At 39.4% G+C, this 55,633-nt stretch carries 68 protein-coding genes and 1 pseudogene (1 of these 69 cut by a window edge); 55 read left to right on the top strand and 14 right to left on the bottom strand.

Going from position 1 to position 55,633, the window contains the following annotated elements; all coding sequences use genetic code 11:
- The 5 genes from LS67_RS06350 to accB form a co-directional block, all read right to left on the bottom strand.
- Positions 1-1,161: cache domain-containing protein (locus tag LS67_RS06350; protein WP_138109644.1), on the bottom strand; the 1,161-nt coding region annotated here is incomplete at its 3' end.
- A 175-nt stretch (positions 1,162-1,336) separates the two neighbouring features.
- On the bottom strand, positions 1,337-2,512 hold the full coding sequence (gene pseC, locus LS67_RS06355) for a UDP-4-amino-4,6-dideoxy-N-acetyl-beta-L-altrosamine transaminase (RefSeq protein ID WP_034328368.1): 1,176 nt from the start codon (positions 2,510-2,512) through the stop codon (positions 1,337-1,339).
- Positions 2,513-2,539: 27 nt separating this feature from the next.
- Entirely contained in the window at positions 2,540-3,256 is a 717-nt protein-coding gene (locus tag LS67_RS06360; RefSeq protein WP_034328369.1) for a hypothetical protein, read from the bottom strand.
- Between the two features lie 37 nt (positions 3,257-3,293).
- A complete protein-coding gene (locus LS67_RS06365; protein ID WP_034328370.1) occupies positions 3,294-4,661 on the bottom strand; it encodes an acetyl-CoA carboxylase biotin carboxylase subunit in 1,368 nt (455 codons plus the stop codon).
- A 9-nt stretch (positions 4,662-4,670) separates the two neighbouring features.
- Complete coding sequence (accB, locus tag LS67_RS06370) at positions 4,671-5,135, bottom strand: acetyl-CoA carboxylase biotin carboxyl carrier protein (RefSeq protein WP_034328371.1); 465 nt, start codon at positions 5,133-5,135, stop codon at positions 4,671-4,673.
- 82 nt (positions 5,136-5,217) lie between these two features.
- On the opposite strand from accB, the gene dcd reads away from it, so the two are divergent.
- Positions 5,218-5,787 (top strand): dCTP deaminase, encoded by a 570-nt coding sequence (gene dcd, locus LS67_RS06375; protein ID WP_034328372.1) that lies wholly within the window; start codon positions 5,218-5,220, stop codon positions 5,785-5,787.
- Positions 5,788-5,911: 124 nt separating this feature from the next.
- Here the strand turns inward: dcd and LS67_RS06380 are convergent, their stop codons facing one another.
- Positions 5,912-6,238: a DUF3240 family protein gene (locus tag LS67_RS06380; RefSeq protein WP_052099842.1), complete on the bottom strand. Its 327-nt coding sequence runs from the start codon at positions 6,236-6,238 to the stop codon at positions 5,912-5,914.
- A 9-nt stretch (positions 6,239-6,247) separates the two neighbouring features.
- Entirely contained in the window at positions 6,248-7,000 is a 753-nt protein-coding gene (locus tag LS67_RS06385; protein ID WP_034326534.1) for a hypothetical protein, read from the bottom strand.
- Positions 7,001-7,480: 480 nt separating this feature from the next.
- On the opposite strand from LS67_RS06385, the gene LS67_RS06390 reads away from it, so the two are divergent.
- The 47 genes and pseudogenes from LS67_RS06390 to LS67_RS06625 all read left to right on the top strand — a co-directional run bounded on the left by LS67_RS06390 (position 7,481) and on the right by LS67_RS06625 (position 44,072).
- Positions 7,481-10,972 (top strand): acyl-[ACP]--phospholipid O-acyltransferase, encoded by a 3,492-nt coding sequence (locus LS67_RS06390; RefSeq protein ID WP_138109646.1) that lies wholly within the window; start codon positions 7,481-7,483, stop codon positions 10,970-10,972.
- Between the two features lie 258 nt (positions 10,973-11,230).
- Positions 11,231-11,542 carry a 30S ribosomal protein S10 gene (gene rpsJ / locus LS67_RS06395; RefSeq protein ID WP_002956243.1) on the top strand — a complete coding sequence of 104 codons (312 nt, stop codon included), beginning with the start codon at positions 11,231-11,233 and terminating at the stop codon, positions 11,540-11,542.
- Positions 11,543-11,564: 22 nt separating this feature from the next.
- The gene (rplC, locus tag LS67_RS06400) at positions 11,565-12,143 is read left to right on the top strand and encodes a 50S ribosomal protein L3 (RefSeq protein ID WP_034326530.1); all 579 of its coding nucleotides are present in this window, start codon (positions 11,565-11,567) and stop codon (positions 12,141-12,143) included.
- A 9-nt stretch (positions 12,144-12,152) separates the two neighbouring features.
- Positions 12,153-12,776 (top strand): 50S ribosomal protein L4, encoded by a 624-nt coding sequence (gene rplD / locus LS67_RS06405; protein WP_034326527.1) that lies wholly within the window; start codon positions 12,153-12,155, stop codon positions 12,774-12,776.
- 1 nt (position 12,777) lies between these two features.
- Complete coding sequence (locus tag LS67_RS06410) at positions 12,778-13,059, top strand: 50S ribosomal protein L23 (protein WP_034326524.1); 282 nt, start codon at positions 12,778-12,780, stop codon at positions 13,057-13,059.
- Between the two features lie 9 nt (positions 13,060-13,068).
- Positions 13,069-13,896 carry a 50S ribosomal protein L2 gene (gene rplB, locus LS67_RS06415; protein ID WP_034326521.1) on the top strand — a complete coding sequence of 276 codons (828 nt, stop codon included), beginning with the start codon at positions 13,069-13,071 and terminating at the stop codon, positions 13,894-13,896.
- Between the two features lie 10 nt (positions 13,897-13,906).
- Positions 13,907-14,188 carry a 30S ribosomal protein S19 gene (gene rpsS, locus LS67_RS06420; protein ID WP_034326518.1) on the top strand — a complete coding sequence of 94 codons (282 nt, stop codon included), beginning with the start codon at positions 13,907-13,909 and terminating at the stop codon, positions 14,186-14,188.
- 9 nt (positions 14,189-14,197) lie between these two features.
- Positions 14,198-14,713, top strand: coding sequence for a 50S ribosomal protein L22 (gene rplV / locus LS67_RS06425; RefSeq protein WP_034326515.1), 516 nt, complete (start codon positions 14,198-14,200; stop codon positions 14,711-14,713).
- Between the two features lie 2 nt (positions 14,714-14,715).
- Positions 14,716-15,426: a 30S ribosomal protein S3 gene (rpsC, locus tag LS67_RS06430; protein ID WP_034326512.1), complete on the top strand. Its 711-nt coding sequence runs from the start codon at positions 14,716-14,718 to the stop codon at positions 15,424-15,426.
- Positions 15,427-15,429: 3 nt separating this feature from the next.
- Entirely contained in the window at positions 15,430-15,855 is a 426-nt protein-coding gene (gene rplP / locus LS67_RS06435) for a 50S ribosomal protein L16 (protein WP_034326510.1), read from the top strand.
- Entirely contained in the window at positions 15,842-16,030 is a 189-nt protein-coding gene (rpmC, locus tag LS67_RS06440; RefSeq protein ID WP_034326507.1) for a 50S ribosomal protein L29, read from the top strand. The genes rplP and rpmC overlap by 14 nt, the downstream gene beginning before the upstream one ends.
- Positions 16,031-16,032: 2 nt before the next feature.
- Positions 16,033-16,299, top strand: a complete 267-nt coding sequence (gene rpsQ, locus LS67_RS06445) for a 30S ribosomal protein S17 (protein WP_034326504.1) — start codon at positions 16,033-16,035, stop codon at positions 16,297-16,299.
- Complete coding sequence (gene rplN / locus LS67_RS06450; RefSeq protein WP_034326501.1) at positions 16,296-16,664, top strand: 50S ribosomal protein L14; 369 nt, start codon at positions 16,296-16,298, stop codon at positions 16,662-16,664. Before rpsQ ends, rplN begins: the two co-directional genes overlap by 4 nt.
- A complete protein-coding gene (rplX, locus tag LS67_RS06455; RefSeq protein ID WP_034326498.1) occupies positions 16,664-16,900 on the top strand; it encodes a 50S ribosomal protein L24 in 237 nt (78 codons plus the stop codon). Before rplN ends, rplX begins: the two co-directional genes overlap by 1 nt.
- The gene (gene rplE, locus LS67_RS06460) at positions 16,900-17,445 is read left to right on the top strand and encodes a 50S ribosomal protein L5 (protein WP_034326495.1); all 546 of its coding nucleotides are present in this window, start codon (positions 16,900-16,902) and stop codon (positions 17,443-17,445) included. The genes rplX and rplE overlap by 1 nt, the downstream gene beginning before the upstream one ends.
- A 1-nt stretch (position 17,446) precedes the next feature.
- Entirely contained in the window at positions 17,447-17,632 is a 186-nt protein-coding gene (locus tag LS67_RS06465) for a type Z 30S ribosomal protein S14 (RefSeq protein ID WP_002956257.1), read from the top strand.
- Between the two features lie 9 nt (positions 17,633-17,641).
- A complete protein-coding gene (gene rpsH, locus LS67_RS06470; protein WP_034326492.1) occupies positions 17,642-18,037 on the top strand; it encodes a 30S ribosomal protein S8 in 396 nt (131 codons plus the stop codon).
- A 9-nt stretch (positions 18,038-18,046) separates the two neighbouring features.
- Complete coding sequence (rplF, locus tag LS67_RS06475) at positions 18,047-18,583, top strand: 50S ribosomal protein L6 (RefSeq protein ID WP_034326489.1); 537 nt, start codon at positions 18,047-18,049, stop codon at positions 18,581-18,583.
- A gap of 9 nt (positions 18,584-18,592) precedes the next feature.
- Positions 18,593-18,949 (top strand): 50S ribosomal protein L18, encoded by a 357-nt coding sequence (gene rplR, locus LS67_RS06480; protein ID WP_034326486.1) that lies wholly within the window; start codon positions 18,593-18,595, stop codon positions 18,947-18,949.
- Between the two features lie 12 nt (positions 18,950-18,961).
- A complete protein-coding gene (gene rpsE, locus LS67_RS06485; RefSeq protein WP_034326482.1) occupies positions 18,962-19,402 on the top strand; it encodes a 30S ribosomal protein S5 in 441 nt (146 codons plus the stop codon).
- A 9-nt stretch (positions 19,403-19,411) separates the two neighbouring features.
- Complete coding sequence (rplO, locus tag LS67_RS06490) at positions 19,412-19,810, top strand: 50S ribosomal protein L15 (RefSeq protein ID WP_034326479.1); 399 nt, start codon at positions 19,412-19,414, stop codon at positions 19,808-19,810.
- On the top strand, positions 19,810-21,060 hold the full coding sequence (gene secY, locus LS67_RS06495) for a preprotein translocase subunit SecY (protein WP_034326476.1): 1,251 nt from the start codon (positions 19,810-19,812) through the stop codon (positions 21,058-21,060). Before rplO ends, secY begins: the two co-directional genes overlap by 1 nt.
- Positions 21,061-21,062: 2 nt before the next feature.
- Positions 21,063-21,824 (top strand): type I methionyl aminopeptidase, encoded by a 762-nt coding sequence (map, locus tag LS67_RS06500; protein ID WP_034326473.1) that lies wholly within the window; start codon positions 21,063-21,065, stop codon positions 21,822-21,824.
- On the top strand, positions 21,825-22,043 hold the full coding sequence (infA, locus tag LS67_RS06505) for a translation initiation factor IF-1 (RefSeq protein WP_011116239.1): 219 nt from the start codon (positions 21,825-21,827) through the stop codon (positions 22,041-22,043).
- Between the two features lie 90 nt (positions 22,044-22,133).
- The gene (gene rpmJ, locus LS67_RS06510; RefSeq protein ID WP_002956266.1) at positions 22,134-22,247 is read left to right on the top strand and encodes a 50S ribosomal protein L36; all 114 of its coding nucleotides are present in this window, start codon (positions 22,134-22,136) and stop codon (positions 22,245-22,247) included.
- A 3-nt stretch (positions 22,248-22,250) separates the two neighbouring features.
- Complete coding sequence (rpsM, locus tag LS67_RS06515) at positions 22,251-22,613, top strand: 30S ribosomal protein S13 (RefSeq protein ID WP_034326467.1); 363 nt, start codon at positions 22,251-22,253, stop codon at positions 22,611-22,613.
- Between the two features lie 11 nt (positions 22,614-22,624).
- A complete protein-coding gene (gene rpsK, locus LS67_RS06520; RefSeq protein WP_034326465.1) occupies positions 22,625-23,017 on the top strand; it encodes a 30S ribosomal protein S11 in 393 nt (130 codons plus the stop codon).
- 11 nt (positions 23,018-23,028) lie between these two features.
- Positions 23,029-23,655 (top strand): 30S ribosomal protein S4, encoded by a 627-nt coding sequence (gene rpsD, locus LS67_RS06525; protein ID WP_034326462.1) that lies wholly within the window; start codon positions 23,029-23,031, stop codon positions 23,653-23,655.
- A 19-nt stretch (positions 23,656-23,674) separates the two neighbouring features.
- A complete protein-coding gene (locus LS67_RS06530; RefSeq protein ID WP_034326460.1) occupies positions 23,675-24,679 on the top strand; it encodes a DNA-directed RNA polymerase subunit alpha in 1,005 nt (334 codons plus the stop codon).
- Between the two features lie 14 nt (positions 24,680-24,693).
- Positions 24,694-25,044 carry a 50S ribosomal protein L17 gene (rplQ, locus tag LS67_RS06535; RefSeq protein WP_034326458.1) on the top strand — a complete coding sequence of 117 codons (351 nt, stop codon included), beginning with the start codon at positions 24,694-24,696 and terminating at the stop codon, positions 25,042-25,044.
- Positions 25,045-25,197: 153 nt separating this feature from the next.
- Positions 25,198-26,271 (top strand): ankyrin repeat domain-containing protein, encoded by a 1,074-nt coding sequence (locus LS67_RS06540; protein WP_034326455.1) that lies wholly within the window; start codon positions 25,198-25,200, stop codon positions 26,269-26,271.
- Between the two features lies 1 nt (position 26,272).
- On the top strand, positions 26,273-26,767 hold the full coding sequence (locus LS67_RS06545; RefSeq protein ID WP_034326453.1) for a hypothetical protein: 495 nt from the start codon (positions 26,273-26,275) through the stop codon (positions 26,765-26,767).
- A gap of 55 nt (positions 26,768-26,822) precedes the next feature.
- Entirely contained in the window at positions 26,823-28,676 is a 1,854-nt protein-coding gene (locus tag LS67_RS06550) for a bifunctional chorismate-binding protein/class IV aminotransferase (protein WP_034326451.1), read from the top strand.
- Between the two features lie 7 nt (positions 28,677-28,683).
- A complete protein-coding gene (locus LS67_RS06555) occupies positions 28,684-29,274 on the top strand; it encodes an anthranilate synthase component II (RefSeq protein ID WP_034326448.1) in 591 nt (196 codons plus the stop codon).
- Between the two features lie 152 nt (positions 29,275-29,426).
- Positions 29,427-30,962: a 4Fe-4S dicluster domain-containing protein gene (locus tag LS67_RS06560; RefSeq protein WP_052099841.1), complete on the top strand. Its 1,536-nt coding sequence runs from the start codon at positions 29,427-29,429 to the stop codon at positions 30,960-30,962.
- Positions 30,959-31,645 (top strand): molecular chaperone TorD family protein, encoded by a 687-nt coding sequence (locus tag LS67_RS06565; protein ID WP_034326446.1) that lies wholly within the window; start codon positions 30,959-30,961, stop codon positions 31,643-31,645. Before LS67_RS06560 ends, LS67_RS06565 begins: the two co-directional genes overlap by 4 nt.
- Positions 31,646-31,738: 93 nt before the next feature.
- The gene (locus LS67_RS06570; protein WP_034326444.1) at positions 31,739-31,954 is read left to right on the top strand and encodes a twin-arginine translocation signal domain-containing protein; all 216 of its coding nucleotides are present in this window, start codon (positions 31,739-31,741) and stop codon (positions 31,952-31,954) included.
- Positions 31,955-31,973: 19 nt separating this feature from the next.
- Positions 31,974-34,808: a molybdopterin-dependent oxidoreductase gene (locus LS67_RS06580; protein WP_081953912.1), complete on the top strand. Its 2,835-nt coding sequence runs from the start codon at positions 31,974-31,976 to the stop codon at positions 34,806-34,808.
- A gap of 11 nt (positions 34,809-34,819) precedes the next feature.
- Positions 34,820-35,449 carry a formate dehydrogenase FDH3 subunit beta gene (fdh3B, locus tag LS67_RS06585; RefSeq protein ID WP_034326437.1) on the top strand — a complete coding sequence of 210 codons (630 nt, stop codon included), beginning with the start codon at positions 34,820-34,822 and terminating at the stop codon, positions 35,447-35,449.
- Between the two features lie 9 nt (positions 35,450-35,458).
- On the top strand, positions 35,459-36,436 hold the full coding sequence (locus LS67_RS06590; protein ID WP_034326435.1) for a formate dehydrogenase subunit gamma: 978 nt from the start codon (positions 35,459-35,461) through the stop codon (positions 36,434-36,436).
- Positions 36,437-36,461: 25 nt separating this feature from the next.
- Entirely contained in the window at positions 36,462-37,244 is a 783-nt protein-coding gene (gene fdhD, locus LS67_RS06595) for a formate dehydrogenase accessory sulfurtransferase FdhD (RefSeq protein WP_034326433.1), read from the top strand.
- A 102-nt stretch (positions 37,245-37,346) separates the two neighbouring features.
- Entirely contained in the window at positions 37,347-38,711 is a 1,365-nt protein-coding gene (locus tag LS67_RS06600; RefSeq protein ID WP_034326430.1) for a TolC family protein, read from the top strand.
- Positions 38,712-38,729: 18 nt separating this feature from the next.
- Positions 38,730-39,425, top strand: coding sequence for an efflux RND transporter periplasmic adaptor subunit (locus LS67_RS06605; RefSeq protein ID WP_034326428.1), 696 nt, complete (start codon positions 38,730-38,732; stop codon positions 39,423-39,425).
- The gene (locus LS67_RS06610; RefSeq protein WP_138109648.1) at positions 39,425-42,499 is read left to right on the top strand and encodes an efflux RND transporter permease subunit; all 3,075 of its coding nucleotides are present in this window, start codon (positions 39,425-39,427) and stop codon (positions 42,497-42,499) included. Before LS67_RS06605 ends, LS67_RS06610 begins: the two co-directional genes overlap by 1 nt.
- Positions 42,500-42,557: 58 nt before the next feature.
- Positions 42,558-43,334, top strand: a complete 777-nt coding sequence (locus LS67_RS06615) for a M15 family metallopeptidase (RefSeq protein WP_173644080.1) — start codon at positions 42,558-42,560, stop codon at positions 43,332-43,334.
- A gap of 193 nt (positions 43,335-43,527) precedes the next feature.
- Positions 43,528-43,605: pseudogene (locus tag LS67_RS10260) on the top strand (twin-arginine translocation signal domain-containing protein); the annotation flags it as partial.
- A 62-nt stretch (positions 43,606-43,667) separates the two neighbouring features.
- Positions 43,668-44,072 carry a carboxymuconolactone decarboxylase family protein gene (locus LS67_RS06625; RefSeq protein WP_081951502.1) on the top strand — a complete coding sequence of 135 codons (405 nt, stop codon included), beginning with the start codon at positions 43,668-43,670 and terminating at the stop codon, positions 44,070-44,072.
- A gap of 99 nt (positions 44,073-44,171) precedes the next feature.
- Here LS67_RS06625 and LS67_RS06630 read toward each other — a convergent pair whose 3' ends face one another.
- Positions 44,172-44,978 carry a TSUP family transporter gene (locus tag LS67_RS06630; RefSeq protein ID WP_236096365.1) on the bottom strand — a complete coding sequence of 269 codons (807 nt, stop codon included), beginning with the start codon at positions 44,976-44,978 and terminating at the stop codon, positions 44,172-44,174.
- A 182-nt stretch (positions 44,979-45,160) separates the two neighbouring features.
- On the opposite strand from LS67_RS06630, the gene LS67_RS06635 reads away from it, so the two are divergent.
- Entirely contained in the window at positions 45,161-45,382 is a 222-nt protein-coding gene (locus LS67_RS06635; protein WP_201274027.1) for a hypothetical protein, read from the top strand.
- Here LS67_RS06635 and LS67_RS06640 read toward each other — a convergent pair.
- The 4 genes from LS67_RS06640 to yedE all read right to left on the bottom strand — a co-directional run bounded on the left by LS67_RS06640 (position 45,301) and on the right by yedE (position 49,675).
- Positions 45,301-45,600: an outer membrane beta-barrel protein gene (locus tag LS67_RS06640; RefSeq protein WP_138109650.1), complete on the bottom strand. Its 300-nt coding sequence runs from the start codon at positions 45,598-45,600 to the stop codon at positions 45,301-45,303. The two genes, LS67_RS06635 and LS67_RS06640, sit on opposite strands and share 82 nt — an antisense overlap.
- Before the next feature lie 326 nt (positions 45,601-45,926).
- Complete coding sequence (locus tag LS67_RS06645; protein WP_034326305.1) at positions 45,927-47,954, bottom strand: BspA family leucine-rich repeat surface protein; 2,028 nt, start codon at positions 47,952-47,954, stop codon at positions 45,927-45,929.
- A gap of 243 nt (positions 47,955-48,197) precedes the next feature.
- Positions 48,198-48,437 carry a sulfurtransferase-like selenium metabolism protein YedF gene (yedF, locus tag LS67_RS06650; RefSeq protein ID WP_011116139.1) on the bottom strand — a complete coding sequence of 80 codons (240 nt, stop codon included), beginning with the start codon at positions 48,435-48,437 and terminating at the stop codon, positions 48,198-48,200.
- 11 nt (positions 48,438-48,448) lie between these two features.
- On the bottom strand, positions 48,449-49,675 hold the full coding sequence (gene yedE / locus LS67_RS06655) for a selenium metabolism membrane protein YedE/FdhT (protein WP_034326303.1): 1,227 nt from the start codon (positions 49,673-49,675) through the stop codon (positions 48,449-48,451).
- A 239-nt stretch (positions 49,676-49,914) separates the two neighbouring features.
- On the opposite strand from yedE, the gene LS67_RS06660 reads away from it, so the two are divergent.
- Together LS67_RS06660 and LS67_RS06665 are read left to right on the top strand one after the other, a co-directional pair.
- Positions 49,915-50,493 (top strand): hypothetical protein, encoded by a 579-nt coding sequence (locus LS67_RS06660; RefSeq protein WP_034326301.1) that lies wholly within the window; start codon positions 49,915-49,917, stop codon positions 50,491-50,493.
- Between the two features lie 8 nt (positions 50,494-50,501).
- Positions 50,502-51,197, top strand: coding sequence for an NAD(+)/NADH kinase (locus LS67_RS06665; protein WP_236096366.1), 696 nt, complete (start codon positions 50,502-50,504; stop codon positions 51,195-51,197).
- Here LS67_RS06665 and LS67_RS10135 read toward each other — a convergent pair.
- Complete coding sequence (locus tag LS67_RS10135; RefSeq protein WP_268902970.1) at positions 51,163-51,297, bottom strand: hypothetical protein; 135 nt, start codon at positions 51,295-51,297, stop codon at positions 51,163-51,165. The two genes, LS67_RS06665 and LS67_RS10135, sit on opposite strands and share 35 nt — an antisense overlap.
- Before the next feature lie 122 nt (positions 51,298-51,419).
- Positions 51,420-51,998: a phosphatase PAP2 family protein gene (locus LS67_RS06670; protein ID WP_034326298.1), complete on the bottom strand. Its 579-nt coding sequence runs from the start codon at positions 51,996-51,998 to the stop codon at positions 51,420-51,422.
- Between the two features lie 133 nt (positions 51,999-52,131).
- Between LS67_RS06670 and LS67_RS06675 the strand changes: the two genes are divergently transcribed.
- The 4 genes in view from LS67_RS06675 to LS67_RS06690 are tightly spaced (at most 37 nt apart) and all read left to right on the top strand, a layout consistent with a single transcriptional unit that may run on beyond the window.
- The gene (locus tag LS67_RS06675; RefSeq protein WP_231944739.1) at positions 52,132-53,073 is read left to right on the top strand and encodes a hypothetical protein; all 942 of its coding nucleotides are present in this window, start codon (positions 52,132-52,134) and stop codon (positions 53,071-53,073) included.
- A gap of 37 nt (positions 53,074-53,110) precedes the next feature.
- Entirely contained in the window at positions 53,111-54,391 is a 1,281-nt protein-coding gene (locus LS67_RS06680; protein WP_052082108.1) for a flagellar hook-length control protein FliK, read from the top strand.
- A 15-nt stretch (positions 54,392-54,406) separates the two neighbouring features.
- Positions 54,407-55,228: a flagellar hook assembly protein FlgD gene (gene flgD, locus LS67_RS06685; protein WP_034326297.1), complete on the top strand. Its 822-nt coding sequence runs from the start codon at positions 54,407-54,409 to the stop codon at positions 55,226-55,228.
- Positions 55,225-55,633: the start of a flagellar hook-basal body complex protein gene (locus tag LS67_RS06690; RefSeq protein ID WP_034326296.1), read on the top strand. 1,829 nt of this gene lie beyond the right edge of the window; 409 of the gene's 2,238 nt are visible here — the first part of the coding sequence; the start codon lies at positions 55,225-55,227; its stop codon lies beyond the right edge, outside the window. The genes flgD and LS67_RS06690 overlap by 4 nt, the downstream gene beginning before the upstream one ends.

Below are 55,633 nucleotides of genomic sequence, written 5' to 3' on the forward strand. Positions count from 1 at the left end.
TCTAATCTCTTCGCCTAGAGTATTTGTTACAACTTCTACTCTACCACTTGCATCTTTTACTTCTGTGGTGAAGTCTAGTTTAGTATAGCTATCGAATACACGAACAATCTCTGGGAGATTCTTTCCTACCACATTTTGGAGAAGTTCTAAAAGGTCATTCATAGAATCTCGTAATTTATTCAATTCGGGATTATGTCCTTTAAGTTCAATAAGCGTGTCAGCATATCCTTGTTTTGCCCTTTCAATAACCTGCAAAGACTGCTCTACAAGCTTTTGGTCTTGCTCTAAGCCTGTGGTTACATCTTTGATATTTTCTTTAATATCACGCACCATTTGCGCAAACTCATCTTTGCCTTCAAGCTCAATGATGTCTATCTTAGTGCTCTCGTGGCTAAGATATTTAAAGAATAAAGTCAAGTTCTCTCGCAAGACACGAACGCTCCTAAACAATGAGCGGTAGAAAAGTATAATCAGTGGCACAAACACACAAATAAATACACATAAGCCTATGATGACAGCCTCTCCCATTGTGCTATGCACCAAATCTATAAGAATCGATGAAATATCCTGTGTATAAATGCCTAGGGTATCTATATATACGCCAGTAGATAGCCAAATATCTTGTGTGTTTGGTATGAGCGCGGCATAGGCGATTTTTGGTGCATTATCTAAAGAACCATTAGGCATAGGCTTTGAAAACACAAAATGCACGAATTTTCCCTCTTTTGTCTGCGTTTTTGCGCTATCATAAAGCTCTCGCACATAATATACGCCATTTGCATCTTTGGTCTGCGCAAGAGATTTGCCAATTAAGTCTTTGCGCGTAGGGTGAGCCACAGGGACATATTCTTTATAGGCGAAAAAATAACCAGATTTATCATCTTCAAAGCGAAAATCCTCTATGGCTTCAGCGATAATGCGAATCTGCTCGGCTTCATTACGTCCCTTGACGAGTGTGCCAAGCGACTCTGCGAGTAAATCTGTAGAGAGTTTTATACGTTGCTCGACTTCTGTTTGAATGACTTGATATAAATGATCACTTGCTTGCTGTGCGAGTTCTTCTTGTTCGACAAATACAAATACAACAAGCACAGCAAAACTAATAGTGGAAGCAAAGACAAGAGAAGCTAATTTGATTTGAAGCGAGAGACGATTAAACATAATAATCTCCATTGTGTAATGAAATGAACAATATATGCTAAATTGTATTGAAAGAAAGTAAATAATACATTGTTTTATGCGCGTATGCGAGGATTAAGCGAGTTTGGTGCTTTTTTGAATCTATTGTGTATTGTTTAAATCTATGAGTAGCGATGGCTTTTTTGCGCTTTGTGGATTAGCGGATTTTATTGCATTCTTTCAAAACAATATTGGCTATATCTTGTGCCTGTTCCATACTCAAAGCCTGATGACAAGGGATAGAGAGGGTAGAGAGATAAAAATTATCGGCATTAGGCAAACTCATCTCACCAAAAAGATTCTTATAAAGGCTAAATTGATAAATGGGTTTGTAATGCACCTGCACACCAAGTCCTTGTGCCTGTAAGGATTTAAAGATTTGCTCCTTATGAGTATGGAGGTGTGGGAGTAGCAAAATCGGGTAGAGATGATGAGTGCTCACAATGTGTGAATCTATGGGAATGGTATGAAAGTGTATATTGTCCTTAAAAAACTCATCATAAAAAAGTGCGATTTGATGGCGATGTGCGATAAAACGTTCAATCTTTTGAAACTGACTAAGCCCGAGTGCCGAGCCAAGATCACTTAGACGAAAATTCATACCAGCAAGTGTGCAGTCATAGTGCCATAAACCCTGCTTTTCCACGCCGTGAGAGAGCAAAAGCCTCGCATAATGCGCTAAATCTTTATCATTAGTTACTAATGCACCGCCCTCTGCGGTTGTGATAGGCTTTACCGCGTGGAAGCTAAAAATAGTCGCATCGGCGAGAGAGCCTATAGGAGAGCCATTGTAGCTACCACCAAATGAATGGGAGCTATCGGAAAACAATAAAAGATTATGTTTGTTTGCGATTGCACGTAAGGATTCTATCTCTACACTTTTACCAGCATAATCCACGCTTACAATCGCCTTTATAGAATCTCGTTTGCTATGCGTGGTGAGCAAGGTTTCTAAGATATTTTCATCAATATTGCCATCGCTCTTTACATCACAAAAAATGGGTTTAATCCCCCACTGCAGCATCATATTAGTCGTAGCCACAAAGCTTATGGGCGAGGTAACAAAATATATTTCCTCTATGAATGTATTTGTTTGGGAATTTTTAGAATCTAAATACTGCGGGAAATATTTATACATAAAGGCGCCATAAAGCGCATATAGTGCGGAGGTAGCGGAATTAAAGGTAATGGCATATTGTGCGTTAGATTTTTCACATATCGCGGTTTCAAAGATTTTTGTCATATTGCCTTGTGTGAGATGAGATGAGCGTGCAAGAGAGCAAAGTGCGTCTATATCGTCTTGCTCGATGAGTTGCCTACTATAAGGTATCACAGGCATTACTTTTGAATCTAGGGCAAACTAAGCTAAAAGCTCTTGCACTCGCTGATTGTTTAATTTTTCTGCATTGTGCGAGGCGCGGAAAAGTGAGCTAAATTTCTTAAGGAATGAACCATCAGTGCTTTCTGTGCTGTGATTTTTATCTATCTTAATGTCCTTTGAAGCAAGTTTGCCTGTGCTTTCTTGCGCTTGTCCTTGCAGGGTTTGGATAGCGTCTTGAATCTGACTTTGTTGCTCCTTTAATACATCATAAAACTTTTGTGCGTCATTATTTATGAGCTTTGTATCAAGTTTTTGTGCGTCAAAAATCACTCGCTCTTTGTTGTCCTTGATGTTTTTATTAAATACGCTAGAACCCTCAAAAGTAGCCCCTTTGAGTATAGATTCTATACCTTTTTTTAATGTGCTTATTTCTTCTTTTATGCTACTTTGTTCTGTTTTGTCTAGGCTTTCCTCATAATCCTTAGAAAGTTCTAGTATTTTCTTTGCATCTGGCTCTATGGATTTGAGTGATTTTTGCGCGACCTGAAGCTTACCGATGTCGCTATTAATCCTCTTAATATCCTGTGCAAGTGGGTTATTGCTCATCTCGCTTGTATCTGCACTTTTGCCCACACTACTTGCAACAGCACTTTTTTGCGCGGCTTGAGTTTGCTTTACCTTATTGTCTTGTTTTTTTAGCTCGTCTCTTCTTAGTTCTTCTTGGGCGAGCTTTTGTGTTGTATTGCTAATTTTCATACTTGCTCCTTTAAGTAAAATAAATCCTCATCCTCGCCTACTGCTCTAAATTAAGCATATTTTGTTCCAAATATTTCGTGTGAATATTTGAAGCAATAAAATCTCGATTTTGCATCATCTTGATGTGAAAGGGAATAGTTGTTTTTACGCCCTCGACACAAAATTCCCTCAAAGCTCGGTGCATACGATTAATGGCTTGGGTTCTATCCTTGCCCCACACGATGAGTTTGCCAATCATAGAATCATAGTGCATTGGCACGACATATCCACCATACGCGTGAGTATCAAGGCGCACATTCGCCCCACCCGGTGCTACCCATTTTGTGATTTTACCCGGGCAAGGGTAGAATTTTTCTGGATCTTCGGCGGTGATTCGGCACTCAATAGAATGTCCTTTAAAGCTAATGCTTTCTTGATTTGGGAGCTTCTCTCCCTCTGCTATGCGTATCATCCACTCCACCAAATCAAGTCCGCTTACCATTTCACTCACGGTGTGTTCGACCTGTAAGCGTGTATTCATCTCCATAAAATAGAAATCCTCATAATTCGCATCGAGTAAAAACTCAAAAGTCCCCGCGCCCACATATTTGATGTATTGCGCTGCTTTTACTGCGGTTTCAAGAAGCCTTTTGCGTACTTCAGGTTTAAGTACAATTGCTGGAGATTCTTCGATGAGTTTTTGCTGACGTCTTTGTGCGGAGCAGTCGCGCTCACCGATATGCAACACATTGCCGTGCTTATCGGCTAGAATCTGCACCTCAATATGTTTAGGATTGCGGATAAATTTCTCCATATAGATTGTGCCATCACCAAATGCGCTAACAGCTTCAGATTCAGCCGCGAGATAGAGATTCTTAAGCATTTCTGGCTTTTCTACCACGCGCATACCTCTACCACCACCACCCGCAGCAGCCTTTAGAATCACGGGATAGCCAATTTCATCAGCGATTTTTTGCGCCTCCTTATAGTCCTTAAGCGCACCATCACTTCCTAAAATCACCGGCACACCCGCTTCTTTCATTACATCTTTTGCTTTCGATTTATCGCTCATTAGCACCATAACATCAGCGGTTGGACCAATAAACTCTATGCCGTGATGAGAGCAAATCTCCACAAAGTTTTGATTCTCACTTAAAAATCCATAACCCGGAAAAATCGCATCAGCTTTTAAAAGCTCTGCCGCGCTCATAATTGCTGGGATATTGAGATAGCTCTCATTCGATTTGTCCCCACCTACGCAGATTTTTGCATCTGCTACATCAAGATAATAGGCATCTTTGTCTGCGGTTGAATAGATAGCGATTGCCTCTTTTCCCATTTCCTGAATTGTTCTAATTGCGCGTAGCGTGATTTCACCGCGGTTTGCAATAAGAATCTTTTGTATATTCTTTTTCTCAATACTCATTACTTTGCCTTAGAGTTTTTCGACTTTGATGAGATTTGCACCATATTCTACCGGTTGCCCATCATTGACTTCAAGCGCGACAATTTTGCAGTCAAAATCTGCTTCGATTTCATTCATAATTTTCATTGCTTCGATAATCCCAACGGTTTGCCCCTTTTTCACAATATCCCCAACATTCACATAGGGAGCCGCGCCTGGGCTTGGCGAGCGGTAGAAAGTCCCTACCATTGGTGAAGTAACAAAAACGCCACTACTTTCTTTCGAAGCGCTTTGTGGCGCACTCGGCACACTAGATTCGGTAGCTACTGGAGCTTGTGGAATGGTTTGTGTGGTAACTTGTGGGAGAGACTGCACTACATTACAAGCAGTAGCTTTTTGGAGCTTGAGTTCGATACCTTCTTGCTTAAGCTGAAACTTCGCTATGTTGCTGTTATCAAAAAGTTCCATAATTTTTTTTATTTCTTGTAGATTCATTGTCGCACCTTTTAGAGTGAATTTAATTTGCTATAATAACACGATTTTTTAAAAAAAACAATTTATAAAAGTGAGGTTTGCAATGGGGTTAAAGTCGGATTTGTGGATTAAAGAAATGAGTAAAAATGGTATGATTGAGCCATTTTGTGAAAAGCAAGTGGGAAAAAATATCGTAAGTTATGGACTTTCAAGCTATGGGTATGATATTCGCGTGGGACACGAATTTATGATTTTTACAAATATCGGCGCAACTTTGGTTGATCCTAAAAGCTTTGATGAACGCAATGTTGTGGAGGTAGATGCAAGTAAGGAGGGCTTTTGCCTCGTGCCTCCAAACTCCTTTGCTCTTGCACGCACAATAGAATATTTTAGAATCCCGCGCAATGTTTTGGCGATTTGTCTAGGTAAAAGCACCTATGCGCGCTGTGGGATAATCGTCAATGTTACACCTTTTGAACCCGAATTTGAGGGGCATATCACGATTGAGATTAGCAACACTACGCCGCTTCCGGCAAAAATTTATGCCAATGAGGGTATAGCGCAGGTGCTTTTCCTTGAGGGCGATGAGTCTTGTGAGGTAAGCTATAAGGATAAGAATGGTAAGTATCAAGGGCAGATTGGGATAACTCTACCAAAAGTGTTGAGAGGATAAAAGGTTACTTATAAAAGTTTTAGCCCTAAAAAGACTTAGTTCTGCCCCCCCCCCCCCACAAAAAGAAATGTTTTGGTTTTGTCTCACTTGGGTTAAAGAGGTATAATCATATAGAATCTAGACTTTAGGTTTCTTTCGCGTTAGTAGTGAACTCCAAAGGCGAAAATACAGAATGTGTGTAGATTCTCACATTATCTGTGCCAAAGGCTTGGAAAAGCTTATTTATTACAGAACGCACACCTTGCTGGTCGCTTAGAAACATTCTAAATAGTCCATATTCCTGCCTACCACTTACTTGCTCTTTGGTGCTTTTAAGGAATGAGCTTGAGGCATATTTTTCACACTGGATATAAAAAAAATCATCATATCCGTCCTCTAATAGCATATCTACAATAGAGTCTTTTAGCTCTTTCTTACAATAAATATCTACGCTTAATGTTTCTTGTTGCATTGCTGTATCTTATGAGATAGGATTGCGTATATTTTCGCCATAGGCTACGACTTGGCGGATTCTAAAAATAGCGATAAGAAACATAATTCCACCAACAATAGCAAGTATGCTAAAGCTCATAAGTCCAATGAGAGCAATCACGAGTATTGCCATACTATCAAAAATCAGCACAGAAATCATAACAATATACATCAAAATGAGACCAATGACGCTCACAATAAGTATCTTAAATCCTTGAAAGAATAATCCATCGTGCAAAACAAAGCTTAGTTCTTTGCTAAGCTGCCATTGCAAATAAATACACACAGGGATTGCGATAAGTATAAAAATCAAATACAACACAATAAAAGTATTTAATTCCATATTTTCAAGCGTGTATAAGTCGTTTCTACCAAAAAAGCTAATACAATTTATAATAGCTGAAATGACAAACAACGCTATGTAGAGATTAAAAGCTCTCCTTCTCAAACTTAGCTTTGATATGTAAAAAAGAGCAAAAAAAACGCCAATGACTGATATAAAATTAACAATGTATGCGTAAAACATCACATCTTTCATTACCTCTTCATAGTTCAATAATATTCCCTCAGCAGTAGCGATACTACTAAGTGCAAAACTAAAGGCAAAACATATATAGAGTATATTGAGTATCAAAACAGCGATAAATAATCCTTTAGCTCTCTTTAACTGCGGCGTGTTGTCGATGTGGTGGATTGGCACATTGTCTGGGATAATGGGTAGGGTAGTCTTAAAAAATGCCATTTTTTAAATCCTTTGTTTTGTGCTTTTATTGATTGTGTGCTTGGAAACCCAAAATGTGCAAATAGCGCAATGAGAATTCTCGTATCTTGTAAATCCTCATTAAAAAACACATCTTAAATTGATTTTAGAATCATCTTATTTTAAGAATCTTAAGCCACATCTATGATATCTGTAGCCCACACACAAAAGCCGTGATTATAGTATATTTTTTTCAAAATAGCAATACGCGCCTTACACGCTAGAATCTAGTTTTCGTGGTTAGTGAAATAAATATGGGTGCTTTTGTGTAATCTAAAGTTATAAATTTTCTCACCAGATGCTAAAAACTTGCAATCGCTTTGAATTATCATATAAATATTATGGTTTGAAATGCGCATTTGGGTGGGAGATTCTTAAACTCAAATAGAATCTTCTATGTTATGAAATCTTGGATAGAATAGAATAAAATGCGTAGCAGAGTGAATAAACTAAGGAGATTGTATGAATAGACTATGGAAAATCACGGGATTTTTGCCATTTATCGTTGTGGCTTTTATCAATGCTTTTATGGATTTAGGGCATAAAATCACTATTCAAAATACAATTTATAAAGTCTATGATGGAAGCGAACTTACACTCTTAACAAGCGTTATTAACGCACTTATCTTACTTCCTTTTATATTTCTTTTTTCTCCTTCTGGTTTCTTGGCTGATAAATATCCTAAAAATGTTGTTATGCGTATATGTGCGTGGTTTGGCTTGTTGCTTAGTATCATTATTGCGTTGTGTTATTTTTTGGGTTATTTTTGGTTTGCTTTTATAGCTACTTTGTTTATGGCAGCTCAATCGGCGATTTATTCTCCTGCAAAATATGGCTTTATCAAAGATTTGGTAGGTAAGGATTTACTTGCGTGGGGAAATGGTGTGATGCAGGCAGTAGCGATTGTAGCTATTTTAGCAGGTATGAGCGTTTTCTCACTTCTATTTGAATCTTTGTATGCTTTGAGTGATTTAGGATTCCTAGCACAAAAAGGTGAGATTTTGCAAAGTGTCGCTCCGCTTGGTTTTGTGCTTATTGCGTGTGCTCTAATAGAATTATATTTATGCTATACCCTTCCCACACTTACGCAACGCACACAAGAGGTTTTTGATAAGGAAGCATATTTGAGAGGTTCTTTATTAAAAGCAAATTTTAAATTACTCACTTCTCATCGTAATATTTGGTTATCTGTAATAGGCATAGCTGTATTTTGGTCTATCTCTCAATTACTTTTAGCGACTTTTCCGACTTATGTAAAGATGACTTTTGCGGAGTTAAATACCTTTAAGGTGCAGATGATTATTGCTTGTTCGGGCTTTGGAATTATTATAGGCTCTATTATTGCGGGACGATTTTCAAAGCAATATATTGAAACAGGGCTTATCCCTATTGGGGCAGGATTTATTTGTATAACTACTATGCTGATTTTAAGTTTTTCTTCTCTTACATCTTATGCTGTGCTCTTTTTCTTTTTTGGTGTGGGTGGCGCACTTTTTATAGTTCCGCTTAATGCTTTAATACAATTCCACGCCAAAGAGGGTGAGTTGGGCAAGATTCTAGCAGGTAATAATTTCGTGCAAAATATTGCTATGTTTTTATTTTTGCTTATAGGCACTCTTGTATCTTTGGGTAATATTGATGTAGTGTATCTTTTTTATTTTTGTATGATTGTCGCATTGTGTGGGGCAATTTATGTTGTGAAGCTTTTGCCTTTTTCGCTTGTAAGAATGCTCGTTACTCTTGCATTTTTTCAAAGATACCGCTTAAATGTAGAGGGTTTTGAAAATGTCCCTGAACGAGGCGGCGTATTATTACTTGGCAATCATATATCTTTCATAGATTGGGCTATGGTGCAGTTGGCACTACCGCGTAAGGTGTATTTTGTAATGGAGCGGAGTTATTATGATAGGTGGTATATACGCATTTTTCTTGATTTTTTTGGTGTGATTCCTGTCTCAAATGCCGGAAGCAGAAAAGCTTTAGAATCTATTGCACAAAAACTCATACAAGGGCATATGGTATGTATTTTTCCCGAAGGTGCAATATCGCGACACGGGCATTTAAATACCTTTAAAAATGGCTTTGAACTTGCTGCTAAAAATGTAAATGAAAATCAAGCTGTAATATTGCCCTTTTATATACGCGGTTTATGGGGGAGTGCATTTTCACACTCTCATCAAGGATTCCAAGAAAGACGCAAAAGCTTTGCTAAACGCAATATCACGATTGCTTTTGGAGAATCTTTAGATATTCACTCTAACGCACAGCAGGTTAAGGCTAAAGTGTTTGAGTTATCTTTTAGTGCGTGGAAATCTCAATGCGAAGTCTTGCCTACACTTGGCAAGGCGTGGGTAGATTCTGCAAAGAAGTGGGGAAGTGAAGTGGCTATTATAGATAGCCTAAGTGGTTCTATGAGTTATACGCGAATGCTTAGCCTTACACTTATTCTCTCTAAGCTTTTTGCAGAGCAGACAAAGGAGCAGCAAAATGTGGGAATTATACTTCCTGCCTCACTTGCAAGTGCATTATGTAATCTTTCTTTGCTTATGGCGACAAAAACCATTGTGAATCTTAATTTCACGGCTGGACAAAAGGCGATTGATGCTGCTATTCAATCTGCACAAATTCAGACAATTTATACTTCACAAAAATTTATGGATAAACTTGAAGGCAAGGGCGTGAGTTTAAATTTCTCGCAAAATGTGAGAGTGTTATATATGGAGGATTTAGTTGATAAGGTTAAAGCAAATAAGCTTGATTTTGTGTGTAAAATGGCTCAAGCGATTTTATTGCCTTCTTTTATGCTTAAATGGTTTTATATAAAAGCGCAGAAAAACACAGATATAGCCGCAATTCTTTTTAGTAGTGGGAGTGAGGGTAAGCCAAAAGGTGTAATGCTTTCACATTTAAATATTATGAGCAATATTTTGCAAATTTCTGATGTCATTCACGCGCGCGATGGGGATTCTATGCTTTCGTCTTTGCCACCATTTCACGCCTTTGGTTTAACCGTTACTACACTTATGCCTTTGCTTGAGGGTATGCTTTCTGTTACACACGCAGACCCAACTGATGCGGTAGGCGTTGCTAAGGCAATAGCAAAAAACAAAGTGAGTGTGATGTGCGGCACTTCTACGTTTTTGGGTATTTATGCGCGTAGTAATAAGGTAGATAAGCTTATGTTTGATTCTTTGCGACTTGTGGTAGCGGGAGCGGAAAAACTCAAAAAAGATGTAAAAGAAGCCTTTGTGATGAAGTTTAATAAAGAAATCTATGAGGGCTATGGTGCGACAGAGACTACACCTGTGGCAAGTGTGAATCTACCGAGTGAATTTGATGTGGATAATTGGGAATTGCATAAAGCAAGTAAGGAGGGCAGCGTGGGTATGCCTTTGCCCGGAAGTGCCATTAGAATTGTTGAGCCAAATACTATGCAGGAAATGCCTGTGGGCGAGGACGGGCTGATACTTATCGGCGGACATCAAGTAATGGTAGGGTATCTCAATGATGAGGAAAAAACCAAAGAAGTGATTGTAGAAATTGATGGGATTAGGTGGTATAAAAGTGGCGATAAGGGGCATTTAGATGCCGATGGATTCATTCATATTGTGGATAGATATTCGCGTTTTGCAAAAATTGGTGGGGAAATGGTAAGTCTTGGTGGGATTGAAGAGGAGATTGCAAAGCTTATCAAAAAATATGAGATTGATGATGGGCTTAAATATGTTGCCACAGCAGTTGAGGACAGTAAGAAGGGCGAAAGTGTTGTGCTATTAGTGAGTGGTGAAGAGGTGGAATGCGAGAGATTAGAATCTGCGATAAAAGAATCCCAAATCCCTACATTGTTTAAACCCTCTAAGATTCTAAGAGTGGAATCTATCCCCGTGCTTGGCTCGGGTAAGGTGGATTTCAAAGGTGCGAAAGATTTAGCCAAGAGTTTGATAAAGAGCTAGGATTTAGTGTAACATTATGGAAATTTGAAAATTGTTAATCAAGGAGAAAAAATGTTTGAATATTACCTTAAAAGATTCTTTGTAAAAGTGAAAAGAGCAATGTTTTATTTTCCTTATACTAAGGAAGTTAAAAAATGAAAAAGTAGGCAAAAATAGGCAAAATGCTTGACTTATTTTTGCAAAATTGACTATAATCACGCGCTCAAAAAAACATCAAAAATGATTTTGATGAGTTCTTTAAGGATATAAGGAAAAAATATGGAAAGAATACGACTTAGGCTTAAAGCTTATGACCATAGAGTTCTTGATAGATCGGTCGCATCTATTATAGAAGCAGTTAAAAGGACAGGTTCAGAGATAAGAGGTCCCGTGCCACTTCCTACCAAAAAGAAGAGATACACCGTTTTGCGTTCGCCACATATCAATAAAGATTCGCGTGAGCAGTTTGAAATTAGAGTGCATCATCGCATTATTGATATTATGTCAGCGACTCCTGATACCGTGGATAGCCTTATGAAGCTTGATTTGGCACCGGAAGTAGATGTTGAAGTAATGTCTATGAGTAAGTAAATAAGATGTAAGGATTGAGGATATGGAATTTATAGTTGAAAAAATCGGTATGAGTCGCACCATAGGCGCAAAAAGTGAAGCAGTAACGCTTTTGCGTGTGCTTGGGGCGAAAGTATGCGAGATATATGATAATGGCAAAGCACTTGTGGCTTACTCACAAGGCAAGGTGAATAATAGAGCCATTGCGGGGCAACAAAAGAAATATAATCTTAGCAAAGAGTTTAATCGTTTCGCAACACTTAAGGTAAGCAATAAAGAGCTAGGCGAGCTTGATACAAGTAATTTAGGCGAGGCAAAGCGCGTGCAAGTACGCTTTAAGACAAAGGGACGAGGATTTAGCGGTGCTATGAAACGTTGGAATTTTCAAGGTGGTCCCGGCGCGCACGGAAGTAGATTCCACAGACGTTTAGGCTCTATTGGAAATCGCGAGTGGCCCGGACGCGTTCAGCCGGGTAAAAAAATGGCTGGACACTATGGGAATGAGCTTGTAAGTGCAAAAAATGATGTTCTATCATTTGATAAGCAAAGTGCTATTTTGGTGCTTAAAGGCTCTGTGGCTGGACACAATGGTGCATTTGGCAGAATACAAATCATAAAATAAGGTAGCAATATGAGTAAAGTAATCGTATTAAATGAAAAGTTCGCACAGAGTGGTGAGCTTACATTGCCCGAAAAGTATTCACAAGTAAAAGAGCACAATTTGTATTTGTATGTGAAGTCTTATCTCGCTTCACTTCGAGCAAACAATGCTTATGCTAAAAAACGAGGTGAAGTAAGTGGCGGTGGTAAGAAGCCGTGGAATCAAAAAGGTGGTGGTCGCGCTCGTGCAGGAAGTATCACATCTCCTGTGTTTGTAGGTGGTGGTGTAGCACACGGACCAAGTAATGATAAAAACTATAATCTTAAAATCAACAAAAAACAAAAGCGTTTAGCCTTAGAATGCGCTTTGTATCAAAAGGCACAAGAGGGCGCACTCTTTGTCGTAGATTCTATATCATTACCAAGTGGCAAGACAAAAGATGCGTATGCGATGTTTAAGGCATTAAACAAACGCAATGCTTTGTTTGTTACACAGCTTAGTGATGAGCAAACTTTCCTTGCTTTTAGAAATTTGCAACAATGCTATTTGGCTGATGCAAACGAACTAAACGCATATTTGGTGGCTACATTCCGCTCGGTTGTGATTGAAAAGGCTGTTTTTGATGAAATTATCACAGGAAAGGAGGGGAAATAAAATGGCAGATATTACAGATATTAAGTCAATCCTCTATACTGAAAAGTCGCTATCGATGCAAGAAAGCGGTGTGCTTGTTGTGCAGACTGCTACAAATGTGAGCAAAAATCAATTGAAAGGAATTTTTAAAGAGTATTTTGGCATTACTCCTCTTAGAATCAACTCTTTGCGACAAGAAGGCAAAGTAAAGCGATTTAGGGGCAAGATTGGTCAAAGGACTTCATTTAAAAAATTTTATGTAAAGATTCCAGAGGGCGCAAAACTTGATGCGCTATCGGTGTAAGGAGAAAATATGGCAGTCAAAACTTATAAGCCCTATACCCCAAGTCGTAGGTTTATGAGCAATCTTAGCTCAAGTGATATTACAGGCAAAGCAAGTGTAAGAGGTTTGCTTGTAAAGCTTCCTGTAACTGCAGGGCGTAATAATAATGGGCGCATTACAAGTCGTCATAAAGAAGGTGGTGCGAAAAAGTTATACAGAATTATTGACTTTAAGCGCAATAAGTTCAACATACAAGGCAAAGTAGCTGCAATAGAGTATGACCCATACAGAAATTGTCGTATTGCTCTTGTCAATTATGCTGATGGTGATAAACGCTACATTATTCAACCTAGTGGCTTAAATGTAGGCGATACAGTGCTTTCTGCGGAATCTGGACTTGATATTAAGACAGGTTTTGCGATGAAGCTAAAAAGCATACCTATTGGGACAATCGTGCATAATATAGAAATGTACCCGGGTGCGGGCGGACAACTCGCTAGAAGTGCGGGTGCGAGTGCGCAGATTATGGGACGCGAAGGTAAATACATTATCTTACGTATGCCAAGTGGTGAGATGAGGTATATTTTAGAAGAATGTATGGCGACTATTGGTGTTGTTGGCAACGAGGATTTTATCAATATCTCTATTGGTAAGGCAGGACGCAATCGTCATCGTGGTATTCGCCCACAAACGCGTGGTAGTGCTATGAACCCTGTGGATCACCCACACGGCGGTGGTGAGGGTAAAACCGGTTCTAGCGGACATCCTGTATCTCCTTGGGGAACTCCGGCAAAAGGCTTTAAAACTCGTAAGAAAAAAGCGAGTGATAGATTGATTATTTCAAGAAAGAAAAAATAAGGTAGGAAATATGGCAAGATCAATTAAAAAGGGTCCATTTATTGATGATTACCTCGTCAAGAAAGTTGAGAAAGCAAAGCAAGGTAAGGATAATAAACCTATCAAAACTTGGTCAAGACGCAGCACTATTTTGCCTGATATGATAGGGCTGACTTTTAATGTCCATAATGGTAGAGCGTTCGTTCCTGTATATATTACTGAAAACCACGTTGGTTACAAGCTTGGCGAGTTTGCACCCACACGCACTTTCAAAGGACACAAGGGCAGTGTCCAAAAGAAAATTGGGAAGTAAGGGGTTGAGATGAGTAGAGCATTATTAAGATATATTCGATTATCCCCGACAAAGGCGCGACTTATTGCAAGAGAAGTGCAAGGTATGAATGCTGAAGTTGCGATTGCAAGTTTGGAATTTACTCCAAACAAAGCAGCAAAATTAATTTCAAAGGTAATTGCTTCGGCAGTGGCAAATGGTGGTTATGATGCACAAGATGTGATTATTACTTCTTGTCGTATTGATGCTGGTCCTGTGCTTAGACGCTTTATGCCTCGCGCAAAGGGGAGAGCTACTCCTATTCGCAAACCAACGGCACATATCCTAGTGGAAGTTGGCACAAGCAAGGGAGCAAAGAAAAGTGTGGAAGCTCCAAAGCAAAAGGATTCAGGTAAAAGAATAGAGGCGAAAGAATCCACTAAAGTAAAAACTGCTACTAAGCCAAAGGCAGAGGTAAAAACTGAATCTAAGGCAAAAACAACAGCGAAAAAAACAGAAGATGCCAAGAAGGTAAGCACAAAAAAAACTGAAGGTGAGGAAAAATAGCAATGGGTCAAAAAGTTAATCCAATAGGTTTGAGATTGGGCATTAATCGTAACTGGTCTTCTCGATGGTTTTCAGTGTCTCAAACGACACCTTCAAATATTTTAGAAGACCACAAGATTCGCAAGTTTTTAAAACGTGAGATGTATTATGCGGGGGTGAGCGAAATTATTATTGAGCGTGCGGCAAATAAGATTCGCGTAACCGTTGTGGCTTCTCGTCCGGGTTTGATTATTGGTAAAAAGGGTGTGGATATTGATAAACATAAAGAAGCTTTGAAAAAGATTCTTAATAAAGAAGTATTCATTAATATTAAAGAGGCGAAGCGTCCCCAAGCGAATGCTCAACTTGCAGCGGAAAATATCGCAACACAGCTTGAAAAACGCGTAGCCTTTAGACGCGCAATGAAAAAGGTAATGCAAGCAGCAATGAAAGCTGGTGTAAAGGGCATCAAAGTCAAAGTTTCGGGTCGTTTGGCTGGGGCTGAAATGGCTCGCACAGAGTGGTATATGGAAGGTCGTGTACCTCTTCACACACTTCGCGCAAAGATTGATTATGGCTTTGCCGAGGCGATGACGACTTATGGAATTATTGGCGTGAAGGTATGGATTTTCAAGGGTGAAGTGCTACACAAGGGTATTTTGCCAGACAAAAAAGAGGAAAGCAAAAGTGGCGATAAAGAATCACGTCCTAAATCACGAAGAGGGAGACAATAGATTATGTTAATGCCAAAACGAACAAAATATAGAAAACAAATGAAAGGGCGCAATCGTGGAAAGTCTTTCCGCGGTGCGAAGCTAGCATTTGGAGATATTGGGATTAAGGCTGTAGAACACGGCAGAATCGACTCTCGTCAAATCGAATCTGCTCGTATTGCTATGACAAGACATACTAAGAGAGCTGGAAAAGTGTGGATACGCGTATTTCCCGATAAACCACTTACCGCTAAACCACTTGAAACGAGAATGGGTAAAGGTAAAGGTGGTGTAGAAAAATGGGTAATGAACATCAAGCCCGGTCGTATGATATACGAAATGGCGGGAATTGATGAAGCTTTAGCAAGAGAAGCTTTAGCTTTGGCTCAAAGCAAACTTCCCTTTAGAACCAAAATCATAACCAGCGAGAGTGAAAATGAAATTTATTGATTTGAAAGATAAGGACATTGCAGAATTGCAAAAGATGTTGAAAGAGAAAAAGTCGTTGCTTTTTGAAAAAAGATTGCAACTTAAAACAATGCAGCTTACCAATCCTGGCGAAATCAAAATAATCCGCAAGGATATTGCAAGAATTAATACAGCCTTAAGTGCGAAGAAGGATTGAATATGAGTGAAAAACAAGCACATAAGAGAGTGATTCAAGGTAGGGTTATCAGCAAAGCTGGTGATAAGAGTATAGTTATTTTGGTGGAGCGCAAGGTGGTTCACGCGAAATATCGTAAGATTGTTAAACGTTTCAAAAAATACACTATACACGATGAGAATCATAGTGCAAAAATCGGTGATGTGGTAAGTGCGATTGAGTGTAAGCCTATTTCTAAAACAAAGGCGTTTAGATTTAAAGAAATTATTACCGCGGGAGTAGAGCTATGATACAGAGTTTTACAAGATTAAATGTTGCAGATAATAGCGGTGCAAAGGAAATTATGTGCATTAAGATTCTAGGCGGTAGCCATAGACGATATGCACGTGTGGGTGATGTGATTGTCGCATCTGTGAAAAAAGCTATCCCCAATGGAAAGGTGAAAAAAGGACAGGTTGTCAAGGCGGTTGTCGTGCGAACAAAAAAAGAGATTCATAGAGAAAATGGTTCTTTAGTGCGCTTTGATGATAATGCGGCGGTGATTCTTGATGCGAAGAAAGAACCTATTGGCACAAGAATCTTTGGACCAGTAAGTAGAGAAGTGCGATACGCGAATTTTATGAAAATAGTATCGTTAGCTCCGGAGGTGTTATAGTGGCAAAGTTTAAAATTAAAAAAGGTGATATGGTGCAAGTCATTGCGGGCGATAATAAGGGCACAAAGGCGAAAGTTTTGCAAGTCTTACCCAAAAAAGCACAGGTAATCGTGGAAGGGTGTAAAGTCGCAAAAAAATCTGTAAAATCAAGTGAGAAAAATCCAAAAGGTGGCTTTATCACAAAAGAAATGCCAATGAGTATTTCGAATGTGAAAAAAGCACAAGGAGATAATTGATGTTTGCTCTAAGAGAAAAATATAAAAATGAGATTATCCCACAGCTTAAAAGTGAGCTTAATATCAGCAATCTTATGCTTTTACCAAAATTAGAAAAGATTGTTATTAGCGTTGGTGCTGGAGATTATGCAAAAGATTCTAAAGTGATGCAAAATATCGCAGATACCATTTCGCTTATCGCAGGGCAAAAGGCAGTTATCACTATCGCAAAAAAATCTGTCGCAGGATTCAAAATGCGTGAGGGAATGCCTATGGGTGTGAAAGTAACGCTTCGTGGTAAAATGATGTATAACTTCCTTGAAAAACTCATTGTTATAGCTTTGCCTCGTGTGAAAGACTTTAGAGGTGTGAAGCGCAATGGTTTTGACGGAAGAGGCAATTATAGCTTTGGCTTAAATGAGCAGTTGATGTTTCCAGAGGTTGTATATGATGACATTATGGTAACTCACGGAATGAATATTACATTTGTAACTTCTACTCAAAGTGATAAAGAGGCTTTCAAGTTGCTTGAACTTCTTGGTATGCCTTTTGCGAAAGGACGATAAAATGGCGAAAAAATCAATTATTGCAAAGGCAAAAAGAAAGGCAAAGTTTAGCGCGAGAGCCTATACGAGATGTCAAGTGTGTGGGCGACCGCATTCTGTTTATAGAGATTTTGGTTTGTGTAGGGTATGCTTACGCAAAATGGGTAATGAGGGTTTAATACCCGGGCTTCGTAAAGCAAGTTGGTAAGGAGAGAAAATGGTAAATGATATTATTGCAGATTCTTTGACGCGTATTCGTAATGCTTCTATGAGGAGACTAGAGGTTACTACATTGTATTACGCAAAGATTGTCGTATCTGTGCTAGAAGTATTTAAGGCAAAGGGTTTTATTAAGGATTATAAGGTTAATGATAAAGATGGCAAACAATCTATTATGGTGCAGCTTGCTTATGATGAGCGCGGTAAAAGCGCGATTAGTGAGATTAAGCGCATTAGCAAACCCGGAAGACGTGTATATAAGGGTAGAAATGAGCTAAAACGTTTTAAAAATGGCTATGGCACGATAGTGGTAAGCACGAGCAAAGGTGTGATTTCTAATGATGATGCGTATCGCGCTAATGTCGGTGGCGAAGCACTTTGCAGTATATGGTAGGAGAAAGATATGTCAAGAGTTGGAAAAAAACCTATTAATATCCCAAAGGGTGTTGAAGTCTCTTTACAAGGGAGTAAAGTTGTGTTTAAGGGTGCTAAAGAGCAAAAAGAGCTTGAAACGCACGGACGTGTTAAGATTGATTTACAAGGTGATACGTTAAGCTTTGAATGTATTGATTCTCAAGCGCAGTCTCGTGCATATTGGGGAACTTATCGTGCATTGGCGAATAATATTGTGATTGGTTTGTCTCAAGGATTCACAAAAGTGCTTGAGATTAATGGTGTTGGTTACAAAGCAAGTGTGAGTGGCAAGAATCTTGAAATGGCTCTAGGATTTTCTCACCCTGTGATTTATCCTATCCCTGCGGGCATTGAGATGAGTGTAGATAAGAATACAATCACAATTAAAGGCGCTGATAAGCAACAAGTAGGGCAGATTGCGGCTGAAATTCGCGAGTTTAGACCACCAGAACCATATAAGGGTAAAGGGATTAAATATAGCGATGAAACAATCTTGCGTAAAGCAGGCAAGACTTCTAAAAAGTAAGGGTGTGCTATGACAGAAAAAGTATTAAAGCAAAAACAGCTTCTTAAGACAAAGAGAAAGCTACGCACAAGGGGTAATATCTACGGAGTGGCACATAAACCGCGCGTGAGTGTGTTTAAGTCAAATAAGTATTTTTATGCTCAAGCGATTAATGATGAGATTGGTGTAACCCTTGCAAGTGTTGATGGTAAAAAGCTTGGTTTGGGAAACAACAAAGAGGACGCAAAGAAAATTGCAAGTGAATTTGTTAATGCCCTTAAAAAGGCTAATGTTACAGAAGTGGTGTTTGATAGAAATGGATACCTTTACCACGGCGTTGTAGCGGCATTTGCCGATACTTTGCGTGAAAATGGCATAAAGTTATAATAAAGGATATTTATGGAAATTAATAGAGAAGAATTTAGCGAAGTTGTTGTGAATATTGGTAGGGTTACAAAGGTTGTTAAAGGTGGGCGCAGATTTAGATTTAATGCGCTTGTTGTGGTAGGCAATAAGAATGGGCTTGTAGGTTTTGGGCTTGGCAAGGCAAAAGAAGTGCCAGATGCGATTAAAAAGGCTATTGATGATGCGTTTAAGAATATCATTAAAGTCAATATTAAAGGCACAACTATTGCCCACGACATTGAGTATAAATACAATGCGAGCAAGATTCTCTTAAAACCTGCGAGTGAGGGAACAGGTGTGATTGCTGGTGGTTCTACGCGTCCTGTGATTGAACTTGCTGGAATCAAGGATATTTTGACAAAATCGCTTGGTTCGAATAATCCTTACAATGTAGTGCGCGCAACGATTGATGCACTCGCTAAAATCAAAGCCTAAGGAGTGGCTATGCTAGAAAAGATTAAACCTGCAGAGGGAAGCACAAAGGATATTAAACGCGTGGGTAGGGGTCAAGGTAGCGGTATGGGCAAGACTTCTACGAGAGGTGGAAAAGGGCAAACTGCCCGCACAGGTTATAAAGCAAAAAGAGGATTTGAGGGCGGACAGCAACCGCTTCAAAGACGTTTGCCAAAGGTGGGATTCACTTCGCGCGTGGAAAAGCCTATTGTGATTAATGTAGATAAAGCAAAGGTTTTTGATTCTCTTGCTGAAATCAATGTAGAGGTTTTACGCGCTCATTTTAGTATCCCAAAGAATGCGACTCGAGTAAAGCTTATCGGTTCAAAGGCGAAAGGTTTAGTATCTAAAATCAAAGATTCTAATATCACAACAAGCGGAAACAAATAATGACAAAAAGCATTGTAAATAAGATTCTTATCACTCTTGCTTTTTTATTTGCGTATAGAATTTTAGCGTATGTGCCGGTGCCGGGCGTAGATGTTGGGCTTATTAAATCATTTATTGATGATAATGCAAACAATGCGCTAGGCTTATTTAATATGTTTAGTGGCAATGCAGTAGAGAGATTTAGTATCATCTCACTTGGCATTATGCCTTACATCACTGCTTCCATTATTATGGAGCTTCTTGCTGCGACTTTCCCCAATCTTGCTAAAATGAAAAAAGAACGTGATGGTATGCAAAAATATATGCAAATCGTGCGTTATGTAACTATTGCCATTACGATTATTCAGGCAGTGAGCGTGAGTATTGGGCTTAATAGTATGAGTAATGGAGCGATTAAGATTGATTTGAATCTCTTTATTGCTGTATCTGTATTTTCAATGCTTACAGGCACGATGTTGCTTATGTGGATTGGTGAGCAAATCACCCAAAGGGGTATTGGTAATGGTATCAGCCTCATTATCTTTGCTGGTATTGTCTCCGGGATTCCATCAAGTATAGGTAAAACCTTTAATCTAGTCAATACAGGACAGCTTAATGTCTTTATGCTCCTTGTGCTCCTTGCTGTAATTATTATCACAGTTGGTGTTATTATCTATATTGAATTAGCCGAAAGACGCATACCTGTTTCTTACGCGCGTAAGGTGATTATGCAAAATCAAAATAAGCGTATTATGAATTACATTCCTGTGAAGCTTAACTTGAGTGGTGTGATTCCGCCTATTTTTGCATCTGCTTTGCTCGTGTTCCCCTCCACTATATTGCAGGCGTCATCAAACACAATCATTCAAAGCATCGCAGATATTTTAAGACCAGATGGTTACACATATAATGCGTTGATGTTTATCTTGGTAGTATTCTTTGCGTATTTTTATGCCTCTATTGTTTTTAACTCTAAGGATATTGCGGATAATCTCAAAAGGCAGGGTGGATTCATACCGGGATTGCGTCCGGGTGAGGGCACATCGAATTTCCTTAATAATGTAGCGAGCAATCTCACATTTTGGGGTGCGCTCTATTTGGCACTTGTATCTACGCTTCCGTGGGTGCTTGTGAAATTTACAGGTGTCCCTTTTTACTTTGGTGGGACAGCCGTACTGATTGTTGTGCAGGTGGCTATTGATACGATGAGACGTATTGAAGCTCAAGTATATATGAGTAAATATCAAACGCTAAGTGCCGTAGGGCTTTAAATATGGCGATTAGCATTAAGAGTAAAAAAGACATAGAATCTTTGCGCATACCAAATCAAATTGTTGCCCAAACATTGAATCTTTTAGCTAAACACGCAAAAGAGGGTGTTTCATTGTTGGAGCTTGATAGTATGGCAAATGATTTTATCGTTTCTCAAGGCGGGAGAGCAGCTTTCTATCAGCTCTATGGTTTTCCAAAATCTATTTGCACCTCTGTCAATGAAGTGATTATTCACGGAATCCCCACGGATTATAAACTTAAAAGTGGTGATATTGTGGGAATTGATATAGGCGTGGAGTATGGTGGCTGGTATGGTGATGCGGCTATTACAATTGGGATTGGAGAAATCAAAAAGAGTGATGAGGCTTTGATAAAGTGTGCTAAAGATTCTTTATATGAAGCCATCTCGCAAGTGCGTGTGGGTATGCGTTTCAAAGAGCTAAGCTCTGTGCTTGAAAGGGCGATTGTGAGTAGGGGTTTTGAGCCTTTGAAAGGATTTTGTGGGCACGGCATAGGCAGAGCACCACACGAGGAACCAGAGATTCCAAACTATTTGGAATCTGCCAATCCAAAACAAGGTCCAAAGATACAAGAGGGTATGGTTTTTTGTCTAGAACCGATGATTGCCCATACTGACGGAGAGCCGGTAATTCTTAAGGATAATTGGTCTGTCGTAGCAAAAGATGGCTTAAATGGTAGTCATTATGAGCATACGATTGCTGTTGTGAATGGCAAGGCAGAGATTCTAACGGAGGTAGATTAAATGGCAAAAGATGATGTGATTGAAGTTGATGGCAAAGTCATCGAAGCTTTGCCAAATGCGACTTTTCGCGTGCAGCTTGAAAATGGGCATATCGTGCTTTGCCATATAGCTGGCAAAATGCGTATGCACTATATCAAGATTTTGCCCGGCGATATGGTAAAAATCGAGCTGACTCCTTATAGTTTAGATAAGGGGAGAATTACTTATAGGCATAAATAAATTTGTGATTTGTAAGTAGTTTTTAAATTTTTTTTTTGTAAAATCCGCAGTTTTAACTCAAAAAAGTTAGAAAGCATAAAAGGAGTAGGTATGAAAGTGCGACCTTCGGTCAAAAAAATGTGTGATAAATGCAAAGTTATCAAGCGCAAAGGTGTGGTGCGAGTGATTTGCTCAACCCCAAAACATAAACAAAGACAAGGATAGAAAATGGCTAGAATTGCTGGTGTAGATTTGCCAAAAAAGAAAAGAGTAGAGTATGCTCTTACTTATATTTATGGTATTGGGCTTAAAAGCTCAAGGGATATCCTAAAGGCTGTAAATATTTCTTTTGATAAGCGAGTTTTTGATCTCAGCGAAGATGAAGTCTCATCTATTGCAAAAAAGATTCAAGAAGGCTATATGGTCGAGGGAGACCTTAGAAAGAAAGTAACAATGGATATTAAGGCACTAATGGATTTAGGAAGTTATCGCGGTTTGCGACATAGAAAGGGATTGCCTGTTCGAGGACAAACAACAAAAAATAATGCTCGCACGCGTAAAGGCAAGAAGAAAACAGTTGGTAGCAAATAAGGAGTAGGTAAATGGCAAAAAAGAGCGTAACAAAAAAGAAAGGCGCAAAGAAAAATATTGCACGCGGTGTTGTGTGTATCTCTGCCTCATTCAACAACACAAATGTAACCGTAACTGATGAAATGGGTAATGTGTTGTGCTGGGCTACTGCTGGTGGCTTGGGATTTAAAGGAAGCAAAAAATCTACTCCTTATGCAGCTCAACAAGCAGTAGAAGCAGCAATGGAAAAAGCAAAAGAATGTGGCATTAAAGAGGTGGGTATCAAGGTGCAAGGACCCGGAAGTGGGCGAGAAACTGCTGTGAAAAGTGTAGGTGCGATTGAGGGCATTAAGGTGCTTTGGCTAAAAGATATTACACCATTGCCGCACAATGGTTGCAGACCGCCAAAAAGAAGAAGAGTATAGGGGAGTGATAAATGGCACGATATAGAGGACCAGTTGAAAAATTAGAAAGACGATTTGGCGTCTCTCTTGCACTAAAAGGTGAGAGGAGATTGGCAGGTAAGAGTGCGCTTGATAAGCGTCCTTATGGACCAGGGCAGCACGGGCAAAAAAGAGGCAAGATTTCGGAATATGGTTTGCAGTTGCGTGAGAAACAAAAAGCTAAAATTATGTATGGGGTGAATGAAAAGCAATTCCGTGCGCTTTTTAGAGAAGCAAATCGTCAAGAAGGTAATACGGGTGAAAATCTTGTGCGTATTATTGAACAAAGACTTGATAATGTTGTGTATCGTATGGGCTTTGCTACAACGCGGCGATTTGCACGACAGCTTGTAACACACGGACATATTCTTGTTAATGGCAAACGTGTGGATATTCCTTCATATATTGTAAAGCCCGGTCAAAAAATTGAAGTCAAAGAAAAAAGCAAGAATAATCCTCAAGTGGTTCGTGCGCTTGATTTAACTGCACAAACAGGTATAGTGCCTTGGGTCGATGTAGATAAGGAAAAGAAATTTGGTATTTTTACTCGTTTTCCACAAAGAGAGGAAGTAGTGATACCAATCGAGGAAAGACTGATAGTTGAGCTTTATTCTAAGTAAAAATAAGGATGGTAACACGATGAATATGATTAAAATCGAACCTTATGTCCCTACGGATATAAGCACTGAAGAAATTTCAGCAAACAGAATCAAGATTAGTGCTTATCCTTTTGAATCTGGCTATGCTATTACTTTGGCTCACCCCATTCGCAGACTATTGCTTTCAAGCTCTGTGGGCTATGCGCCAACTGCGCTTAAGATTCAGGGTGTGGCACACGAGTTTGATTCTGTTAGAGGGATTGTCGAAGATGTGTCGCATTTCATTAGTAATCTTAAAAATATCCGCTTTCTTATCAAAGATAAGGAACTCGATAATGTGCAGTTACATTACGATTTTAAGGGTCCAATGGTGCTCAATGCCGGAGAGTTAGCTAATGATATGGTAAGTATTGTAAATGCTGATGCGTATCTAGCAACGATTAACGAAAATGCTTCTATTAGCTTTTCGCTCATCGTGCAAAAGGGTATAGGCTATGTACCAAGTGAGAGTATTCGTGGCAAAATAGCGGAGGATTATATACCGCTTGATGCGTATTTTACACCTGTAAAAAAAGTAGTGTATGAGATTGAAAATATGCTTGTAGAAGATAATCCAAACTATGAAAAGATTATCTTTGATATTGAGACGGACGGACAAATTGAGCCTATCACAGCCTTCAAAGAAGCCATATCTGTAATGCATAAGCAAATGAGCGTTTTTGGCGTGGATTTGAGCGTTGCCTCTAGTGGTGTGAAAAATATTGCTGAAAATTCTGGAGAACTTAAGACTTTGATGATTAAAATAGACACGCTTAATCTTAGTGCGCGTTGTTTTAATTGCCTTGATAGGTCTGGTTTAAAATATGTGGGTGAGCTTGTGATGATGAGTGAAAATGAGCTTAAAAACATCAAAAATATGGGTAAAAAATCTTATGATGAGATTGCAGATAAGCTAGAGGAGCTTGGCTATCCTGTTGGTGGAGAGGTTGCTGATGATATTTTGCAGCTTCTTAGTCGCAAATTAACCAAGATAAAAAATAATTAGTTAGGGAGAGCAAAATGAGACATAGACACGGATATAGGAAATTAGGGCGCACATCAGCACATCGCAAGGCATTATTAAAGAATCTTGCTATCGCCCTCATCACACACGGCAAGATTGAAACAGGTATTTTTAAGGCAAAAGAATTGCAAAGCTATATCGAAAAGCTTATCACAGCAGCTCGTAGCGGAGATTTAAACGCTCATCGCTATGTATTTGCTTATCTACAAGATAAGACAGCTACAAAAAAGCTTGTTACAGAAATAACTCCTAAATATGCTTCACGCAATGGCGGATATACAAGAATCCAACGCACACGACTGCGCCGAGGCGATGCTTCACAAATGGCAATCATTGAATTGGTATAGTATGATAAACAATATGGGGGCATAGCCTCCATAGCTTTCATAAAATCTTAATTTCGCTTCAAGTTTTCTATCACTTTAGATTCTAGTTTTGATATTCGCAATTATAAATCTCAAAATACCCAAGCATTCACACTATTACAGCAAGGAGTTTAAATGACACATACACAAGAAAAATTCGTAACTTATGAGGAAATCCAAGCAAATCCTATGCTTCAATGGTTTTTTGAAAGGTTTTCTAATCGTGAGATTAAGCGCACTGCAGAAGATGAGTTTTTTAAAGAATGGCAAGAATATGTAAAAAATGAGGATATGGAAAGGGTATATTTCTTAGAACCTTTAAAAGGCAAAGATCCACGAGAGGCTATTTTAGATGAAACTGCGTATTGTCGCACAATGGCTCATTTTCTATTTTTTCGTCAATTTTCTTATGAATATTATGAGTTTATTTTACAATTTATCCACGATAAAAAATATTTAAATATTCTACTCCACGATTTGTATCATTGTAAGATGGAACTAGAGGATATAAAAAAACTCTGCTCACTCTTAGTGGATAAGGGTGCAAATCTCAATGCTTCATTTTATTGGACTTCGACTCATCATTGTTGGTATCAAACACTCTTGCATCGTTGTTGTTCTTTTGTGCTTAACAACACGAAGCAAGGTAGAGAAAAGCAGCTTGAAATCGTGCAATTTCTCTTGGAGCTTGGAGCTGATCCTAATATAAAAGATTCTGGGGGAGAGAATATGTTACATCACGCAATAGGTTTTGAAGAACAAAAACTCGCAAATCTCATTATTCAAAGTGGCAAGATAAAAGATATAAATGCAAGAATCGATAAGTATAAAGATGCTACCTATTATGATGACACTGCATTAAATATAGCTGTTCATCATTCGTATTCTAGCACGGTTAAATTACTCCTTGAGGCTGGAGCCGATGCAAGTGCTATTAATCGTTTGGGAAAGACACCCTTAGATGCTTGTGGTGATAAAAGTGCTACGATAGAAAAATACATAAGAAAAGCAGGAGGCAAGAGCCTTTTAGAGATACTAGGGAGTGAAGAGAAGGTAAAAGAGTATAGAGAGGCTAAGGAAAAGGAATGGAAAATAGAAAGAGAGAAAGGTAAAGAGTATGAGCAAAAGCTATGGGAGGATTATAAAAAAGCCCTTGAGAAGACTACTTCCTTGGCATTCTTAATATCGATAGAAGTGGAGAGGGATTAAAATGCAAAACACAACAAATAAAGCAGACGACAAACTTTTAGAAGCGATTTATGAAAGTGATGTAGAACTTTTTAAAGAGGCTTTAAAAGAGGGAGCAAATATAAATGGCGTAGTGAGTGAGGAACAAGACGAGGAGTTTGATTTCCAAGAGGGTGAAAGCTATCTAAGCACAGCACTTGATATAGCACTTTCTCCTCTTGCTTATATTCCTTATGATAAAAAAGGATTTGATAAGCAAAAATATGAAAGTAATCACGCCAAAGCCTTTGAGATTCTAAACGCACTTAAGGCTTTGAATCCTGATGAAAGCAAGGCGGACTTTAAAGCAAAAGATAGATTAGAATCTATCTTAGAAACAAGAGATATGGAGCTTTATGATGACCCTGCGGTGTATGGTTATGCGGATTTTGAGGAGGAAATGAGCGAAGAGGAATGGATAAGCGAAGATCCTATAAAAGAATATTTGGAGAGTTTTGAAAAGAGCCTTGAATCATAGGGCAATAAGGAGTAATATTTTCAAACATTTAATGCTTTTTGGGTAGCATTATGCAATGATTTATGGCAATTTTAAATATAAAAATCCTATAAGAAAGCTCATTGCCTTTGATGTGCAAGGGGTTTTGAGCGCATTTAAATGTATAGAATCCACCCTCAAATCTAACCCCGAAGGTTATTTTGTGGGTTATATGACTTATGAAGCGGGTGTGCTGCTCCAAGCCTATCAGGCAAAGGCATATATTCATCTCTCCAAGCATATAAGCACCACAATGTCCCCACACAAGCAGCCACTGCTGTATTTTGCATATTTCACGCAAAGGAGTAAATGTAAAAAGATTCATAGCACGACACATCACGCACAATCCTCACTCTTTATGTTACAAGGGCTTGATAATGAACGATACAAGAGTGCATTTAAGCGCATTAAGGAGCATATTTTAAAGGGTGAGAGTTATCAAATTAATTATACCCAAGAGCTCAAGCTTTACTCCAAAGTGCGCTCCAAGCAGCTTTTTAAGGAGATTCTATCCCGTCAAAACACCGCATATAAGGCATATATCAAAAATGCTTTTGGTGAAATTCTCTGCTTTTCACCTGAACTTTTTTTTCAAATAAAAAATCGCACAATCACCGCCCAACCAATGAAAGGCACGATAAAAAGGGTAAAAACCCACAAGTTAGATTCTCTGCAAAAGCGTGCATTGCAGCAAGATAGCAAAAATCGTAGCGAAAATATGATGATTGTAGATTTGTTGCGTAATGATTTAAGCAAGATGATTAAGCCTAATTCCTTGCATATACAGAATCTCTGTGCGATAAAGAGCTATCCCACGCTTCATCAAATGGTTTCCACTCTGCAAGGCAAACTCTCTAAGCACACTTCATTGCGCGAGATTTTCTGTGCGCTTTTTCCCTGTGGCAGCATTACAGGTGCGCCAAAGCTTAAGACAATGGAGATTATCCAAAGTTTAGAATCTCGCCAAAGGGGCGTGTATTGCGGTGCATTGGGCGTGATTTCTGCTAAGAAAATGTCATTTTGTGTGCCTATTCGCACACTTTTTAAATCCACACAAGAGGAGTTTTACCGCTATGGTGTGGGAAGCGGGGTAGTGTGGGATTCTGTATGTGAGAGTGAATGTGCCGAACTTGCGCTCAAAACGCATTTTTTACAAGCCGCCCCTTTAGAATCTTTTGCACTCTTTGAGACAATGCTTTTTGACAATGGACGCATTTTTCTTTTAAAAGAGCATTTAGAGCGACTTTTGTACTCCGCGCTTCAGTGTGGCTTTGATTATGCTTATCTTGCTTCATTTGTCGCGTCTTTGAAAGAATCTTATGCGCCACATTCTGCATTTCCGCCTCTTGTATTTCCACATATTGAGAGTTTAGTGCAGCGAGATTGTGTGAAGCAAACACAAGCATTTTTTGCATTTTGCAAACAACAAATACCACAAGAGCGCGTAATTTTGCGATTAAGCCTCTTGCCAAATGGCAGTTTGAATCTTATCATCAAACCCTTTGTACCTCATCGCTCTACTGCTGTCATTCTCTCTACATATAGGCAAGATTCTCATAATTTCTTTTTGCGCCACAAAAGCACACACAGAGCGCATTTTGCAGATTCTGTAAAACTCATAGAATCTGGCGCGGTATTTGATGTGCTGTATTGTAACCAAAAGGGTGAGCTATGCGAGGGTGCGCGAAGCAATATCGTGCTTGAGATAAAGGGGAGATTCTATACTCCAAAGCGCAAAAGCGGGTTGCTTGGCGGCACTCTGGCTCAAGTCTTGCTTCAAAGCGGGGCGATAGAGGCAAAAACTTTAAAACGCAAACATCTTAAAAAGGCGCAGACAATCTACTGCATCAATTCTGTGCGTGGCGTAGTGCAAGTGCAGCTTGAAAAATGAGGGCAAAATGAATAAGCAAAGGCGCAAAGCACCCAAAGTGCTACTCATTGATAATTATGATTCTTTTACCTATAATGTGCTGTATTTGCTTAATCAATGTGGTGCGAAAGCTCTTGTAGTGCCAAATGATACGCCTTTGTCGGCGTTAGAGCAGCTTTGCCAAAAGCATTCTATCGTTCATCTTATCATCTCTCCGGGTCCAAGCCACCCTTTAGAATCAGGGGTTTGTTTGGAGGCGATTAGACATTTTGCATCAACGAGGAAGATTCTAGGTATTTGTTTGGGACATCAATGTATCGCTCAAGCCTTTGGGGGTGAGGTTATCTCTCTTGCAAATCCCACGCACGGCAAGAATGCACATTTTTATTTCACGCCTCACCCTTTGTTTAAAGGTATCAAGCAAGGGGTAAAAGTTGCTTTGTATCATTCGCTTTATGTGAGTAAATTAGGGCAGTGTGAGGCATTAGGATATAGTGAAAGTGGGGTGCTTCTCGCACTTAAAGCGAGGGATTATCAAAGCTATGGGGTGCAATTCCACCCTGAATCTATCCTGCAAGAGCAAGGAAAAGCTATAATGCAAAATTTTCTTGCGTTGTAGCCTTTGATGATAGGAGATAACTCATAAGAGTGCTACAAAAACCAATATGTTATAGATTCTGTAAAAATATTTTAGTTAAAAATACTTTCATTTTTGCTGATTTGTTGTAGAATGCCACTTAGATCTTATTATGAAGGTATTTCAAAGCGGCAATGGCAGAGGCAATATCCATTTTACACACTATTTTGACTGATAATGAGCGTGAGATTCTAAGTGAATGTGATGAACTCACGCTTGATTTTGCCTCATTACACAAAGATTCTATTCATATCATTTCTCCTCAATGCGTGGTAATTGGCTATGGGGAGCTGTGCGATGAATTTTTAGAGCTATGTGTGAATCAAGATTCTGTTGTGTTAGAAGTCTCGCAGCTTTTGCCGCAGGATTTTGTGAGTGTAAAAGGACATTTGGGTGCTTTTAGCCTAAGATTCAAAAATGCAAATGACGATGTTGAGAGCCTTGAAACATCGCAGATTGTATGCTTTGCCCCCATTGAATTGCCCGAATGCAAAGGCGTGCATAAGCCAGATATGTATGCTAATGCCCAGCAAATGCTCCAAGCACTTTTAGGTTTGTGCGGAGAGCAAAGCTATGAGCGGAATATCATTTTTAATCCAACACATTGCCAATTCCAGTTGAGGCGACCGCTTGCCAATGGGCAGAGTGTATGCCATAGCTGTGTGGATATTTGCCCAACCATTGGCATAACAAGCGACAAGAGTGCGAGAATCTTAGAGCTTTCAGCGATTGATTGTATTGCGTGTGGCAAATGCGTGAGTGTATGTCCCACAGGTAGCTTATGGCGTGATGGAGACGGATTTGAATCTTTTACTTATCGCGCGAGGCTTTATAAAGGGTTTATCCCGCTTATAGTCGCGCAGGAGGCATTTGAAAGGGCAGAGTTTTATAATGATTTAGGGAATCTAAAAAATCATAATCCTTTGATTCTGCCCTTTGTGCTACAAGTGCCGGATATGCTTAATATCACCTATTTGCTTACGCTTTTGCAAGAATCAGGTGCGCCAATCGTGTTGTATAGCCCATTAGGTGAGCATATAAATGATGATATAGAATCTTTAAATATCATTTATGAGCGCATTTTTTTTCAACGAGCTATCCATTCTTTTGCAGATTTACAAGAGGTAGGCGCACTGCAGCCCATTGGGCAGACGCATTATATCTACACACCCACGAGTAATGAGAGTAGCAAGGATATTTTAGCCGAGCGTTTGCGCTTTTGGGTAAAGCAAGAATCTTATGGTGAAGTGCCGATGAAAAATAGCGCATTGCTTAACATAGATTCTCAAAAATGCACCCTGTGCCTTAGCTGTGTGGAGGCGTGTAATACAAAAGCCCTTATCAATCATCAAAGTCGTTTTGAGCTGCTACATAAAGCCTTGCTTTGCACGGATTGTGGCTATTGCGTGTCAAGTTGCCCCGAGCAAGTCTTAAGCCTAGAATCTCACACGCTCAAGCTTGTGCCACAAAGCTTTGAATATACCACGATAGCGAGTGATGAGCCTTTTAGATGTGTGGAATGCAATCAAATTTTTGCCACACGCAAAAGTATTGAAAAGATTAAGCATATTCTTTCACCCGCATTTTCAGGCAATATCGCAAAGCTTAGAAGCTTAGAATGCTGCGCAGATTGCAAGGTAAAAGTGATGTTTAATGGAGTATCTGTATGACGCACAATACACAAACAAACAATACTTTAGAATCTGTTGCGAGTGCTCGGGCGTTGTATTATGATTTTTTTGCCGGGCTGTTTTTGTATGAGCTGCTTTGTGTGCGAGAAGATGTGATTTTAAAGCAGGTGATGATTTTAAAAGAAAATGTGCTTGATGAGCGCGATAGTGCGTATTTTGAGATTTTGGAAAATGAGATAAAAGCGAATGGTTTGAAGCGCATTATTGATGAATACACAAATACTTTTATTTTGCCTTTTAGTGTGCCAAGTGAGAAAGAATCTGCACCGAAGCGGAGAGGGAAGGGCGAGGTGTTTTATAGTAATCCTCAAATAATGCTCTATCTCTCGCATTACACGGAGGGTTGCCTCAATGGCAAGGCACTGCTTCAGGCTCGTGCGCTTCTTAAGCAAAGCACTTTTAGGCTTAATAATCTCACTTTTAAAGAGAGTGAGGAGCATTTGGGATTCTTACTTTTACTTATGCGCTATCTTTTATGCTCTGCGGATAAGCAAGATGTGGCATTAAGTGCGCAATTTGCAAAGGAGTTTGTGATACCTCTAGGAAATTTTGTGATAGATGCGCTATTAGAAAGGCAGGGGCTAATGTATTATGCACCTGTTGCCTATGTTTTGCAGAGTTTTTTAGATGTGGAGAGGGGGCTTGTAGGATATGATAAATAGGGAGTAATGCTTAAGGTAAATCGATTTTAGCTTTTATACAGAAACTAAAGGTTAAAATGGGTTTATCCCAAAGTCAAAAACAAAGGAGGCTATATGGCTAAGACACAAGAGAGTAACCACTCTAGGCGTAAGTTTTTAAAAACTGCCGGGGTTGGTGGTGCTGTGGTTGCGATAGGCTCTCTTAGTTTGGCTGGCTGCTCTGGAGAGCACAAACAAAAAGAAGTCATCAAGGGCAAGAGCAAGAAGCAAGAGATTTTGTATCGTGGTGATACACAATATTGGCAAAGTTATTTTTCTGTTGCCAAATAACAACAAATAAGGAGCGAAAATGAGCGAGGCAAACAATAGACGCAATGCGCGCCGCTCGTTTCTCAAGCTCTCTGCATTGGCTTCTGTGGCTGGTGTGAGCAGTGCTTTGGGAAATGAGGGCGAGAGTGTCGTCAAAAAGGCAAGTGCGCAAGAACTAAAAGAAAGGTATCCAAAGTCTAAGAAAATCAAAACAATCTGCACCCATTGTTCTGTAGGTTGTGGCATTGTAGCCGAAGTTGTCGATGGTGTTTGGGTGCGACAAGAAGTGGCGCAAGACCACCCTATCTCTCAAGGCGGGCATTGCTGCAAAGGAGCAGATTTAATTGATAGGGCAAGAAGTGAAACAAGATTGCGCTATCCTCTTGCGAAAGAGGGAGGCAAATGGGTGCGCCATAAATATGATGATATGATGGACAAAATCGCCTCACAACTCAAGCAAATTAGAGAAGAAAGTGGACCTGATGCAGTAATGTTTTTAGGAAGTGCGAAATGCTCTAACGAGCAAAGTTACTATATCCGCAAGTTTGCAGCGTTTTTTGGGACAAACAATATAGACCATTGCGCTCGCGTTTGACACTCACCTACAGTCGCCGGTGTGGCGAATACATTTGGGTATGGTGGTATGACAAACCATTTGGGCGATATGATGTTCTCAAAATATATCCTTGTGATTGGTGCAAATCCAGCGGTAAATCACCCTGTGTCTATGGTGCATATTTTGCGTGCAAAAGAGCAAGGGGCGAAGCTTGTATGTATTGACCCACGATTCACAAAAACTGCAGCAAAATGTGATGAGTTTCATCGAATCCGTAGCGGGACAGATATTGCCTTTGCATATGGATTGCTCAACCACATCATCGCTAAAAAACTCTATGATGAGCAATATCTCAAAGAGAGGGTCGACGGCTATGAAATGGTTATGGAAGAAGCGAAAAAATTCCCACCTGAAGTGGCTGCTAATGTGTGCGGAATCCCAGCTGATGCAATTCGCCATATTGCTGAAGAAATGGCGGCAGCAAAACCTGCAAGTCTTATTTGGAATCAAGGGCTTACCCAACACACAGTTGGCACGAGCAACACACGCATTATGCCTATTTTGCAAATGTTCTTAGGCAATATTGGTAAGAATGGCGGAGGTGTCAATATTTTGCGCGGACACGATAATGTGCAAGGTGCGAGTGATATGAATAACCTCGCGGATTCTCTCCCGGGCTATTATGGGCTTGGCGAACCTGCGTGGAGACATTTCTGCAAGCATTGGAATGTTGATTTTGATTGGATGGTGGGCAGATTCAAAGACCAAGAGATGATGGGCAAGACAGGTTTTGCGCATTCAACTTGGAAATTTGGTGTTTTAGATGAAGAAAATGCCGCAAACAATGGTGGCACCAAACTTCGCGCACTTGTGGTGATTGGCTCGGGTATGACAACCGTTTCTTTGCTTGATTTGCAGAAAAAAGCAATGGATAAGCTTGATTTGGTTGTGTTTGTCGATCCTTATGTCAATGACTTGGCTATTTATAGCGATAGAAGCGATAATCTTTTTATGCTTCCAGCGGCGTCTCAAATGGAGACAAGCGGTTCTGTGGCAGCGACAAATCGTAGCTATCAATGGCGTTCTAAGGTAATGGAGCCACTTTTTGAATGCCGACCTGATGAGGAATTTCTCTTTGGCTTGGCAAAAAGACTAGGATTCTTAGAAGAATTCCAAAGACGTTTATTTGACATCGCAAAAGAAAAGGGCAGAGAGCAATTTATGTGGCCAGAAGATGCGACTACCGAGCTCACCCAAAGTATCCGCAGCATTGGCTTGCAGGGAATGAGTCCAGAGCGACTAAAGGCACACCAAGAAAATTGGCATAAATTTGATAAGGTAACGCTAGAAGGCACAGGGGAGTTTAAGGGCGATTATTATGGGTTGCCGTGGCCCTGCTGGAGCGACAAGCACCCGGGAACTCCTGTGATGTATAACGACACGATTCCAGTGATGCGCGGTGGTATGGGATTCCGTGTGAATTGGGGTGTTACAAATCCAGATGGACAAAGTATGCTCACAAATAGAAGCTTGCCAAATGCAAAATATAGTGGCGGACATGCACCTGTAACTGCAGCAAATGCAGAATCTTTAGGCATTAAGCTTACAGAATCTGAAAAGGCAGTGATTGAGGGCAGCACTTTTGCGCTTGGCATTGGAAATAATATCTTGGTGGAAAAAGCTCTAGAAGCGGGACTTTGCCCTTATGGAAATGGCAAGGCAAGGGCAAATGTGTGGAATTGGTATGACAAGATTCCATTGCATAGAGAGCCATTGCACTCCGTGCGAGGCGATTTGGTCGATAAATATCCCAATTTTCCTGACAAGCCAAATCATTTCCGTGCAAACATCAAATACCGCTCACGTCAAAAAGAATTGGGCGAGAACAAAAACTGGGTTGATGAATTTCCTGTCAATATGCTCACAGGACGACTTGTGGCGCATATGGGGACAGGTGCAGAGACACGAAGTGCGAAATATCTTGCTGAAGTTGAGGGCGAGATGTTTATGGAGATTCACCCTGATAAAGCCGCAGAGCTTAATATTAGAAATGGCGATATGGTGTGGGTGTATGGCACAATGGATACGAGGATTCTAGTCCCTGCGAAGCTCTCGTTGCGTGTGGATTATAATAGTATTTGGTTGCCACAAAACTTCTCGGGAATGGATCAAGGTGTATCAAGGCTTGATAAATACCCAGAAGGCACAAAGCCCTATGCGATTGGTGAATCCGCGTGTATGATTGCAAGTTATGGTTTTGACTACAACTCTGCTTGTCCGGAAACTAAATGTGGTTTGTGCCGCATTGAGAAAGCGTAGGGAGGTAAAAAATGAGTAATGCAATTCCTACTAATCTTGAAAATTTTTCAAGAATCAAGTTTTATTGCGATACAAATCGCTGTATTGAATGCCACGGTTGTGATGTCGCTTGTAAAGAAGCACATCATTTGCCTGTGGGTGTCAACCGCCGAAGAGTGATTATGTTAAACGAAGGCGTTGTTGGCAAAGAAACTGCCGTGTCTATTGCGTGTATGCACTGCGCCGATGCGCCTTGTGCGCAAGTGTGCCCTGTGGATTGCTTCTATATTCGTGCTGATGGCATTGTTTTGCACGATAAAAAAACCTGCATAGGCTGTGGCTACTGCCTCTATGCTTGTCCTTTTGGCGCACCACAATTCCCCAAAAATGGCGTATTTGGTTCAAGGGGCGCAATGGATAAATGCACTTTCTGCGCGGGTGGTCCCGAGGAAACAAATAGCGAGGAAGAATATCATCTCTATGGACAAAATAGAATCGCAGAAGGTAAAGTGCCAATGTGTGCGAGTATGTGTTCTACAAAAGCACTCTTAGCAGGAAGCAGCGAGGAAGTTTCAAATATCATCACGCATCGTGCGCAAACAAGGGGGGATAATATCCCTAATGCTGTGCCAAATGTGTGGAAGACGGCATACAACGACTAGGAGGATTCTATGAAATCAATATGTTTTAGAATCTTTGCCCTTTTGTTCTTTAGCTCTGCCCTTGCCTTTGGTGCGAATCCAAGTGTGCCACAAGAGGGAGGTAAGCAATATGCCGAAGTCATAAGTGGTAATAATGCGCTCATTGCCCCAAGCGATAGGGCAAATCCGCTCCTCTATGGCGGACCTGAAGTCGCAGCAATTAAGACATGGGGCATTGGCTCGCCCAACTCGAAGGGGCTTGGTGAAATCTTCACGCTCGTGCAAGGGCATTATTTCGCGCTTATTTTCTTGCTTGTTATTATTTTCGTGCCTATGGCGTTTTATGGGCATTATAAGATGATAGGGCAACGTCATTATTCGCATAAAAGCTTTTTGCTTGTTTTTAGCAAATACAATATCATCGTGCATTGGTGCGCGGCTGTGCCTTTTGTGATGATTTGTCTTAGTGGGCTAATGATGGTGTTTGGTGATAAGCTTGGTGGCGGTTGGCTCATACGCTTTGCACGTGATATTCACGGCTTAGCAACAATCTTTTTTGCTGTATTTGGCACATTAATGTTTTTGATGTGGGTAAAAGATTGTCTGCCTCGTGGATATGACATCAAGTGGATGATGATTATGGGCGGCTACCTTGATAAAGTCAATCGTGAGATTCCAGCACATAAGTTTAATGCCGGACAAAAAATGTGGTTTTGGGTGGCGACACTTGGTGGCGCAGCTATGGTTATCACAGGCGGGATTATGTTTTTCCAAGCAGCAGGCATTGATACCTTGCGTCTTATGGCTCTTATGCATAATTTTGTGGGCTTTTTAATCATCGCATTGCTGATTACACATATTTATATGGCTGTCTTTGCTATTGAGGGTGCTTTGGAATCAATCATTAATGGCAAAATGGGCGAAGAAGAAGTCTCAATGCTCCATAGTCTTTATTACAAAGAATTGCAAAGCCAAGGCAGACTAGATTCTATGCGTCTTTCGCATTAATTTTTGTATATGTGTTAGGGGAAGTATGGGCGATTTTATGCATAAAATGCGTATGGTAAAAGTGCATAAAGATGCCCAATCCTTTAGTGATACGCGAGATTTGGTTGTTGAAGAGCAACGCATAGCTTTCTACCTTAATGGCAACAAGCTCTTGTCAGTAATGAGCTTACCAAATGCTCAAGATGCGCATTTTGTGGGCTTTTTGATGGGTGAGGGTGTGTTAGATTGTGTTGATGATATTATCTCGCTTGAAGTAGCCAAAGACGGCTTAAGTGTGCATATGCGCGCTCATATACGAGAGGACAAGCTCTCTCATCTCCATAAGGAAAAAACACTTACCACCGGCTGTTGTGTGGGTGTGAGCGCAAATTTTGATGGCGAGATTACACAAAAATATATTTCCTCTCCTATGCGGATTAGCGCGCAAAGCGTATTTGCCCTACTTGATAGATTCAATAAAAAAACTGCACTTTTTAATCAAACAGGTTGCACACATAAGGCAATGCTTGTGTGTGAGCGCGAGTTTATCAGCGAGGATGTGGGGCGACATAATGCGATTGATAAGGTTATTGGTCAAGCGAGGCTAAGCAAAGTTGATATGAGTGAGGCAATTCTTATTGTCAGTGGGCGGCTTTCTATGGAAATGGTGATTAAGGCGGCAATGAGTGATATACCCATTGTGATTTCTCGCTCGGCTACCACGCATTTAGGGATTAAGTCCGCACAGACTTTGGGCGTTACGCTTGTGGGTTTTGCACGAGGCGATACCTTTAATATTTATACACACCCTTCACGCATTATTCATTAATTTTTAAGCCATATTTTTGATATAGTTGCATATGCAACATTTACAAAAGTGAGCTAGAATATCGCCCTCAATCCGTTTATCATTATTTAAGGAGTATGGTTTATGAAAAGAATTGTCCTTATGTTAGGATTTTTCTCTCTTTTAAATGCGCAAGGATATGAAAATTCTTTTAGTTTACAGGATTCTACATCTACTCAAGGCTTTACAACGCAGCAAAGAGGCGAAAATACTGAATCTGTGGGGAGAGTTTTTACACTAACAGATTTGCTTGAAGGAGCAAGAAAAAATTACAATCTTGAAGCCAAAGATTTAGCAATTTTACAGGCTCAAGCGTCAAAAAGAGCTGCTTATGGCGAATTTTTACCCACACTTGATGGAGCATATCAATACCAAGATACAGATAATCCAAGTATGCGCCTTAAAACATATACAGGAAGCATAAAGGGAAGCTGGGAAGTGTTTAGCGGGTTTAAGACTTATAATAAAGTGCGTGAAAAAGGCTCTCTTTATCGTGCAAGTATTGAAGATAGGGAAAGCACAAAAGACCAACTTTTTTTAAATGTGGTTGAGCAGTATTATGGTTATTTTACAAATCGCGCACAGCTCTTAAGCCTCGATCAAAAACGTATTCAGCTTCAAACAAATATTGAGCGCGTGGAGAGGCTTTTTCGCTCTGGGCTTACGACTATTGATGATGTAGAATCTTTGCGCGCGGAGCTGCTTGCTACCGAGCACGATATTGAAAACATCAATCTAGAGATTGAAAAAAATAAACTTATGCTCTCACTCCTTGCGAATACAGAGGTGCAGGAGCTTGAGCGCGCTACTATCAAAACACCGCTTTTCAAACTTGATGAAAATCGCCACGATTTGAATATGCTCAATTTCCAAGCCTTAAGTGCGCAGTTTCAAGCAAGACAAATCAATTATTTGCCTATTATAAGTATTAGCGATACTTATGTGATAAATAGCGATATTAAAAAGGCTGGGGCGATTACTCTTAAAGATACTTCTATGGGAGGCTTAGACGAAATGCTTCCATTTTTGTCTCGTCAATTTCCGCTCAATCAGAATCAAATTATGATTAATGCGAGTATTCACCTTGATGCACTCACAACTTATAGGCAATATGAGGCGGCAAGACTTGGATATTTAAAATCTCTTAAAGAGCTTGCTTATAAAAAAGAAGAGCAAAAAAAAGATGAGCGGACTTATCGCAAGAGCCTTGAAATCGCCGTGGCAAAAATCAAGGCTTCAGAAGCAGCTTTGCGCTCGGCAACGATTGCCTTTGAGAATGTGGCAAAAAAATATGATGCGCAGATTCTAAACTTTGTGGATTATCTGCAATCTTTAACAAAGAAATTTGAAGCAGAATCTACTTACAACCAAGCACTCAACAATTATGAAATGCAAAAGGCGTATTATATTTATTATAGTGGGCAAGATTTGCAAGAGCATATTCAATAGTTAAATAAGGGAGAAAAGATGAAAAAAATAATACTTGCAAGTATGCTTTTGTGGAGCTGTTTATGGGCGGAAGATGTATATGCGATTTTTAACGCGGAGGCGATTAAGGATTCAAATTTGAGTCTTGCTACGAGTGGGATTGTAACAAATATCTTTGTTGATGTAGATTCAGAAGTAAAAAGCGGGGATTTGCTCCTCACGCTTTTTAATCAAGATATAGAATCTCAAATGCGCTCCACAGAGCAGCAATATCTCTTTGCCAAAAAGCAATATGAGCGTTACAAACGCTCTGGTGGGGCAGTGGATAGAAATACGATTGATAGGTATCTATCGGAGTTTAAAAAGCTTGAGGCTGATTATAGTTACCAAAAGGCTATGTTGAGTAAGACGCAGCTGCGCGCACCATTTGATGGAATTATTGCTTCTAAGGACATAGAGTTAGGTGATGGTGTGAATGCAAACAACACGAATCTTTTTAGAATCATCAGCAAAGAAGTGAAACTCGTGCTAGAATTTGACTTTAAATACATTGATAAAGTAAAAGTAGGCGATACTTTTGAATTCCGCATTGATGGCAAAAAGGATAGTTTTACCACTAAGATTAGTAAAATTTATCCAACTGCTAGCACTTCTACGCGTAAAGTAAAGGCTGAAGCACCTGTAAAAGGCGTAATTGTAGGCACATTTGGTGATGGTTATATAAGGACAAAATAATGTATAAATTTGCCATTACTCGTCCAATTTCAACTTTAATGTTCGCCTTTGCAATCTTATTTTTTGGATTCTTAGGCGTATTTAAAATGCCAACTTCACTTTTTCCTGATATTGATTTTCCTGTGGCAGTAGTTATCACAGCTTATCCGGGTGCAAGTGCGGAGATTGTAGAGACAAAAGTAACAGATAAGATTGAAGAAGCTATTATGGGTATTGATGGGCTCAAAAAAGTAACTTCAAGTTCAGCACGTAATTCAAGTGTTGTAATTGTGCAATTTGAGCTTGAAAAGCCTCTAAGTGATGCAGTCAATGATGTGCGAGATAAAGTGGGCACGGTGCAGCTTGATTCTGGCGTGAAAAGTCCAGCAGTTTATAAATTTGATAGCTCTTCCGCTCCTATTATCTCTTTATTTCTCACAAGTGATAAAGTCCCTTCATCTGAAATGATGAGACACGCTAAAGATAATATAAAACCATTGTTGCAAAAAATCTCTGGTGTTGGTGGCGTTGAGATGAGAGGGCATAGAGAGCGACAGATTAGAATCTTTGTAAGCCCTAGTATGCTTAATAAATATGGTATAACTTATACAGATATTTCTAATAAAGTAGGGTTAGAGAATCTAGAAGTTGATGGCGGGAAACTCATTGGGACATTGAGTGAATGGGCTATAACAACCGATGCTCAAAGTGCTGATGTAAGTGATATAGGAAATATTCGTATTGCGGAGGGAATTAGATTAGCTGATATTGCTACGATTGAAGATGGCATTGAAGAAGATAAGACTTTTGCGTCCTTTAACAAAACGCCCGGTGTGATTTTTGAAGTGCAAAAAATCGCAGGCGCTAATGATATTTCCATTGCCGATGCGGTGATGAAGGTGCTGCCACAAATAGAATCTATAAGCCCAGAGTATGATATTAAAGTCTTTAAAGATACAACACAAAATGTGCGTGCAGCCATTTCTTCAGTGGAATTTGATGTGCTTCTTGGCGTATTTTTGGCTGTATCTGTGGTTTTTATCTTCTTACGAAGTGCGACTATTACGCTCGTATCAGCCATTAGTATTCCTATTTCTATTTTTGGGACTTTTGCATTAATGAATTTTTTTGGATTCTCTTTAAATATGCTTACTCTTCTTGCAGTAGCTCTTGCGATTGGGATTATCATTGATGATGCGATTGTGGTAATTGAGAATATCCATAAGAAACTTGAATACGGAATGCGTAAGCGTGAGGCGGCTTATGAGGGTGTGCGCGAAATCGGTTTTGCACTCATTGCTATTTCAGCAATGCTTTTATCAGTATTTATCCCTGTGGGAAGTATGAGCGGAATCGTGGGGAGATTCTTCCAAAGCTTTGGTATAACCGTGGCTGCTGCGATTGGTATCTCGTATATCGTTGTGATTACAATCATTCCAATGGTTTCGTCTATCGTTGTGAATCCTAAACACTCTAAATTCTATTATCGCACAGAGCCATTTTTCAAAAAGCTTGATACCTATTATATCAATACACTTGCTTTCGTGCTTCGCAATAGAATCAAAGTGATTATAGGCATTGTGGCGATATTTTTTCTCTCACTCACGCTTTTGGCAAAGCTTGGTATGGAGTTTATTATCCCAGATGATAAGAGTGAGTTTCAGGTGTTTATGGAGACTAAGCCGGGCACGAGTATGAGTGCAATGAAGGAAAAAACAAACGAGTTGCAAAACATTGTAATGGCACATAGTGATATTGACTTTACGACTTTGCAAATAGGCTATGACGCGCAAAAAACGATTTTTAAGGCACAGATTTATGCGAGGTTGAAGCCAAAAAAAGAGCGCGCAAATAAAGAATCACAATTTAAGATTATGGCTGATATAGGAGAACAGCTTAAAGCAAGTGAAGTGGGGAAAGAATTTGTGATTTCTACATCTGAAGTATCAGATTTTGGTGGAGGAGATAATTCTCCTTATCAAGTGGCAATTCTTGCACCCGATGGTGAGACACTGAAAAAAACAAAGGATAATCTCATCAATCTTTTAAAAACTGACCCAACATTGGCGGGCAAGGTTACTAATATCCACCTTAATACATCAGATGATTTGCCCGAATATCGTCTTAAAGTGCTTCGTGCTAATGCTGATAGATATGGAGTAAGTGCTCAAGATATTGGGAATGTAGTGCGAGGAGCATTTTCTGGTGAGGCGATTGTCGGGTATTATAAAGATAGGGGTAAGGAATACGACATTACTATCCGAGCACCTGATAATGATAGAATCTCGCTCAATGATATTAAAAAATTGCAGGTGAAAAATCGAAATGGTGATTTGATGTTTGTAGAGGGGCTTGTAGAAATAGAACATACCTCTGCCCCTTCAGTTATTTCTCGTTTTGATAGACAACGGAGCGTTACGGTATATGCGTATCCTGTAAAAAATTCTGGTATTTCTTTGGGTGATATGATGAGTGTAACAGCCCAAAAACAAAATGAATGGCTCGAGCCGGGTGCTACTTTTAGGCTACAAGGTGAAGCTGAAAATGCACAGGAGATGATGATAGCTTTTCTTATCGCAGTTTTAACAGCAATTGTGTTGATTTACCTTATCCTTGCCGCGCTTTATGAGAGTTTCTTGCAGCCTGTTGTCATTATGATGACTTTGCCTTTTAGTTTTGCTGGAGCATTTATCGCACTTTTTGTTGTGCAGCAGCCTTTTAGTATGTTTTCGCTTATGGGACTTATGATTCTAATGGGATTAGTAGGTAAGAATGCTACTTTGCTTATTGATGTAGCAAACGAAAAGCGCAAAGAAGGATATAGCACTGATGAGGCTCTTATTTTAGCTGGAGAATCGCGTTTGCGTCCTATTCTTATGACAACGATTGCTATGGTTTTTGGTATGATACCTCTAGCTATTTCTACAGGCTCTGGAGCGGGTATGAAATCGCCTATGGGAATTTGTATTATTGGCGGATTGCTGTTTTCAATGTTTTTGAGTTTGCTTATTGTGCCCGCAATTTATCGCACAATCGCGCCATTGGACGACTGGTTGCAAAAATTCTATAAACCTAAAGCAGAGGATAAATTCTAACGATTTTTTGAATCTAGCCAAAACGCGCTATAATTTTTCATTAAAATAAGGCAAAGAGATGAAAAAGATTATAGTGTGTTTGTGTGTATCCCGTGCGCTTTTATGGGCTGATGAGGTAATGGATATAATCGCGCAGGAATGTGTGAAGCGATACTATCCGCAGGTGGTAAGCATTAGCGATAATCAAGTTTTGCTTAAAAATGGCAACAGCTTTGTGTGGGATGATGGTAAGCGTAAAGATTATGATGAGATGATTTTATCCCCCGATATGAATGATGCTTTCACTTACCCCTACCCATTTAGCGGTAATGTTACCAATCGCAACGAGGATACATCACGCATACGACATTTAGGATTCTACAAAGCCATTTATGGCGAGAACGAGGAAGAAGTAAAAGAACATTTGGTGCAAGTGCCTTGGTTTAAAGAATATTTCAATGAAAGTTTCATAGTGGTAACAAGTGCAAATGGTGTAGATAAGGCTTTTGAGCGAGTCATACAAAGGTTAAGCAACATTCAACAGGCATATTATCAATTTTTGAGCGACCAAGATGCGTTTTATTGGCGCACGATTGCGGATTCTCCTAACTTAAGCCCTCACAGCTTTGGCATTGCACTTGATATAAATACGCAATTTTCTAAATATTGGCTATGGGATAAAAAAGAACGCAATGAATATCAGTATGAGAATCAAATCCCCCTAGAGATTGTCCGTGCGTTTGAGGAAGAGGGATTCATATGGGGTGGGCGGTGGTGGCATTATGATACGATGCACTTTGAATATCGTCCGGAGATTATTTGCTATGCTAAAAATCTACAACAACTCAATAAGTAGGGCAAGATTCTAAAATCAATAAGATTTCTTAACAATATTTTTAGCTTCCAAGGTATGTTCTCAAAGGCTAGATTCAGAATCTTACATATTTCGTGGTGCTAAAATCTTTACATAGAAAAATCCAAAACGCCCTTGACAAATACCAACTATCAGGCTTTATAATTACAGAATCTATAAGTAGAAACAGACAAATCGTAGAGATTTTTTAAAGACTTCAGCACAACTCGCAGGAGTGGCGACACTTGGGGCTTATACACCGCTTTTGGGGTAAAATGTGAAGCAAGATTCCAACTTGGCGTAGCTTTAGCGCAGGAATCTAATCAAGGAGAACAAATGCAAACACAATTTGAAAAGGGCTTAGAGCAGCTTCAAAAGATTGATGGAGAAGTGGGGCAGAAAGTTATAGATTCACTTAGTGCAATCGCGCTAGATTTAGGAAAAATTATCATTGAATTTGCCTTTGGCGATATTTATACGCGAGGTGAGCTCAATTTGCAAGAGTGCGAACTCATTACATTCTCTAGTTTGCTCACAGCAGGAGGCTGCGAAGCACAGCTTGCAGTGCATATTAATGCGGCTTTAAATATGGGGATTCCAGAAGAAAAGATTATTGAGAGTTTTATGCAGCGCATTCCTTACACAGGATTTCCAAAAATGCTTAAGCGATGTTTATTGCCAAAAGAGTTTTTGAGGCAAGAGATGAGATGTAGGCTTCAAATTTCTTTTGCTAGACATTAAGAGGCAAGAAGAAAGAGACTTAAAAGGCTTTGATAGAAAAATCTTAAACGCAAATCTACCTTAAGGCTTCACAGGTTACACGAAAAATAGAATTTTAGATTATCTAAAAAACTCCCTAACAAGCAGTTGCACAGAGAGGGCGAAGCATACACAGATGACAATCGGGCGGATAATCTTTGCTCCGTGCTTTATTGCAAGGCGCGCTCCCAAAGTCGCTCCAATGATTTGTCCCACACACATAATGCTGCCCAAAACCCATAGCACATTGCCTCCAAGCACAAAAAACAAAGTAGAGGCGATATTGATACTAAAAACTACCCAACGCGAATGTGCTAAAGCCTTGCTAAGCCCATATCCGCCAATACTCACAAGCAAGGCTAAGACAAAAGAGCCAATCCCAATGCCCAAAAGCCCTCCATATAAGCTCGCCCCTGCCATAGAAGCAAACAAAAAGATTTTATGAGGATTTTGCGCTCTATCCTCCTCGCTAATGTTTGGAGAAAGCAAAAAATATGCACCCACTGCTATCATCACAAAAGGCAAGATTTTGGAAAGCAAGGCGACTTCTACAAATTGCACCAAAATCGCGCCCAACGCTCCAAAGAGCATTGCGACTATCATCACTGCGCGGGATTCTTTCATATCAACTAAGCCTTGATGATAATAATGTGCTGCGCTGACGAATGAGCCTACACAGGCTTGAAGCTTATTTGTCGCTAAGGCTTGGAGGGGATTTAGTCCGCTTACAAGTAATAAGGGCATAGTTATCATTCCTGCTCCGCCAGAGAGTGAGCCTACAACCCCGCCTACAATAGAAGCAATAAAGAAGAGAGGATAAAAATACAGAGCTATGCCTTCAAATGTAGGGGTTGTAAATGTAGCCATTGTGAATAAATCTAAGCTCATATTTCTCCTTATTAAAGTATCGCTTTCTTATGTTGGCAAAAATCAAAATCTTTGCGCATTATATACTAAATTTTATTTGAAAAAAGGCATTTGCAAATCTTGAATATTTTCTTTCACCCCTTGACAAACACCAAGTGTCAGGCTTTATAATGTCAAATGTATTTTCTATACAAGGATAACAAATGAAAAAAATTTTACTTTTAAATGGTGGCAAAGTCTTTGGAAACTCTGGTGGGAGGCTTAGCCAAACTTTGCACGATGTCGCAAAGCAGACTTTAGAGAATCTTGGCTTTGAGATTTTGCAAACGCATATTGATAAGGGTTATGAGGAGCAAGTAGAGGTGCAAAAATGGCTTGTGTCTTTTGATTTTCCACTTGCATCTGCATATGCAAAGTTTGCATAATAGCGCAATCCAAAGCTAGGAGTAAAGAATTGCTTATAACCAGCAATGATTTCATAGCTTATGCCATCAAGGTTCATCTTTTCACCAGATTTTACTTGAGAGCCGCCATAGCCCACACCTACACCTACAAATGCGCCACTTTCTTCAGCAAAAGAAGCAGAACTCGCAAGAGCTAAAGCTACCGCAGAGCTTAGCACACATTTTTTGATTGTTTTCATTGAAACCACCTTTGTTGATAATTTTGCGTTAAACGCGATTTCAATTCTATCCCCCCCGATTTTTGCTTAAAAGCAAAAGGTTTGATAAGAAAAAATATATTTATGTAGAAAAATGTAGCAATATGGAGAGAATCTTAAGGCTGTGTTTGTTAAGTGCGTAGAAGCTACATTTCATATTCACTCGTAGGTTTGCCTTGCTTTGTGAGTGCATTGCGTGGCGTGCATTTTCTAGAGGGAAGAATTTGAAGTGTGTGGGTATCAAATGCTACGCGACATAAAATTCTTGTGTGAAATGATATTTTTGATACGCCTTTTTGAGGGTAGATTTACTTTTTTCTATACCATTGTGGTAGATTAGATTCTAAAGGTGTATTTTTAAACATCGCCTCTTGTTTTACATTGCTCTTTAGCTGCTCTCCCCATTGTTCAAGCGAAAAAGACATTGAAGTGTTTTCAAACATCTCACTCATATCCTCTACATTAGAAATATCCCACCCACTCAAATCGCAATTCAATGATTTTACATCTTTAAACATAGCCCTCATTGTTTTAACATTACTCACATTCCACTTTTGTATTTGGCAACCAGAATGACGATAATAGACATATTCAGAAAATAATCCTGCCATATCTGTAATAGCACTCGTATCAATATGATCAAGAGCTATTCGTATGGGTTGTCTAAACAATAAAATAAGCTCCTCTTTATCTTGTGGGTAATATATAATTCCTTTCTTGGGTATGCTTTCAAGCTTTGCTTGTTCTTTCTCTGTCAGCTTGTAAACCCAATTTGGCAAATGAGATTCTAAAGGTGTGCCCTTAAAAGTTTCTTCCGCAAGACAATCACAATTATATTCCATTTCAAGCATACGCGAGACTTTCCACATATTTAAGTCTTGATTAAAGGTAGAGGCATTTTTAAATATGTATGTCATATTTACAACATTTTCCACATTCCATTGGTTAAGAGGTTGATTAAAACTCTCTGCATTCCAAAACATTTCGCTCATATTTTTTACATTGCTGACATTCCACGCATTTAATGGTTGATTAAAACTTATTGCTCCTGTAAACATAAATTGCATATTTTTAACATTACTTACATTCCATTTATCCAAAGGTGCATTGAATGCGCTCGCATTCGCAAACATACCCTCCATACTTTCTACCTTAGAGGTATCCCATTCATTAAGTCCATCAAACTCCCAAGTTACTCCTGCAAACATATATGACATATCGGTAACATTGCTGACATCAAAATGTGAAAAATCACTAGGCTGGAAACTTGGTGCATTTTTATCTCGCATACACCCCCAAAAGGAGAAGAAATCACCATAATAAAGCTCACACTCTAAGACATACAAAAAGCTCATATTTGTAATGTTGCTTGTGTCAATATTTTTAAAATCAATATTTTCAGAGGTGAGAAGGTAATAGAGCTCATATTTATCCTTTGGGTGAAAGATACCCTTGTTGTCAATAGCTATATACATTACTTCGGATTCTTCAGATTCTGCGGATTTATTTTGTCCTCCATAAATACCATCATAATATACAGACTTAAAAATATCATCTGACAACAAAAGACCATTTATTTCAAAATCTTCAGTAACTTCAATATAGCCGTGATTATAAAGCCACCAATGAGCTAGTTTCTTTTCACCATCATAAAGTATTCTTGCTATGGCTGTGCGTTTGCTTTGTGAATCATAAAAAATAAAATAATCCCCTATAACTTTTGCAAAATCAACGCTGAACTCTAGCCCATTGGGTATAGAATAAAATTGGCAACAAGTTTCTTCTGGGTCTATCTCCCCAAACATTAAAATAGCTTTTTCATTCTTTCCTATGAGTGTTACACCAAAAGATTTATCTAAAGTATTTTCTTTTAGGATAAAATAGGGTGTAGCATATATGATTTCATTATCTTTTTGATTGACGGGTATCATCATCTCAGTGGGTTTATCAGGAAGTTCAAATAATGAATGTCCTTGAGAATCTTTTAACTCTAATAGTGGAAAGTCATAAGTGTAATTATCGGGGTCGTATGGGTGCTTGAAATGAGGTTTATCTTGTTGGTTAAACTTAAAATCTTTGGCTTCCAAGCCTTCAGGAAGTGGCACTTCTGGGATTATAGGAGGTAATATATAAGTCTCATTTGGATTTTGAGATACACCAGTAGAAATAGAATCGGCATTATTGAGTGTGGCAATATTGTTTTGAGTATCTTGGAGCAATACACTTTCTACACTTTCAGAAACAAGAGATTTAGAATCTCTTAATGCCTTTATTCCAAATGCAACTGCCCCCACACAAGCTAAAAACACAAATCCAAAGATAATTTGTTTTTTCATTTTCTCTCCTTGATTATTTTCTTAAATTTACTTTATAACTTAACGAAAATATTAAGAGGAATTAGGCTTTAATACATAAGCAATAAAAGTAGGGGGGGGGATTAGTAGATTCACTCTGTGAAATCTTATGTGTGTAAGAATCTTTAATTATATTACAAGCCTTTCTTGCCATTGCTACTCCCCCGAAGTTTTAAAATGTTGCATTATAAAATAATTTTGCTTAAACATCTTAATCTGCATATTTTAAGGCTTCTTGATAAGATACCTTATCGTGGCTCCTAGCTGCTCTACTCCTAACACTTCATAGCCGTGATTTTTCGCATCAATGGGGATATTATTAATGCTTTGTGGGCAATCACTTAGCACTTCCAAAATCTCGCCACTTTTAAGCTCGGGCAAAACCTCCAGAGTTCTTACCGCAGGATAAGGGCAAGGCTCGCCTTGCAAGTCTAATCTAAAATTTGGGATAATTTCTTGTTGCATATTCTCCTCCTTTATGCGCGTTCAAATCGTTTATTTTTGGCAAAATATCGCCGCTCAAGAAACAGCACAAAGGCAAGGAATGCAAAAAGCAGCACATAGCTTACCACCAAGCCACCATAATTACCAAAGGATTCTAAAAGATTAATTTTAGGGAAGCTTGTCGCAAGCGGCACAGAATAATAATCCCAAGTCGCTGCCAAAAGCGTAGAACCAATGACATTACCAACACCTACAATCCAATAATGCACCTGCCCCTCAACCGCGCGATACATCCAGCCACATTCACACCCTCCTGCAATGACAATACCAAAGCCAAAGAGCAATCCGCCAATCACTGCATTTGGCGCAGCCCACATAATTTTAGGCGGAAGCCCAAGCATAATGTAACTAAAAACGCCAATAGTTGAAACCATCATTCCCACAATCACCGCTCTTGCCATATATCCACGCCCTGTGATAAATAAATCCCTAAAGGCAGAAGTAAAGCAAATCTGCGCACGTGAGATGATAAAGCCAAATCCCACACCAAATACAACTGCAAGTGCTAAAATAGGAATCTTTTTGCCCTCTGGAATATTGCCATACGCCATTAGATACGCTACCCAAACGCCAATTCCAACTAATACCAAAACACCAAGTGCAAAAAGGAGTTTTGCCCTACTCTGATTTTCTTTGCTATTTCCAATGTCTTTTTGTGAGCTGACTTTCTCTAGCTTTGTATGAGAGCGAAAAAGTGGGAGTAAAACAACCTTTGTGCCTAGCCACACACCAACAAGCGTCATAATCGTAAAAAACCACGCGTGCAAGCTAAATTGTGGAATCCCCGTAAAGAAACTCGCCAAATTACAACCCATACCAATCCTCGCACCAAATCCTGCGATAATCCCACCAATAAGGGCTTGAGCGATTCTAATATTGCTTTGAGGCAAACGAAACTTGACATTATTTGCCATTGCGGCAGCGGCAAATGCCCCTGCAAACATTCCAATAATCATCACGCCATCTACCCTATCTAGCGGTGTTCCTTGCAAACCTAGAATCTTAAAATAACCCCAAGTGCTTGTATCCACACCCAAAAGATTCATAATATGTCCGCCCCAACGCGTAAATTCACCTGTAACAGCCCAATAAGTCCCAGTCAAACCAAAATAATAAGCAGCCATTACGCCAAGTGCGATAATCGCGGGCATAGGCGACCAAAATTTGACTAGGAATCTTTGCTTGAAATCCTCAAACATAACATTCCCCAAAATAGCAAAATAAAATTAGAGTGCGTAAGAAAAAGAAGTATGATGCGTCTCTAATGTAATGCTTTACACGAAAGCCTTTCTAAGATAGATTTAAGATTGTATATTACAGCGACTTAATAGAATCTTAACCTTATGGTAGAATATTTTTTGCTTGTATTCCTTAAAAATAAGGAGCACCAAAGGCGTTATAACCTCTAGCTTTTGACATATACAAGGAGTGTATAGCTATGGAAAGGAATTCATCAAAAATAAAAATTTTTTTAATATTTGTCCTGCTACTTTTAGTGGCTCTTGGTGGTGTATATTATTATATAGCAGCAGATTCTGATATTTTGCTTGAGGATATTAGTGAAAAAATAGAAAAATCTGAACTTGATTCTAAAGACACGCAAATTCAACGTTTAAAAGCCCAAACCAAAGCATTAAAAAAAGAGCAAGAGAGCACTCCTGTGAAACTCCGCTATTCTATCAAACCAAAAGATAAAATCGTGGCACGTTGTGTCAATATGAAAATAGGACGTTGGGGTATGCCAAAAAACTGCACTGAAGAGCTTACAAGTGGTATTGTAGCAATGGCAAGGGCAGATAATAAAATTGTGGCTTTTGAGATTTCAGGCGTGGTAGATAATCTCCCTTATGCAGGGCTAAGCCCAGAGCTTAAACAAGAAGGATTAGCGAGTTTTCGCGCAAGAGAGGCTATTTATATAGTGAGCAAAAGAATGCCAAATGTCGCAGCATTTGAGGGCTTAAGTCAGCAAAAAGCAAATCAAAGGGGATTTGTTGTCCGCGCATACTATGTGGAATAGACTCTAAAATGAAATCTCATAATGCCCCTATTACAAAAGTTGGCGTTATCTTGCGCCCTTCAAGCCCGGAGCTAAAAACGACTTTTTTGCAAATAAAAGAAGAGCTTAATAATGCTGGCATTGAAGTGATATTAGAAAGCATTAGTGGGGGTATGATTGAACTCTTAGGAAGAGATTTTCATCAGCTTGCTACACAATGTGATGCACTTTTTAGCCTTGGTGGCGATGGGACACTTATTTCTATGCTTCGCTGCGCATTTGAATATGAACTACCTTGTATGGGGATTAATACAGGGCGATTAGGCTTTCTTACGGCACTTATGCCTCAAAATCTACATACCTTTACTTCTCATCTTAAAAGTGGGGATTACACTCTGCAAAAACATCTCGTGCTTCAAGCGCGTATATATTCCACCTTAAATACCGCATACGAAGACAATTTAGACAATAAAAACCAAACTCCTGCTCAAACGCTTATTGCCATCAATGAATTTCTTATCTCCAAACACGAATTAAGCGGTATGGTGCATATTGATGCAAGTATTGATAGAAAATATTTTAATACTTATAGATGTGATGGGCTTATCATCGGCACGCCTGCTGGCTCTACTGCGTATAATATTAGTGCAGGTGGTTCAGTTATTTATCCTTATTGTCGCAACATTTTGCTTACCCCCATTGCACCACATTTTCACAGAGTGTAAGGACTTTTGTTTTTAGAGATTCTAATTTCTCTTTTGGTGCTTCTATTGTAGCATTAAGCGCATCATAAATTTGCTTATTGAGTTTTTCTTGAGGTGTCATATTCTTTCCTTCTTTGATTTTTTAAGCCATAATTTTATAATAAAACTTAAAAATCACTCTTAAAAAAGCAAATTACACAAACATTTTTTATACAAAGTAACGCTTCCAACAAGGGTGTTTGGCTAAAATGCCTTTTTGTAGTGTAAATGATAGCTTGGTGTGCCATCTATGGCGGTATGAAGTGAGAGACTAAGATGCTTTGGTTGATATTTTGAAGCAAGGAGATACGAAGTGCCAAAGCCAAAAATTGCTCCGGAAATAACTTGCGCAGTGGTGTGCCTCTCCGCGTAGATTCTGCTTATTCCCACAGAAGTCGCTACTGCTGCAAGTGGTAATCCCCATTTCCAACCATATCGTTTTTGAGCAAATCCCACGCTTGAGAATACAAATGAAGTATGCCCGGAGGGGAAGCCATCAAAGCTCCCATTGTTCGGGCGTTGGGAGATTCTAGCGTTTGCTTCATTCGAGCGTGAGGCGATGACAAATCCTTGTTTGATAAGATGTGTGCCGATGAGTGTCGCTCCAGCACCGATAGCCTGTTGCTTCACGCCTTGAATATCATCAATACTATAGCTATATGCCATCATTGCAAAGGGCAAAATCAACATTACATCGCCATAGATTTTAAACCCGCTTTTTTCGTAAGAAAAGCCCTGTGTGAGGAGCATTATCCATAGTAGTATGATACTACAAAATTTCATTATATTCCTTTTTGTGTGTTTATGAGCGCTATTATAAAATAATTTTTACAAACTTTTGCGTAGTGTTTGTTGATTTTTTGGGTATATACGGAATATTTTTTGCTTTATCTCTTACAAAATTTACTCGAGGAGTATGACTATGCTAGATGCTATGCAGAACACCATTTTAAACAAAACAGATTCCACAAATAAACGCGCCAACTCACCATCAGCCGAAGTAAGCAAGCTTGAGAGCAAGTTTGAAGATATGTTTGCCAAAGCCGCACAGGCTAAGACTGCAAAAAATACAGAATCCGCGCAAAAAGCCCAAAATAAGGCGAAGTTAGCCGAGCAAGATTCTAAAATACCGACTAAAAATGCTAAAGCCACGCAAGGTAAAAATATATCAAGTATGCCAAATACACAATCTCAACTCGCTATAGGTAAAGAAGCGAATGCAAAATCTGCTCCGCTTACATCATTTGATTTTGCGGACAATGACGGGCAGGATTCTAAAATAGCCTTGCAAGAAAAGATTAAAAATGCAAAAGAATCAAAACCAGCAGAGGTAAATCCTTTGATTGAAGCATTGAGCGCGGCAAATAAAGAATCTCAAAAAACGCTTAAGGCAGATTCACAACCCGGTGCAGAACACGATAAAAATATACAAAATCTTGTTAAACCTGCCATTGATAAAACAATAACGGGGCAAAATGAACAAAAACTAGCAGAGCAAAAGTCTCCAGCAGAGCGTCTTACAACTATGCCAATGCCTCAAAAGGTGAATGATGAAAAGACTTTGGCAGATATAGAGAGATTAGCCCAAGTAAAGGGACTTAATCCTAGCAATATTATATTAAGTAAAGAGGAGGAAAAGCCAGCCACGCCAAAGGTGAAGACTATTCCCGCATCGGCAAAAGAAAGTATAGCGTATGAGTATGAAAATAATGTCGATAGAATCGCCATTGTGAAGCGAGGCACGAACAAGCCTAAAAATATCACGAGCAAAATCTCAAATGAGTATGCGAGTAAAAAGCCAGAGACAGAAAATATCGCTGATTTATCCTTTATAAAGGACAGACCCCAGATCAGCTGATGTAGAGATAGTTGAGAAGCGCAGCACAAAGACTTTTGTGTCTAAAAATGGCGAGACTACACATATCGTAGAATCTCACTCTAAAAGTAGTGAGACCACGCGTATCGTAGAATCTCAATCTAAGGTGGAAATATCCTCGCTCAAGGATATGCCTATAAAGGGTGCAGATTCTAAAGAGACTAAAGATGTATTAGAATCTGCTAATGCAAAGCGAACTAGTGGTAAGACAAAAAAGTCAAAGAAGCACAAAAATGCCAAGAAGCAAGAGGTGCAGAATGTTGTGATAGATTCTAAAGAATCTGCAAAAAAACCTTTAGATATTAAAAAGATTGCAGATTCTAAAGAAATTCAAGCGACACAAAAAGTGCAGGTATCGCAGATTTTGCAGGAGCAGAGCAAGGAGCATAAAGAGTATATTGCGCCACAAGCATTTGAGCTAGAAGATGATGAAGTGGCACAAGAAATAGAATCCAAAGAGAGCGAAATCATCTTAAAACCTCAAGCTAAAGGGCAAATGCCACAGAATACAAATGCACAAAATAAGGGCAATGTGTTGGCACAGAGTTTGGCGATTGTGGAATCAAATAAGGATAAAAATCACAAAGATTCACAAAAGGATTCGCGCCAAAAAATGACAAAATCAGGCGATTCTCAATCCGTGCAGTCAAAAAATAAAGAGGAGGCGCAAATAGGCTTTGAGGATATGCTTGCAAGTCAGTTTATCGATGAGGAAGAGCCTCAAAAGATAGAAAGTTTCAATAGTGGAGAGAAAAAAAAGGAGCAGCCCAAAGAAATCCAAGAGCAAAAAGAAAGTCAAACGCAAAAGAGTGGTGCACAAAAGCAAAGTGCGGAGGTAAGTCAAGTCAAGCAAAATGAGAAGACGCAGATTCTCTATCGTTCAGCTCTTGCTAAAGAAAATATAAGATATTTCGCACAGACTTTGCGTGAGGAGATATTAAACTATAAGCCACCGGTTACAAAGCTTTCTATGGAGCTAAATCCGCGTAATTTAGGGAGTTTGGAGCTTACAATCACAAAAAAAGGCAAGGATTTGCATATAAGTGTGTTGTCAAATGCCAACGCGGTGGGGCTATTCTTGCAAAATCAAGTGGATTTTAGAAACTCTCTCGCACAGGTAGGCTTTGAAAATGTAGATATAAGCTTTAGTTCCGGTGAAAAGGGCGGTGGAGATAATCCTAGAGAGCAAAACGCCTCACAAAATGGCTCATCTCACGAAAATAGGAACAAAAATGGCTTGGAAGATTCGCAAAATGGCGAGATAAATATGATTCATATCACGCTTCCAAAATATGCGTAGGTTGAGGGTAGGACAATGGCAGTTGATTTAGCAGAAGTTACAGGCAGTGCGGCAAAAATAGCAAAAGAAAAGGAAAAGGTGCGTAATATTAATGAGCTTGATAATGACGCGTTTATGCGCCTCTTTTTAGAGCAATTAAAGAATCAAGACCCAACCGCGCCTATGGAAACAGACAAAATCATCACACAAACTGCCCAACTCACACAGGTTGAAATGCAGGAGCAAAATAAAAAGACAATGGTTGAAGTGGCGGAGGCGATGAAAAGCACGCAGGAAACAAATAAAGAGCTTAAAGAATTTCAATCCCAAATGAAAGAATCCCTTGAAGCTTTGAATCTTGGTATGCAAGAGAATGCAAAATCAAATGTGCTTACGGCTCAACTGAATGCACTCAACACGGTGTCAATGATAGGCAAAGTCGCAGAAACTGATGTCTTTGGCGTGAATGTGGAGCGGGGTAAGGCGGTGAAATTTTCTATATACTTTGACCAAAAAATTGACCCAAATAAGGGCGAACCTATGGTGCATATCTTTAATAGCAGCAATGAAATGGTAAAAAGCATTTCACTTAAAGATAGAGCAAATCAAAATGGCTATTTGGAATTTACTTGGGATACTTTGGATAATCAAGGTAAGCAGGTTGATGATGGCACTTATAATATCCGCGCGGAGTATAATCTTGATGAAGGCACAAAGCAATATCATACTGCTCGTGTGGGAAGAGGAGAGGTGCAAAGCATTATTTTTGATAAAGGTGCTCCTATGCTACGAATGGGTGATATGATCTTGCCGCTTGATAGTGCGATTGAATTTTATAATAAGGACCACGGGCTATGAATGGGACTTTAGTCAATGGATATAGTGGTATAAAAACGCATCAATTTGGGCTAGATTCTATTGCAAACAATATTGCCAATGTCAATACCATTGGTTACAGAGAGAATATTCCACAATTTGAAAGCCTTTTTGCTAGTAATATGGATTCTCTTAATGCAGATTCTCCTATTAATAACGATATGAACTATGGTGCAACAAAATCAAGCAATGCTATTTCTACTCGTAGCGGTAGCTATAAAGCAAGTGATGGTGAATTTAATGTCGCTTATGAGGGCAAAGGTTGGTTTATTGTAGGTGAGCAAAAAAGTGGTTCATTTGAAATCAAAGATGATGGCTATGAGAAAAAGCAAAAAAATTATTTTACACGCGATGGCTCGTTTTTGCGTGATGGCGAGGGGTATATTG

Source organism: Helicobacter sp. MIT 03-1616, assembly GCF_000765685.2.
GTDB lineage: Bacteria > Campylobacterota > Campylobacteria > Campylobacterales > Helicobacteraceae > Helicobacter_C > Helicobacter_C typhlonius.

Bases quoted from the DNA above. Each gene is read 5' to 3' on its own strand.
- LS67_RS06360 (WP_034328369.1), bottom strand. From the start codon at position 3,256: ATGAAAATTAGCAATACAACACAAAAGCTCGCCCAAGAAGAACTAAGA.
- LS67_RS06365 (WP_034328370.1), bottom strand. From the start codon at position 4,661: ATGAGTATTGAGAAAAAGAATATACAAAAGATTCTTATTGCAAACCGC.
- accB (WP_034328371.1), bottom strand. From the start codon at position 5,135: ATGAATCTACAAGAAATAAAAAAAATTATGGAACTTTTTGATAACAGC.
- dcd (WP_034328372.1), top strand. From the start codon at position 5,218: ATGGGGTTAAAGTCGGATTTGTGGATTAAAGAAATGAGTAAAAATGGT.
- LS67_RS06380 (WP_052099842.1), bottom strand. From the start codon at position 6,238: ATGCAACAAGAAACATTAAGCGTAGATATTTATTGTAAGAAAGAGCTA.
- LS67_RS06385 (WP_034326534.1), bottom strand. From the start codon at position 7,000: ATGGCATTTTTTAAGACTACCCTACCCATTATCCCAGACAATGTGCCA.
- LS67_RS06390 (WP_138109646.1), top strand. From the start codon at position 7,481: ATGAATAGACTATGGAAAATCACGGGATTTTTGCCATTTATCGTTGTG.
- rpsJ (WP_002956243.1), top strand. From the start codon at position 11,231: ATGGAAAGAATACGACTTAGGCTTAAAGCTTATGACCATAGAGTTCTT.
- rplC (WP_034326530.1), top strand. From the start codon at position 11,565: ATGGAATTTATAGTTGAAAAAATCGGTATGAGTCGCACCATAGGCGCA.
- rplD (WP_034326527.1), top strand. From the start codon at position 12,153: ATGAGTAAAGTAATCGTATTAAATGAAAAGTTCGCACAGAGTGGTGAG.
- LS67_RS06410 (WP_034326524.1), top strand. From the start codon at position 12,778: ATGGCAGATATTACAGATATTAAGTCAATCCTCTATACTGAAAAGTCG.
- rplB (WP_034326521.1), top strand. From the start codon at position 13,069: ATGGCAGTCAAAACTTATAAGCCCTATACCCCAAGTCGTAGGTTTATG.
- rpsS (WP_034326518.1), top strand. From the start codon at position 13,907: ATGGCAAGATCAATTAAAAAGGGTCCATTTATTGATGATTACCTCGTC.
- rplV (WP_034326515.1), top strand. From the start codon at position 14,198: ATGAGTAGAGCATTATTAAGATATATTCGATTATCCCCGACAAAGGCG.
- rpsC (WP_034326512.1), top strand. From the start codon at position 14,716: ATGGGTCAAAAAGTTAATCCAATAGGTTTGAGATTGGGCATTAATCGT.
- rplP (WP_034326510.1), top strand. From the start codon at position 15,430: ATGTTAATGCCAAAACGAACAAAATATAGAAAACAAATGAAAGGGCGC.
- rpmC (WP_034326507.1), top strand. From the start codon at position 15,842: ATGAAATTTATTGATTTGAAAGATAAGGACATTGCAGAATTGCAAAAG.
- rpsQ (WP_034326504.1), top strand. From the start codon at position 16,033: ATGAGTGAAAAACAAGCACATAAGAGAGTGATTCAAGGTAGGGTTATC.
- rplN (WP_034326501.1), top strand. From the start codon at position 16,296: ATGATACAGAGTTTTACAAGATTAAATGTTGCAGATAATAGCGGTGCA.
- rplE (WP_034326495.1), top strand. From the start codon at position 16,900: ATGTTTGCTCTAAGAGAAAAATATAAAAATGAGATTATCCCACAGCTT.
- LS67_RS06465 (WP_002956257.1), top strand. From the start codon at position 17,447: ATGGCGAAAAAATCAATTATTGCAAAGGCAAAAAGAAAGGCAAAGTTT.
- rpsH (WP_034326492.1), top strand. From the start codon at position 17,642: ATGGTAAATGATATTATTGCAGATTCTTTGACGCGTATTCGTAATGCT.
- rplF (WP_034326489.1), top strand. From the start codon at position 18,047: ATGTCAAGAGTTGGAAAAAAACCTATTAATATCCCAAAGGGTGTTGAA.
- rplR (WP_034326486.1), top strand. From the start codon at position 18,593: ATGACAGAAAAAGTATTAAAGCAAAAACAGCTTCTTAAGACAAAGAGA.
- rpsE (WP_034326482.1), top strand. From the start codon at position 18,962: ATGGAAATTAATAGAGAAGAATTTAGCGAAGTTGTTGTGAATATTGGT.
- rplO (WP_034326479.1), top strand. From the start codon at position 19,412: ATGCTAGAAAAGATTAAACCTGCAGAGGGAAGCACAAAGGATATTAAA.
- secY (WP_034326476.1), top strand. From the start codon at position 19,810: ATGACAAAAAGCATTGTAAATAAGATTCTTATCACTCTTGCTTTTTTA.
- map (WP_034326473.1), top strand. From the start codon at position 21,063: ATGGCGATTAGCATTAAGAGTAAAAAAGACATAGAATCTTTGCGCATA.
- infA (WP_011116239.1), top strand. From the start codon at position 21,825: ATGGCAAAAGATGATGTGATTGAAGTTGATGGCAAAGTCATCGAAGCT.
- rpmJ (WP_002956266.1), top strand. From the start codon at position 22,134: ATGAAAGTGCGACCTTCGGTCAAAAAAATGTGTGATAAATGCAAAGTT.
- rpsM (WP_034326467.1), top strand. From the start codon at position 22,251: ATGGCTAGAATTGCTGGTGTAGATTTGCCAAAAAAGAAAAGAGTAGAG.
- rpsK (WP_034326465.1), top strand. From the start codon at position 22,625: ATGGCAAAAAAGAGCGTAACAAAAAAGAAAGGCGCAAAGAAAAATATT.
- rpsD (WP_034326462.1), top strand. From the start codon at position 23,029: ATGGCACGATATAGAGGACCAGTTGAAAAATTAGAAAGACGATTTGGC.
- LS67_RS06530 (WP_034326460.1), top strand. From the start codon at position 23,675: ATGAATATGATTAAAATCGAACCTTATGTCCCTACGGATATAAGCACT.
- rplQ (WP_034326458.1), top strand. From the start codon at position 24,694: ATGAGACATAGACACGGATATAGGAAATTAGGGCGCACATCAGCACAT.
- LS67_RS06540 (WP_034326455.1), top strand. From the start codon at position 25,198: ATGACACATACACAAGAAAAATTCGTAACTTATGAGGAAATCCAAGCA.
- LS67_RS06545 (WP_034326453.1), top strand. From the start codon at position 26,273: ATGCAAAACACAACAAATAAAGCAGACGACAAACTTTTAGAAGCGATT.
- LS67_RS06550 (WP_034326451.1), top strand. From the start codon at position 26,823: ATGATTTATGGCAATTTTAAATATAAAAATCCTATAAGAAAGCTCATT.
- LS67_RS06555 (WP_034326448.1), top strand. From the start codon at position 28,684: ATGAATAAGCAAAGGCGCAAAGCACCCAAAGTGCTACTCATTGATAAT.
- LS67_RS06560 (WP_052099841.1), top strand. From the start codon at position 29,427: ATGGCAGAGGCAATATCCATTTTACACACTATTTTGACTGATAATGAG.
- LS67_RS06565 (WP_034326446.1), top strand. From the start codon at position 30,959: ATGACGCACAATACACAAACAAACAATACTTTAGAATCTGTTGCGAGT.
- LS67_RS06570 (WP_034326444.1), top strand. From the start codon at position 31,739: ATGGCTAAGACACAAGAGAGTAACCACTCTAGGCGTAAGTTTTTAAAA.
- fdh3B (WP_034326437.1), top strand. From the start codon at position 34,820: ATGAGTAATGCAATTCCTACTAATCTTGAAAATTTTTCAAGAATCAAG.
- LS67_RS06590 (WP_034326435.1), top strand. From the start codon at position 35,459: ATGAAATCAATATGTTTTAGAATCTTTGCCCTTTTGTTCTTTAGCTCT.
- fdhD (WP_034326433.1), top strand. From the start codon at position 36,462: ATGGGCGATTTTATGCATAAAATGCGTATGGTAAAAGTGCATAAAGAT.
- LS67_RS06600 (WP_034326430.1), top strand. From the start codon at position 37,347: ATGAAAAGAATTGTCCTTATGTTAGGATTTTTCTCTCTTTTAAATGCG.
- LS67_RS06605 (WP_034326428.1), top strand. From the start codon at position 38,730: ATGAAAAAAATAATACTTGCAAGTATGCTTTTGTGGAGCTGTTTATGG.
- LS67_RS06610 (WP_138109648.1), top strand. From the start codon at position 39,425: ATGTATAAATTTGCCATTACTCGTCCAATTTCAACTTTAATGTTCGCC.
- LS67_RS06615 (WP_173644080.1), top strand. From the start codon at position 42,558: ATGAAAAAGATTATAGTGTGTTTGTGTGTATCCCGTGCGCTTTTATGG.
- LS67_RS06625 (WP_081951502.1), top strand. From the start codon at position 43,668: ATGCAAACACAATTTGAAAAGGGCTTAGAGCAGCTTCAAAAGATTGAT.
- LS67_RS06630 (WP_236096365.1), bottom strand. From the start codon at position 44,978: ATGAGCTTAGATTTATTCACAATGGCTACATTTACAACCCCTACATTT.
- LS67_RS06635 (WP_201274027.1), top strand. From the start codon at position 45,161: ATGAAAAAAATTTTACTTTTAAATGGTGGCAAAGTCTTTGGAAACTCT.
- LS67_RS06640 (WP_138109650.1), bottom strand. From the start codon at position 45,600: ATGAAAACAATCAAAAAATGTGTGCTAAGCTCTGCGGTAGCTTTAGCT.
- LS67_RS06645 (WP_034326305.1), bottom strand. From the start codon at position 47,954: ATGAAAAAACAAATTATCTTTGGATTTGTGTTTTTAGCTTGTGTGGGG.
- yedF (WP_011116139.1), bottom strand. From the start codon at position 48,437: ATGCAACAAGAAATTATCCCAAATTTTAGATTAGACTTGCAAGGCGAG.
- yedE (WP_034326303.1), bottom strand. From the start codon at position 49,675: ATGTTTGAGGATTTCAAGCAAAGATTCCTAGTCAAATTTTGGTCGCCT.
- LS67_RS06660 (WP_034326301.1), top strand. From the start codon at position 49,915: ATGGAAAGGAATTCATCAAAAATAAAAATTTTTTTAATATTTGTCCTG.
- LS67_RS06665 (WP_236096366.1), top strand. From the start codon at position 50,502: ATGAAATCTCATAATGCCCCTATTACAAAAGTTGGCGTTATCTTGCGC.
- LS67_RS10135 (WP_268902970.1), bottom strand. From the start codon at position 51,297: ATGACACCTCAAGAAAAACTCAATAAGCAAATTTATGATGCGCTTAAT.
- LS67_RS06670 (WP_034326298.1), bottom strand. From the start codon at position 51,998: ATGAAATTTTGTAGTATCATACTACTATGGATAATGCTCCTCACACAG.
- LS67_RS06675 (WP_231944739.1), top strand. From the start codon at position 52,132: ATGACTATGCTAGATGCTATGCAGAACACCATTTTAAACAAAACAGAT.
- flgD (WP_034326297.1), top strand. From the start codon at position 54,407: ATGGCAGTTGATTTAGCAGAAGTTACAGGCAGTGCGGCAAAAATAGCA.